The following is a 57,671-nucleotide window of genomic DNA, read 5'->3' on the forward strand; positions in this document are numbered from 1 at the left end:
CACCATTGATTTCTCAACGGAAACATTTGTTTATGAAGTGAGTGAGGCAAGAACCTTTGGTTTTATGAAAGACCTGGATTACTTGAAAGCCAACAACCTGGCACTTGGTGCTAGCCTGGAAAATGCCATTGGCGTTGATGATACAGGCGTGGTCAATGAAGAAGGACTGCGTTTTGCAGATGAGTTTGTAAGGCATAAAATTCTGGATGCGGTTGGTGATCTGTATCTGCTGGGACATCAGGTGATTGCCAAGTTTGATGGTTATAAATCGGGGCATGCGCTGAATAACCAGTTGTTGCGCAATGTTCAGAATGATCCAGACTGCTATGAAATTGTAACATTTAATAACGAGAATGACTGTCCGATTCCTTATGTGAGTGTGACGTAAGTCATTGTCTTTTCTTGGTAACATTATATTGTATCAATGTAAACTGAGATTTTTGTCACATAAGCAGATTTGTATTGCAATGCTTAAGATAAGCGATTTACTTTTTATTGCTTGCCAAACGTAGTAAAGCTTGGCTAAGCTTAGGGTCGCTCACATATTCAGCGGCGCTGCGTAACTGCTCTTGGGTTTCTGAAGAAAGTGTTTTAGATAGTCGAGGAGGTTCACGAAGAACATTCATTTTGTTTCTTAGGCGAACTTGAATTTTTCGTAATTCTCTGAGGCTTTCTAATTGAGCTAACTGTGCAACGTAGTTGCTTTGTAAATAACTGAGTTGACTAATCATTGCTTGATTTTCACCAGTTATGGTCAAGACACCATGTTGATAACAAACAACCTGCCATTGCTCGGGTTGGGGCAGCAAGGGTTGAATAATTTTGGTAAGTTGTTTCCATTGGGTAACTTGCGTCGTTAGAAACGTTAAGTTTCCAGTTTTTACGTGTTGTCCTTTTTGTTGAAAAACGTTGCTAGGTTCAGACATGTGAACTTCCTCGGAGGTTGTGTGTCCATCTTAAGCGTTTAGTTCGACTCTGATCAAGGAACAGATGATAAAGGGACTTTTTAAGGACGGTTTCAAGAGGTTTTTTATGCATCATACGCGTCGTATTTTACTGGCATTTTCATTGGCTGCTTCAGCTGCTTCAGTTGCTTTTGCAGACTACCAGAATATCACCCAGGCAACAGAGGGTGACCGTTTAGAACAGTTGTCGCAAACCTTGGCACAGGGTTCATATACTCATCCAGATGATCTGGATCTGCCAGCCATTTCGAACGTGTCTCTTAAACTACGTGAAAAAACCATTGAACTGAACAACGCAACCATAGAGAAGAAGTATGGTCGTTCAGCAATCTCCCCTCAGGACAATGCACCGACATTCTCTGCAAACACAGGTTATTCGTGGATGGTGAGCCATCCATTACAGGAAGGACGTGTGAGTTCCACTTGGGGAACCCGAACCTTATTGGGTTCAACCCGTCATCATTCAGGTGTTGATTTATCGGCACCATCAGGTACACCAATCTACTCTACAGGTGCAGGTGTGGTAACCAAATCGGGTTGGGGTACAGGTTATGGGCAATATGTTGAAATTGATCATGGCAATGGCTATATCACTCGCTATGCCCATGCATCACGCCTATTGGTGAATGCAGGCGACCGTATCAATGCAGGTGAGCATATTGCCAATGTCGGTTGTACAGGCCGTTGTACAGGACCACATTTACATTTTGAAGTGGTTAAGGATGGTCAACGTAAAAATCCATCAACCTATCTTGCAATGTTACCGTAATTTAATTTGTTAATAGTTTTATATAAATACTCTGAAAAATCGCCTTATTGGCGATTTTTTTTATTTTTGTTTGAATTAGGTCAATGACTATTTAGTAAGAAAATAATAAGGAGTTTTATATTCATCTGGGGCAATACCCTTATCAAAGTAAAACATGATAGAAATAGTACCGACAAAATGACTTAAGGGAAAAGGTGAATTGTATGGCGTTTTATGGCGACTCTGACGCGCAGGAAACCCAGGAATGGCAAGAAGCATTTGATTCAGTACTACAACATATGGGCACGGAACGCGCCGCTTTCTTACTAGAAAAACTATATCAACGGGCAATTGCAAAACATGTTCCAATCCAACGTCTCAATACACCTTACCTCAACACCATTTCAGTTGAAGAGCAACCTGCGATGCCAGGTGACCAGGACATGGAGCGCCGTATTCGCGCCCTGATTCGCTGGAATGCCCTGGCGATGGTGTTGCGTGCCAATAAAACCGGCGATGACCTCGGCGGACATCTTGCCAGCTTCGCATCCTCCGCCACCTTGTATGATGTGGGCTTTAACCATTTCTTCCGTGCCGCCTCGGATAATTTCGGCGGTGACATGATTTATTATCAGGGCCATTGTGCACCTGGTATCTACGCGCGTTCTTTTCTGGAAGGCCGTTTAACCGAAGAACAGCTCAATAATTTCCGCCGTGAGGTGGGGGGTAATGGTCTCCCAAGTTATCCGCATCCCTACCTGATGCCTGACTATTGGCAGTTCCCAACCGTGTCGATGGGGCTTGGCCCCATTATGTCGATCTATCAGGCACACATTCAAAAATACCTGATGAATCGTGGCCTGATCAAGGAAGAAGACCGCAAGGTTTGGGCTTATCTGGGTGATGGAGAAATGGATGAGCCTGAAAGCCTGGGTGCCATTTCACTGGCGGGTCGTGAGAAGCTGGATAATTTGGTTTGGGTGGTGAACTGCAACTTGCAGCGTCTGGATGGACCAGTGCGCGGCAATGGCAAGATTATTCAGGAACTGGAGTCGATTTTCCGTGGCGCTGGATGGCGTGTGATTAAGGTGGTCTGGGGTCGTCACTGGGACCCGTTACTTGCCCAGGACACTTCAGGGGCATTAAAGGCACGTATGGAAGAAGCAGTGGATGGCGATTACCAGCGCTATCAGGTGAAAGGTGGTGCCTATGCCCGTGAAAACTTCTTTGGCAAATATCCAGAAGCGGCTGAACTGATCAAGAATCTCAGTGATGAAGATATTGATGCACTCAACCGTGGTGGACATGATCCATACAAGGTCTATGCCGCCTATGCGGAGGCAACCAAGAGCAAGGGACAGCCAACCGTTATTTTAGCCAAGACAGTTAAAGGCTATGGTTTGTCCGATGAAGTCGAGGCGGTCAATAAAACCCACCAGATCAAGAAAATGCAGCTTGATTCATTGAAGTATGTACGTGACCGTTTTAATCTGCCGATCAATGATGAACAGCTTGAAGAGCTGCCATTCTATCGCCCAGCGGAAAACTCGCCTGAGCTGAAATATATGAAAGCACGCCGTGAGGCGTTGGGGGGTTACCTGCCTGCGCGCCGTAAGAACAGCACCTCTCTACCAATTCCAGAGCTTTCCATTTTTGATGCTGTATTGAAAGGCAGTGGTGAGAAGCAGCAGTCCACCACCATGCTGATGGTGCGCCTGATCTCGGCATTATTGAAGGAAAAGGCCATCAAGGACCATGTGGTGCCGATCGTACCCGATGAGGCACGTACCTTTGGTCTGGAGGGGATGTTCCGTCAACTGGGCATTTATGCGGCACACGGACAGAAATATACGCCCGAAGACAATGAGCAACTCATGAACTACCGTGAGGCCAAAGATGGCCACATGCTACAGGAAGGCATCAACGAGGCGGGTGCAATGAGCGCATGGGCGGCATTGGGCACCAGTTATTCAACCAATAACCTGCCGATGATTCCAATTTATATGTACTACTCCATGTTTGGTTTCCAGCGTATTGGTGACATTGCATGGGCAGCGGGTGATGCACAGGCGCAGGGCTTCCTGCTTGGCGCAACCGCTGGCCGTACCACACTGAACGGTGAGGGCCTGCAGCATCAGGATGGCCATTCTCATATTCTGGCGAGTACCATTCCAAACTGTGTTGCCTATGATCCCTGCTTTGGTTATGAGCTTGCGGTGATTGTGCATGATGGCCTGAAGCGCATGTATCAGGATCAGGAGCGGGTGTTCTATTATCTTACGGTGATGAATGAAAACTATGAGCATCCTGAAATGCCAGCGGGGGTTGAAGAGGGCATTAAACGCGGCATGTATTTATTAGAGAAAGATGAGCAGGCAACTGTTCAATTGCTCGGTTCAGGTGTGATTCTGCGTGAAGTGATTAAAGCCGCGAAAATTTTGCGTGATGAATATCAAATTCATTCCAATGTGTGGAGTGTCACCAGTTTTAATGAGCTGGCGCGTGATGGGATGGCATGTGATGAATATAACCGTCTACATCCACTGACAGAGACAGCACAAGAGTCATGGGTATCAAAACAGTTACGCCATACTGATGGTATTGTGGTTTCTGCGACAGACCATATGCGTGCCTACAGCGAGCAAATCCGTGGCTATCTACCAGACAACCGTCCATACGTGACTTTGGGTACCGATGGTTATGGCCGTTCGGATACCCGTGGCAACCTGCGTAGTTATTTCGGTGTAGATGCGGCCCATATCGTGGTAGCAACCCTGAAGAAACTGGCAGATGAAGGTGAGGTGGAAAACCGTCTGGTCAAGGATGCGATTTCATCATTTGAGCTGGATACAGATCGTCCAGTGGCATGGGCACCGCAAGAGCATCCTCAGGTGCAGGCGGTGGCTGAATATCATGAATATCAAGCAGGTGAGGGGAACTGATTATGCAAATCCAAACACCTGATATTGGCGTAGATAAGGCGCTGGTTGCGGAAATTCTGGTGAAAGTCGGTGATCATGTTGCGGTTGATGACAGCCTTTTGGTGCTGGAGTCCGACAAGGCAACGGTCGAAGTGCCAAGCACCAAGGCAGGCATCGTCAAAAATATTTTGGTTCAGCAAGGCGATCAAGTTACCGAGGGCGTAGCACTGATCGAGCTGGAAGATGAATCTCAAACTGCTGAATCACCTGCGCAGGATAAGCCAGAGTCCGATGCAGCAAAAGCAGAACAAAAGCCTGTGGTGGAAGCAGAACCAGAAGCTAAGCCAGCAGTTGAAACTACTCAGGCAGCAGCTTCCAGCCAAGTGCTTGATGTGAAAGTTCCAGATATTGGCGTGGAAAAGGCGCTGGTTGCGGAAGTGCTGGTGAAAGTCGGTGATCAGATTGAACCTGAACAGAGCATTGTGGTGGTTGAGTCGGACAAAGCTACAGTGGAAGTACCCAGTACAGTTGCTGGTATTGTTGAGTCGGTCCAGATCAAGGAGGGCGACAGCGTTAAGGAGGGTGTGGTATTGATTCAGGTCAAGACTACACACACCGATACGCCATCTGAACCAGAAACCAAACCAGATAAAACGCAGGACATTGACTCGTCCAGTACAGAAACAGGTAAACTGGAAATTACCGTGCCTGATCTGGGTGTGGAAAAGGCATTGGTTTCAGAAATTCTGGTGAATGTGGGTGACCATGTCGAAGCACAGCAAAGCCTGTGTGTGGTTGAGTCTGATAAGGCCTCGGTTGAGGTGCCAAGCCCATCTGCGGGTATTGTGAAAGCCATCCATGTGTCACCGAATCAGGAAGTCCGTCAGGGCATGGCGCTGGCAATCATTGAGGTGAGTGGCGAGGAGGTTGCCCCAGCAAAGCCCAAGGCAGCGGCTCCAGCAGAAAGTAAAGCCACAGCGAAGCCACAACCGACAGCATCGACACCAGCCACTCCTGTGCAGACAGAGAAACTGACCAAGGCACAGGAAGCAGATAATGCCAAAGTCTATGCAGGCCCCGCCGTGCGTAAACTGGCGCGTGAACTGGGAGTGGTGCTTGCTCAGGTAAAAGCTTCGGGTGAGCATGGCCGTGTGATGAAAGAAGATGTGTTTGCCTATGTGAAAACACGACTCACCGTGCCACAGGCTGCGTCCTCATCCCAAGCGGCAGCAGTCACTGCTGGTTTACCAGCATTACCAGATTTTAGTGCCTTTGGCGGTGGTGAAGTAAAGGCAATGACACGCTTGCAGCAGGTGTCTGTGCCGCAATTGTCATTAAATAACTTCATCCCTCAAGTGACACAGTTTGACTTGGCGGATATCACTGAACTGGAAGCATGGCGCGGCGAACTTAAAGACGGCTTTAAAAAGCAGGGCATTAGCTTGACCATCCTGGCCTTTATTGCCAAAGCGGTTGCCCATTTGCTGAAAGAGGAGCCTTATTTTGCTGGGCACTTGGCAGATGACCAGAAGTCGGTGCTGCTGCGTAACGAAATTCATATGGGCATTGCGGTGGCAACCCCTGATGGATTGACCGTTCCTGTATTGCGTAATCCTGACCAGAAATCCATTAAGCAAATCGCGATGGAATTGGCTGAGCTAAGTCAAAAAGCGCGTGATCGTAAGTTATCACCAAAAGACCTACAAGGGGCCAACTTTACCATTACCAGTCTGGGTAGTATTGGTGGAACAGCGTTTACGCCATTGGTGAACTGGCCTCAAGTGGCAATTCTGGGTATCTCACCTGCAACCATGCAGCCTGTGTGGAATGGCAAAGACTTTGATCCTCGTTTGATGTTACCTCTGTCACTGTCCTATGACCATCGGGTGATTAATGGTGCGGATGCGGCGCGTTTTACTAATAAATTGACCAAGCTATTAAAAGATATTCGAAGTTTGTTGCTCTAACGAATAATTGATTTAAGAATACCTCGCTCAGGCGGGTTTTTCTTTTTATGATGATCATTTATTTGGCAATTGCGATAAAATAAAAATTCATTATTCAAAACAATTTTTAGAATTGGTGCAAGGATGTTGGTGATTTAGCGGGTGATGCTGCCATTGCTACTCATTGTTTTTATCCTGATGGGATTGTGGGTCAGCTTCCTGCATTTTCCATGCAATTGGGTGATGTATGTGGTCATGGGGTTGGAAATGCTGGTGGCGACGGTGGTCATGGCAATGGAATATCAGGCACAGCATATGGGTGGCGCAAGTGGCTGGGGCAGCTTTGGTTTTCTTGGCCTGAGTGTCTATTTGGCTTTTTTACTGGGTTGTTTTCGTGTGTTGATCTGGGCTTACCAAAAATTTTGGGTTTGATGATTTAAAACGATTTAATTCTTTGGTAAAATAAAACCACTTCATTGGGGAGTAGCCGCTCTTTACGCAAAGTAGAGAGGTGATGATCAACATAATTGTTCAACAGAACATGGTCATCATAGCAAAGAACCAAAAACAGCTTTTCAGCTGTGCTTTTGTTGGCAAGACCTTTGATTTATCACTCTGCAATCAATCCATTTGATTTTGGCTAGCAGGAGGGATAGGTCATCGGTATATTTTGCTAGCCAGAGCATTCAACCATGTATGAATTTCTCATCTCCACCTCAGTTGTTGCCCTTGCTGAAATGGGTGACAAGACCCAACTGCTGGCATTGCTGCTTGCGGCGCGTTTTCGTAAACCGATTCCCATCTTAATTGCCATTTTACTGGCTACCACCATCAATCATGGTCTTTCGGCTGTGTTGGGACAATGGATCACTACAGTATTGAGTCCTGAAATTCTATTGTGGATTCTTGCCCTTGGTTTTATTGGCATGGCGATCTGGATGCTGATCCCAGATGAACTGAGTGATGAAACTGAAAGCATCAATAAATGGCAGAGATTTGGTGTGTTTGGTGCAACCTTTATCCTGTTTTTTCTGGCAGAAATTGGTGATAAAACCCAGATTGCCACGGTTGCCCTTGCGGCACGTTTTGACAGTGTGTTTTGGGTGATGTGTGGAACAACGGTAGGGATGATGATTGCCAATGCGCCAGCAGTATTTATTGGCGATAAACTGGCAGATAAGCTCCCCATCTCATTGATTCATAAAATTGGTGCCGTGATCTTCCTTGTTGTGGGTATTTCGGCATTGGTGCAGCATTATTATTTCTAGTACCCATTCCCAGGCATATAAACAGGACCCATACCTTGTTATGGGTTTTTTCTTATAAATTACGATAAAAGTCCAATATTAGATTGAAACATGGGCTAAACCCCATTATTTTGTTATGGAATTAAAATATTTCATATCTAAAGGTTTTTTCTGGGGTTGTTATGAGCTTTGAGCGGACTACATCGCAAATATTATTTGATAATGGCACACATAAATGCATTAGTTTTACCAGTTTGGTGAAAGGTGAGGGCATTCAGGCCAACCAGTTCCTGATTATTGACCATGATCGCGCCGCAGTGCTTGATCCAGGGGGAGACCTGACCTATGTGCCCTTAACCATGGAGTTAAATCGCTATACTAAACTGAAAAACCTGGACTATGTTATGGCATCGCATCAGGATCCTGACATCATTACCTCAATGCCGCGCTGGCTGGTCTACACTGATGCCAAGGTGGTGGCATCCAAGCTATGGGCACGCTTTTTACCGCACTTAAACTCTGCATTTATGAGCGACCGCATGAAAGGAGACTGGGAGGAACGACTGATTGAGCTACCTGATACAGGTCAGGTGATTGCATTGGGTGAGTCTGCGATTGTTGCCATTCCAGCCCATTTCCTGCATTCGGTGGGTAATTTCCAGTTTTATGATCCAGTCGCCAAAATTCTTTTTTCAGGGGATATGGGCGCCTCAATTGTTGATGATGCCAACCAGCCGATTACCGATTTTGAAGCTCATATCAAGAAGATGAAAGGCTTCCATCAGCGTTATATGTGTTCCAACAAGGTCATTCGTTTGTGGGTCAATATGGTTCGCCAAATGGACCTCGACATGATTGTGCCGCAGCATGGCACCGCATTTGTTGGAAAAGAGATGATCAACCAGTTTCTGGACTGGATTGAGGGCCTTGAATGTGGGGTGGACCTGATGAATGAATATGTGTTCAGTATTCCAGCCGAGATCAGTTAGAATTTTTTAAGGCAGGACAGGGATAGTCAGTGCCTATAAATTATTTTCATCATAGAAAATGAAAATCACGGCAAAATTTGTTTATAATAGCTCACGGAAATTACCAGTGAGATTGTTATGCTGACCATCGTTCAAGAAGCCTTGACCTTCGATGATGTCTTATTACTTCCTGCCTACTCAACTGTTCTCCCAAAAGATGTCTCCTTAAAGACACGTTTAACTCGCGGAATTCAACTTAATATCCCTCTCGTTTCTGCTGCAATGGATACGGTGACTGAGTCTCGTATGGCGATTGCAATGGCGCAAAATGGCGGTATTGGTATTTTGCATAAAAACATGGATATCGCTGCACAAGCTGCGGAAGTACGCCGTGTAAAAAAATTCGAAGCTGGAATGGTGAAAGACCCAATCACAGTAACGCCTGAAACGACAGTACGTGAACTTATTGCAATTACCCAAGCCAATAATATTAGCGGTGTACCTGTTGTAAAAGATGGCAAAGTTGTGGGGATTGTCACAGGTCGTGATACTCGTTTTGAAACCAATCTTGAACAACCCGTCAGCAACATCATGACGGGTCAAGACCGTTTAGTGACTGTTCGTGAAGGTGAGTCGAAAGAAAATATTCAAGCATTGCTACAAAAGCATCGTATTGAAAAAGTTCTAGTTGTTGGTGAACACAATGAACTCAAAGGTTTGATTACAGTTACTGACTTCCGTAAAGCGGAAAGCTATCCAAGCAGCTGTAAAGATGACCTTGGTCGTTTACGTGTTGGTGCCGCAGTTGGTACAGGCGTAGAAACACCAAGCCGTGTGGAAGCATTGGTCGATGCGGGTGTAGATGTGATTGTCGTGGATACTGCACACGGTCATTCAGCGGGTGTGATTGAACGTGTACGTTGGGTAAAGGCAAACTATCCTCAAGTTCAAGTGATTGGTGGAAACATTGCAACAGGTGATGCAGCTTTAGCATTGTTAGATGCAGGTGCAGATGCCGTTAAAGTGGGTATTGGCCCTGGTTCGATCTGTACCACTCGTATTGTGGCAGGTATCGGTATGCCGCAAATTTCGGCAATTGATAGCGTTGCCAATGCATTAAAAGATCAAATTCCATTGATCGCAGATGGCGGTATTCGTTTCTCTGGCGATATGGCGAAAGCGATTGGCGCAGGTGCGAGCACGATCATGGTCGGTTCACTCCTTGCTGGTACTGAAGAAGCGCCGGGTGAAGTGGAATTCTTCCAAGGTCGTTACTATAAAGCGTATCGTGGTATGGGTTCGTTAGGTGCAATGGCGGGAGCAACAGGTTCTGCTGACCGTTATTTCCAAGACTCTAAAGCAGGTGCTGAAAAGTTGGTACCAGAAGGCATCGAGGGTCGTGTTCCATACAAAGGTCCAATGGGGAATATCATCCATCAAATGATGGGTGGTTTGCGTTCTTCTATGGGCTATACAGGTTCATCTGTGATTGAAGATCTTCGTCAAAATGCAAAATTTGTGAAAATTACTTCGGCAGGCATGTCGGAATCACATGTTCATGATGTGACAATCACTAAAGAAGCACCAAACTATCGTGTAGGTTGATCTTTAGTTATTTTGGCAATAAAAAAACCGTCAGTCCACTGACGGTTTTTTTTGTTTTGGTGTAAAGTAAAACAGATGAAAAATAATATGACGATACGTCATATAAAGATAAGAAAGCGAGTAAAGAATGAGCTATTTTGGAACTGATGGAATTCGTGGCAAATTTGGACAAATGCCGATTACCCCTGAATTTGCATTAAAATTAGGATTTGCAGCAGGAAAAGTATTAAAAAGAAATAGTCCTAAAAACAAACCAATTGTGGTTATGGGTAAAGATACGCGTTTATCAGGCTATATTCTGGAAGCGGCTTTACAAGCAGGCCTAAATGCCGCAGGTGTCTATGTGCATTTACTTGGGCCATTACCAACACCTGCAATAGCGCATTTAACACGTGCTTTACATGCACATGCAGGTATTGTGATTTCAGCATCACATAACCCTTACTTTGATAATGGGATTAAATTTTTCTCAAGTGAAGGTAAAAAACTCCCAGATGCCTTACAAAATGAGATCAATCAAGAATTAGAAAAAGATTTAGTGATTGATGATACGGCTAACCTAGGTAAAAGTGTTCGTGTAAAAGATGCAAATGGTCGATACATCGAATTCTGTAAATCAACATTTCCATATCACTTCGATCTTAGTAATCTCAAAATTGTAGTGGATTGTGCTAACGGCGCAGCATATAGCGTTGGTCCTTCAGTTTTTAGAGAGCTAGGTGCAAAAGTAATCCCGCTTTTTAATGAACCAGATGGTTTAAATATCAATGAAAATTGTGGATCAACCCATCCTGAATTTTTACAAAAGGCCGTGGTTGATCACCAAGCCGATTTAGGTATTGCGTTTGATGGTGATGCAGACCGTGTGGTGATGGTGGATAAAAATGGTCAATTGGTTGATGGTGACCATATCCTGTATATCCTTGCTACTCAGGCTAAAAATAAACCAGCAGGTATTGTTGGAACAGTCATGAGTAATATGGCACTTGAGTTAGCATTACAAAAAGCGGATGTCGGTTTTGTGCGCGCAAAAGTCGGTGACCGCTATGTATTACAGGCATTAGAAGAAAATGGTTGGGTCACAGGTGGTGAGCCTTCAGGTCATATTCTAACATTGGATAAGAGCACCACAGGCGATGCGATTATTGCTGCCTTACAAGTGCTCACGGTGATGGTTGAGCAAGCCAAAGCATTACATGAATTAGTTGCAGACTTTGAATTATTTCCACAGGTGTTAATCAATGTTCGTTTGCAACAGATGATTGAGCCCTACTCAATCCCTGCGCTGGTTGAAGAGTTTGAGAAAGCTGAACAACAATTGAAAGGTCGTGGACGTATTTTGATTCGTAAATCAGGTACTGAACCTGTGATTCGGGTCATGGTTGAGGGAGATCAACAGCAGGAAGTGGATGCCATCGCAAATCATTTAGCCGATGCAGTCAGAGCTCATGCTCAAGCTGCTTAAAGGAGAGTAATAATGAATGATGTCATTAAAGACCTGAGTGAACTTCGTTTAAGTTATGAACAAGGTGAGTTACACGAATCCCAGATGAGTGTAAATCCCCATGAGCAATTCTTGAATTGGTTCAATCATGCACTCACTGCTCAATTACATGAACCGTATGCGATGTCTTTGGCGACAGCAAATGCTCAAGGTCGCCCACACGTGCGAACTGTTTTGTTACGTGGTGCGACAGAAGCTGGTTATGATTTTTACACCAATTATGATAGTCAGAAAGGATTAGACCTTGCGGAAAATCCTTATGCTGAAATTTTATTTTACTGGCCGAGTTTAGAGCGTCAGGTGCGTATCGGTGGTCAGGTTTCCAAGATTCCAGAACAGGAATCGACGGATTATTACCACAAGCGTCCACGTGATAGTCAAATTGCAGCACATATTAGTACGCCACAAAGTGGTGTCATTGAAAGCCGTGAGTTATTACAACAGCGTTTTCAAAACTTACAAAATCAAGTACATGAAGCTGAGTTGGATAAACCCGAATTTTGGGGTGGTTATCGCTTAGATGCTGATTATTATGAATTCTGGCAAGGGCGTCCGAATCGTTTACATGATCGTTTAAGTTATGAAAAACGTAACGGACTTTGGATTATTCAACGCTTGATGCCATAAATGACCATGATTCAAATTCAACAAAGACCATTTTTGACACGCCCTGAACAATTTCAGGGCGTGCCTACGTTTATTGCTGAGATATTGGCGAGACGTGGAGTGCAATCGGAACAAGAGCTTGAGCTAAAACTCAAGCATTTATTGCCACCTGATCTCAAAGGATTAGATCAAGCCGTTGAATTAATTGATCAAGTGATTGATCAAAAAAAACAGATCGTAATTATTGGTGATTATGATGCCGATGGCGCGACCAGTACTGCATTGATGATCTTAGTTCTTAAAGAAATGGGGGCGAACGTTGAATATTTAGTGCCTGATCGCTTTAAGTACGGTTATGGACTCACGCCTAAAATTGCTGAACTGGCACAGCAGACCTATCAGCCAGATTTACTGATTACCGTGGACAATGGTATATCGAGCCATGCAGGGGTGGAGACTGCCCAAGCTTTAGGGATGCAGGTCATCATTACCGATCATCATTTGACGACAAAACCTACGCCAAACGCTGAAGCAGTGGTCAATCCGAATCAACTGGGTTGCATTTTTCCAAGTAAAGCACTTGCAGGTGTTGGCGTTGCTTTTTATGTACTAGCAAAATTAGCCAGTTACCGTTCTCAGCAGGGAAAAAGTACTAGTAAAGTCACTCAGTATTTAGATTTGGTTGCATTGGGGACTTATGCTGATGTTGCATCGCTTGATTATAATAACCGTATTTTAGTGGATGCTGGCTTAAAACGAATTCAGCAATATCAATGTCGTGCAGGAATTTTAGCATTATTGGATATTGCTAAAAGAGATGCGGCAACCTTAAAAGCACAGGATCTGGGTTTTGTGCTTGGACCACGTATCAATGCGGCGGGTCGCATGGAAAGCATGCGAATCGGGATCGAGTGCCTGCTTGCGCCTGATATGGCAACTGCCTATCCAATTGCCCAGCAATTAAACCAGTTAAATATCGAGCGCCGTCAGGTTGAGGGCGCGATGAAGCAGCAGGCGCTCAGTGCTTTACAACATATTCAACTGGAAACGGAACATTTACCCGCGGCTTTGGTGATGTTTGATGAACAGTGGCATCAAGGGGTAATAGGGATTGTCGCTGGGCGTCTAAAAGAACAGTTCCATCGTCCCAGTCTGGTGTTTGCCCCTGATGAGGATGGCATTCATATCAAGGGTTCGGCGCGTTCCATTGAGGGTATTCATATTCGCGACACCATTGAACAGGTGGCGGAGCAGTATCCCCATTTGGTCAGCCATTTTGGTGGACATGCCGCTGCCGCTGGCCTTACCCTGAATAAAGCCCATTTTGAGGAATTTAGGCAGATCTTCACCCAATATATTGCTGAAATGGATCAGGAGTTGTTTCAGGCAACCTTGTGGACGGATGGGATATTACCTGATATGGCGGTAAGCCTTAGCACACTGGACCAGATCGAACAACTTGGTCCGTGGGGACAGAAGTTTCCGTTGCCACAGTTTGAGGGAAGCTTTAAGGTCATCGACTATCGCTGGTTGAAAGACCAGCATTTAAAGCTAAAACTGGCGCTCGGACAGCAGGTTGTGGATGCCATTGCTTTCAATGCGGCAGACCGTTTTGAGTTCAATCCGATGCTGAGCTATGTCGACCTGGTGTATACGCTGGAACGCAATGTTTTTAATGGTATCACCAGCCTGCAACTTCAGGTTGTATATTTAAGCCAATAAAAAATCCACCCATAAAGGGTGGATTCCTTAGCGTCTGTTTAAAGATCAACAGACCCTATATTCTCTCTGGAGAGAATTAGAAGCGGTACGCACCACGTACACCGAAAGAATTTGCATCATCAACAAAATTGATATTGCCTTCTACACTGATTTGTTGAGTGAAGAATTTCTTCGCACGGATAGAGAATACGCCGTCAGCACCATCAACACCGCTATCTGCATAACCAGCACCTACGCTGAAAGTTTTGTCTAGGTAAACATCACCGCCTAGGTTGAATGCAGTGTCGTCACCAAATACTAAACCACCTTCAAGATTTACATCAAAACCACTAAGGTTAGTGACATATTTAGCACGTAAAGTTGGGTCAGAATCGTTATCACCGCCATCAACATCTGCACCAGCAATACCAACTGCTACAAGGAAGTTAGACGCAGGTAAATAACCAACTTCGGCAGCGTATGTAGTTGTATCTGCACCATCAGTACCCAAGTCAGCACTTAGATAAAAATCAGTGTTTGGTACATAATATTCTACACCAGCAGAAACCGCAGTATCTTCAGACAAGTCATCATAGCTAAGTTCACCATGAATATTGCTTGCACGATTTAAAAATGCAGCTTCATTTAATGGACCATTTTTAGTTTGTACTGGTGCGAAGTAGTAAGTACCATCAACACCAACAACAGTTACGCCGTCAGCTGCGTCGATATATCCTAAAGAACCACCAACTTCTGCTTGATAAGCATTTGCCCCCATAGCGAATACTGAAGCTAGAACAGCAGTAGCAAGACTTAATTTTTTCATGGCAAAAACTCCGTAAAGGTTTTCAAATATTTTGTTACATAATTTCAGTGTAATAAAAAATAAAACAATGTCAATCGCTGGAAAGTAATTTAACATTAAAAATGTAAGTGAATTGTAAAATTTACATTTTATCTATTTGATTATTACTCATAATTTTTAAATGTTTTGATTTATTAAAACTTAGGGGATATTGTGTACATTGGTGTTTGTCGTGTAATTTTTACTCATTTCTATGAAAAAAACAGATAAGTATAAATATTAATCCATTAGAAAAACTATTCTGAAAAAATTCTTCTTATCAATAAAACTTGTCAAAATCAGGTGGCTGTGTCGTATAGGGCAGTTATGTTAAAATAGTGAATTGTGTGAAAAATATTGAGAGAAAAGACGCGTGGAAATTAATCCGTATTTAAACCAATTGAAAGATTTATCTGATCGTAGCCAAACACTACGGAGGTATCTTTGACTACGATCTAAAGGCTGAGCGTTTAGAAGAAGTTTTAAGAGAACTAGAAGACCCAACGATTTGGAATGATCAGAGTCGTGCGCAAGCGATTGCGAAAGAAAAGGGCAGTTTAGAAAATACTTTAGGTGTATTTGATCGTCTTGCAGAGCAGCTAGATGATGCCAAAGCCATGCTTGATTTGGCTGTAGAAGCCGATGATGAAACTTTACTGGAAGATGTTCAGGCTGAATTAGACAGTGCGGAAACAGCATTAGCCAATCTCGAATTCCGCCGCATGTTTAGTAATCCAATGGATCCAAATCCATGTTTCCTTGAAATCCAATCAGGTTCAGGCGGGACAGAGGCACAGGACTGGGCATCCATGTTATTGCGGATGTATCTGCGTTGGATCGAACGTCATGGCTTTAAAGCTGAATTGATGGAAGTGTCTGATGGTGACGTAGCAGGCATTAAATCTGCAACCATCCGTGTTGATGGCGAGTTTGCTTATGGCTGGTTACGTACCGAAAGTGGCGTACACCGTTTAGTGCGTAAATCACCATTTGACAGTAACAACAACCGTCATACCTCATTCTCGGCTGTATTCGTATCGCCAGAGATTGATGACAATATCGAAATTGATATTAATCCGTCGGATGTCCGTACAGATACTTATCGTGCGTCGGGTGCGGGTGGTCAGCACATTAACAAAACCGATTCGGCAGTTCGTCTCACTCATGCACCAACAGGCATTGTGGTAGCGTGTCAGAACCAGCGTTCACAACACGCCAACCGTGACCATGCATGGAAACAGTTACGTGCCAAGCTCTACGAACTGGAAATGAGCAAACGTAATGAAGCAGCTCAAGCATTGGAAGACTCGAAGTCAGATATTGGTTGGGGCAGTCAGATTCGTTCTTATGTCCTAGATGATTCACGTATTAAAGATTTGCGTACTGGTATTGAGAATTCAAATACGAAAGCAGTCTTAGATGGTGATTTAGATCGGTTTATTGAAGCAAGTTTGAAACAAGGTCTATAACTTTAAAACGGCATTTTTGTTCAGCAAATTTTAGTTAATCGGAAAAATATGATATTAATATCGGAAAAAATAGATATTAATATTTATTAAATTCGATATACTGATTTTAGGTGCTGAACGAAGTTTTGCCTGTTGAAAATGTGATGAGTCTATGGATATTGATATCATTAGCAAAGCCTTAGCCAATCCATTACGTCGAGAAATTTTGCAATGGTTAAAACAACCAGAGCAGTTTTTACCGGTACAGGAATGTGGTGGCAGTTTTGAACGAGGCGTATGTGCAGGTCACATTGAACGCTTAGGAAAAGTTGCACAGTCGACTATGTCAAATCACTTGTCTGTCTTACAGCAAGCGGGTTTGATTAAGGTTGAAAAGTATGGGCAATGGTCATATTTCACCCGTAACGAAGCTTTGATTCAGCAATACATCGAACATTTAAAACAAACACTTTAACTGAATAAGTGTAAATTGAGGCGATCATGGCTGAACTAAATTCTGCGTTACAAGTGGGTGATTTTACGATTAAAAACCGTTTGGTTTTATCACCTTTGACCAGAGCTCGTAGTGGTGTTGAGCGTATTCCAAACGATTTAATGCTGGAATACTATCAACAACGTGCCAATGCGGGCTTAATTATTACTGAAGCGACAGTGATTAGTCCGAAAGCTGTTGGCTACGCCAATACGCCAGGCTTATGGTCACAAGAACAAGCTCAAGCTTGGAACAAAATTGTTGAAGCAGTGCATGCGCAAGGTTCAAAGATTGTGGTTCAGCTATGGCATGTCGGTCGTATTTCGCACCCTGATTTATTGGACGGTGACACGCCTGTAGCACCTAGTGCCATTCGACCCGCAGGTGAGGTCAGCTTACTGCGTCCGAAACGTGCTTATGTGACCCCTCGTGCTTTATCGCATGAAGAAATCCAAGAAATCGTCGCACAATATAAACATGCGGCTGAGTTAGCGAAAGCAGCAGGTTTTGATGGTGTTGAGTTGCATGCAGCCAATGGTTACCTGATCGATCAGTTCCTGCAAAGTAGCACCAATATTCGTGATGATGAGTATGGTGGTTCAATTGAAAACCGCGCGCGCTTGTTGTTGCAAATTGTGGATGCCTTTATTGAGGTATGGGGTGCAGGTCGGGTGGGTGTGCATCTGGCACCGCGTGGTGATTCACATGACATGGGTGATGATAATCCACTCGCGACTTTTGGTTATGTGGTTGAACAACTGGATCAGCGCAATGTGGCCTTTATCTTTACCCGCGAGTATGAAGCTGAGGATAGTTTACAACCAAAGTTGCGTCCTAAATTCAAAGGTGCCTGGATTGCCAACGAAAAATTAACGCCAGATTCAGCCAAGCGTATTTTAGCAACTGAACAAGCGGATGCAGTTGCATTTGGTTTAGCATATATCGCAAATCCTGATTTATTCAAGCGTTTGGAAAATGATCTACCGCTTAATCAGGTTCAATTCGACACCTTGTATGGTCCGAGTGCCGAAGGTTATACCGATTATCCTGTTTTTGAACAACTCGAAGCTTAAGTTGTTTTTAGAATTACTCATGTCATTTACCAAAATGGCATGAGTGTTATAGGTTTGCTAGAAGAATGTAAATCGTTAGATTATAGTATTTTATGATTAGGTCTGTTTATAATCAATTTATCTGCTGAGGCATCTATTTTTACTGACATTTACATAGAAAATTTTTTTTAATAGAGCATGTTATGAATATTAGTAAATAGTAATATCCATTATAAAAAGATCGGTTTTACCTGACGCAAGCGATCCGTATTAGATAATAGTTTTTTTCAGTTTTTATTGTTGGTGGGTTTAATTCATGTTTTCATTTTTTAAGAAGAAACCAAAAGAAGATGGTATACAGCCTCTTTATTTTAAAAGTAATGAGGCTGCATTTGAATTTGCAAAATCAACTTTTGGTTTAACTCCTGATGATTCCTTAGTTGCTGAACAATTTTATTTCGGTCGTTTACTTGAAGACTATAATGGGGTGAATCACGAAAGAGATCCAATTTATATTGAATTACCATCGGATGCTAACTCACTTTGTTTTGCACTGTTTCCAAAAAACCATCCAAAAGTTTACCCAAAGAATACTTTGATTTTTTTTAAACCTATACAGCGTGAAACCGTCGATTCAATAGAATCATGGCTAGGTTTGGTTTATGGCGTTATTGAACCAACTTTCCATCCGAAGAAAGGTTGGAAGTTTATCGAACGTTTTTTGGATGAATAAATAGCAGTATGCGTTGTCTTGTTGTAACCGGAAAATATATAGATATTGGTTGTCTCCTTGTTGTAAGGAGGAGTTACAAAATTTGCTAGAGTTTAACGTGTCTAATTAAAAAGAATAATTTAGACGAAGAACAGTATGAATGCCTATGCATTTGTAACACATCAAAAAAAGTACAACTGTTAAAAAATCATAAATTTCCGCATAATGTGCTGAAATCAAATCGAAATATATGGTCTAGGATGGCGCAGGAAATCGCAGCACAACAAACACCATTTTGGTATAACTTTTTACTGGTATGTCTCAAACCGCTCTATCGCTGGAAAATAAGACAACGGGCTGAAAGTGATGCGCTATTTCAGCAAGAATGCCTAGAGCGTTTTGGACCGTTTCAACCCCCTAAAAATTTAAATACGATTTGGTTTCATGTAGTATCAGTTGGAGAGACGAATGCTGCTCAACCTTTGATTGAGCACTATCTAAAACTTGGACATTCGGTTTTAGTAACCAACACCACAAAAACAGGGCAAGCCAGAGCCAAGAGTTTATTTTCCGAAAAATATTCGACACTTTTTCAGGCAGTCTATTTGCCTGTTGACCAGAAGCCGTTACTGAAACAATTTTTTGAGCTGTATCAACCGAAACTTCTTGCTTTAGTTGAAACTGAGATTTGGCCAAATTTGATCGCACAAGCCAAACAGAAGCAAATTCCATGTATCTTATTGAATGCTCGTCTTTCAGAAAAATCAGCGAAAGGTTATGGCAAAGTTCGTCGTTTAACACAGCCGATGTTGCAGCAACTCACATGGTTATTGGCTCAAGATATCGCGACACAACAGCGTTATGTGGATTTGGGGTTAGATCAAAGCAAAAGTCAGGTTGTTGGAAATATTAAATTTGATATTAGTGCTCCGACCTCCTTTATTGAGCAAGCTGAACAGTTAAAACAGGAATGGCAGTTAGAGAAACGCCAAATAATTACTTTAGCCAGCACACATGCACCTGAAGAAGAACAGTTACTTAAGCAATTACAGCCACATTTAAATTCCAACCCTGATTTGTTATGTATCGTTGTACCACGTCATCCAGAGCGCTTTGATGAGGTGTATAAAATTTGCCAGAGTTTAAATTTAAATACGCAACGTCGTAGTCTTAAACAGCCAATTCAAATCGATACACAGGTTTTTCTTGCCGACAGTATGGGTGAAATGTGGTTATGGTATGCCTTGAGTCAGGCCTGTTTTGTCGGTGGTTCATTGAATGAACCTGGGGGAGGACACAATATTCTGGAACCGATGGTGCTGAATATCCCGACAGTCATTGGTCCTCGCTATTTTAATTTTCAAAGTATTGTCGATGAATTTGTGGCAGCGCAGGGAATTTTAATTGGAGAAAATGCAGCACAAGTGGCACAGCAACTTTTAAGCTGTTTGGATGATCCAGTGCAAACCCAACAACAGGTTGCGCACGCTCAACAGGTATTGCAGCGCAATAAGGGTTCTCTACAAAAACATATCCAGTTGCTTGACCATTATTTACAGCAAACCGCATCATCATGAATATTGTTTTACTTGAAGCTGAACAAACCCAATCCGAGTTCTGGAAAATTGACAATCCAAGGCAAATACAACATTTAAGCCAGCATGTGCAGTTAAATGCTGGAGATACCTTAAAGGTCGGTATTCGCAATGGTGAACGCTATCTTACGGAAGTAATATCTGTTTCTGAACAACAGATTCGCATAAGACCGATTCAACTGGAAGCAATTCCAGCAAAGTTACCTGTGCATTTAATTCTTGCTTTACCACGTCCTAAAGTATTACGTCGTATCATTATGGATGCTGTGACTTTGGGCGTGGAACGGATCAGTTTGATTCATAGTTATCGCGTGGATAAAAGCTATTGGCAAAGCCCATTCTTACAGCAGCTCGATGATTATGTGACTTTAGGTTTAGAGCAGGCAGGTGACACGATTTCACCTGAAATTCAAATGTATAAACGCTTTAAACCTTTTGTTGAAGATGTTTTGCCTACATTTATTTCGGATCAAAAACCTGCTTATGTCGCACATCCTTATGCAGAGCAGCAGATGCCACATGCGATTCAGCATTCATGTTGCCTGATCGTTGGGCCAGAAGGCGGATTTATTCCTTTTGAGGTTGATCTGTTCAAAAAAAATGGCTGCCAAGCAAGGCGCTTAGGCAACCGAATTTTACGAACTGAAACGGCGGTATCGCATATTTTAGGGCGATTATTTATCTAGGTAGTTGGTTCGTTGATTGGTTCTGATTGATCACCACGATACACTTTAACTTCCTGTACAGGGTAGGGAATTGAGATACCCTGTTCATCAAAGGCTGCCACCACCAGTTCCTGAATCTCACTAATAGATGCAGATGTGGTGGTTTCTGTAGTATTCACCCACCAGCGTACCGTCAGGTTAATCGAGAAGTCGGCCAGTGCGGTAACATTTACTGAAAAGGCAGGCTGACTCAGCACGTTACGGTTATGGTCCAGAATCTTCAGGATAATGTCCTTGGCCTGCTGGATATTGTCTTCATAGCCAATACCCACCATAAACTCACAACGGCGGCGCTGGTAGGCATTGTTTACCGTCACGGCACTGGTATAGACCGTCGCATTGGGAATGACGATACGGCGGCCATCTGGAGAACGCAGGAATGTGGCACGAATCTGGATATCCTCAACATTGCCCTCCATGCCATTCACCACAATGTCATCACCAATGCGGAAAGGTTCACTCAGTAGAATCAGCACGCCTGAAAGTAAATTCTGGAAGATGTCCTTAAATGCAAAACCAATGGCGACCGAACCAATCCCCAGTGCCCCAATCAGTTGGCTCGGGGTAAAGCCTGGAATGGCAATCACCAGCGCAATCAGGAAACCAAAAAACAGGATAAAAGTGCTGCCGACCCGATTCAGTACCAATACCAGGTTCTGGCGGGTGTAGCTGCGATTTTCCAGCGTTTTGCGAATAAAGAACTTAAACAGCTTGGTCAACAGCCAAAAAATGATAAACACCGCAATCGCGATGCAGATATAGGGAACCCGCTGCCAAAAACTGTCGATGATCTTGTCAATCGTGGTATAGGCATCATGGTATTTTTCAGTATGGGCCAATACAGTCTGCGTGGTTTTGGCACCTGCTTTCTGGATCAGTTCACCTGTGTCCTTGGCGACATTGGTCAGTGTTGTTTGTTCATTTGCCACAGAAAAATCTCTATTTCGCAAAGTGGGAATGGAGTGGGAAGCAATCATAATGAATTTATCGCAAATATGCATGTAAAGTTCAGTTGTTGTTTCACCCTACTTATGCTCTGGAAACCTAGAAGTATCCAGTGGTGTTCTGGATCATCTGTGTTGGCCCCTCCCATAAGTCTGGGCTGGCAAAATAATAGAAAAACATGAAGATAAACAGTAGCATCAAGATACTCAGGATGATCACGATCCATGCCAGCAGCTTTTCCCATGTGGTGGATGGGCGGATATCGCCATAATCATTGCGATAGGGCGTACCTGGGGCAAGTAACACATAGAATGTAAACAGCAACTGGATAAGGGGGACGAGCAGCAGCAGGCTCAGCCAACCTGTTTTATTCAGATCGTGTAAACGTCGGATCAAAAAAACGATCTGAAAATAAAAGCCAGCAAACCAGAGTGCAATCAGCGCAAATCCTCCGATTCCTGAAAATGCAGATAAGATCGGTTCATGAATCTGTACATTATTTACACTTAGACTCGCCGAAATTGTGATAATAAGAATGAAAAGAACCGTCCAACTGATACTCAGGAAACCATACCAACCTAGATAGCTGAGTCGGTTAAACCGCCCCTTGGCGGATAAGGGATGGTCATTGATAGGCTGTGTCTGGGAGGAGAGGGGAGGATTCAACATCATATTTTCCTATTTTTTGTTTATTAAATCTTTTAAGGTATGGCCAATGATCAAAATAATCACTTATTTTAAAAACAAAAAACATAGACAAGCAGTTCAAATTTAAATTATTTTGAGTAAATTTTTGAAAATAAACTGAGCGTAACATTCCTACGACCAAAGGCGCATTGTTTAGTCTTGTAAATGTTGTCCATACTGCAAGAGAGAACAAAACATACCAGAAGAATAGATGTGATCATCTAGGGTATGAAATAAAAAACCAAGGAAGTAAGCTATGAAAGACATCTACCCAGTGCCTGATAAATTCAAAGAAACGGCAAGAATCTCGGAAGCAGACTATTTCAAACGTTACCAGCATTCCATTGAGCAGCCTGAAGCATTTTGGGCGGAAGAAGCGCAAAAGATTGACTGGATTAAGCCCTTTACCCAGGTCAAGAATACCAGTTTTAGTCAGGATGACTTCAGGATTGAATGGTTCGCCGATGGTGAGCTGAATGTCTCCGCAAATTGTCTGGACCGTCATCTCAAGGATAATCCATTAAAACCTGCCATTATCTGGGAAGGTGACCATCCATCACGCCATAAAATCATCTCCTTTGCCGAATTGCATGATGAGGTGTGCCGTTTTGCCAATGTGTTGAAGAAACAAGGAATTCGAAAAGGCGACAGAGTGGTGCTGTACATGCCAATGGTGCCTGAAGCTGCGATTGCCATGCTGGCATGTGCCCGCATTGGTGCGGTGCACTGCGTGGTGTTCGGTGGTTTCTCACCCGATTCACTGGCAAGCCGTATTGAGGACAGTCAGGCCAAACTGGTGATTACCGCCGATGCGGGAATGCGTGGTGGCAAGCTGATCCCATTGAAAGAAAATGTTGATGCCGCCCTGGATATTCAGGGAACAGACAGTGTAGAGAACGTAATTGTGGTGCACCGTACAGGCAACCCGATTCAGTTTAATGAGGCGCGTGACATCTGGTATCACCTTGCCATTATGGAAGTGGATGAGCACTGTCCGCCTGAGCCGATGAAAGCGGAAGACCCACTTTTCATCCTTTACACCTCTGGTTCAACAGGCAAGCCAAAAGGGGTGCTGCATACCACGGGTGGCTATCTGGTTTACGTCAACACCACCTTTAGGGAAGTGTTTGACCTTAAAGAGGATGACGTGTACTGGTGTACCGCAGATGTGGGCTGGATTACAGGGCATAGCTACCTGTTGTATGGTCCACTCAGCAATGCCACCACAACGGTGATGTTTGAGGGGATTCCACAGTATCCAACATGGGCGCGTATCGGCCATGTGATTGACAAGCACAATGTCACCATCCTCTATACCGCACCAACTGCCATTCGCGCCATGATGCGCGAGGGTGATGCCTATGTGCGTGAAAGTGACCGCAGTAGCCTGCGCCTGTTAGGTTCAGTGGGTGAGCCAATCAACCCAGAAGCGTGGAACTGGTACTATGAAGTCGTTGGTGAAAGCCGTTGCCCGATTGTGGACACATGGTGGCAGACTGAAACAGGTGGAATCCTGATCTCACCACTGCCAGGTGCAACCGCATTGAAACCAGGTTCTGCGACCCGTCCATTCTTTGGGGTGCAGCCTGCCCTTGTTGACGGTGAGGGCAATGAGCTGGAAGGAGCGAATGAGGGCAATCTGGTGATTAAAGACTCATGGCCAGGTCAGATGCGGACTATCTGGGGCGATCCAGAGCGCTTTATTGAAGCCTATTTCTCCACCTTTAAAAACTGCTATTTCACTGGCGATGGTGCGCGCCGTGATGAGGATGGCTACTACTGGATTACGGGCCGTGTGGATGATGTCCTCAACGTTTCAGGTCACCGTTTAGGTACAGCAGAAATTGAAAGTGCCCTGGTTGCACATGAGGCGGTTGCCGAAGCTGCGGTAGTCGGAATGCCGCATGACATCAAGGGACAGGGAATCTGTACTTTTGTCACCTTACAGGCTGATGTCGCTGAATCAGAGGAATTGCGTAAGGAGCTGGTCAACTGGGTGCGTAAGGTACTTGGACCAGTGGCAACGCCTGATGCCTTGCACTGGGCACCTGCCTTGCCAAAAACCCGTTCAGGCAAGATTATGCGCCGTATCCTGAGAAAGATCGCCGCCAATGAGCTGGATACACTGGGTGATACCTCAACCCTGGCTGAACCAGCGGTGGTGGATGCCCTCATTGCAACGGTTTATCCAGACAGATAAGCCTTATCCAAATAATAAAAGACAAGAGCGTTCAAGTGAACGCTCTTTTTTATGAGCAGCATTTAATGGTCAGCCAGGAAAATTGAAACCTGCCGAAAATAAAAAGCCCCAAGCCGAGTCATGGGGCAATAATACTTGCCATTACTTTATTTTTCTTCTTATCAAGTCTAAAAACGAATTATTTCTTTATGCAACGTGGTTTAGATTTTTTTGTGGTTTTGGATGGAGGCGTGATTCTGCCGCATCCAGATCAGGTACTGCCGCTGAGGGGAGTACATCCGCCTGTTCAATCTGTTTGTTAATGCCGAGATTCTGGTTGGCCTGTTCGGTTTTTGCCCTAGTTGCCGCCGCACGCTGACCCTTGGCAGGCGCCCACTCCAGAATTGGTAAGGCACGCGCTACAGCCAGGGTCACACGGTCTGACAGTTGCTCACTTTTTACCGTGTATTCAGGTGTAAAGTCCCGATCGGTGGCATATACGCCTATCGGTAGGGTCTGTGCCTGAAAAAAGCTAAATAGCGGACGTAGCTGATGCTCCAGCACCAGTGCGTGCCGATCACTACCACCTGAAGCCGCCAGCAATACAGGAACATCGACTAAAGCAGTCTGTTCAACAAAGTCGAAGAAGTGTTTAAATAAACCAGTGAATGATGCACGGTAAACGGGTGTGCCCACAATCAGGGCATCTGCCGCCTCAACTGCGGCAAGGTCATCCTGTACACGCTGTGGCAGTTGGTTACGGTAAATGGCGCCACCCAATAAAGGACCAATTTCACTGAGTTTAATGAAATGCACCTTAATGCTGATTGCTTCTGAAAGTTCATCAAGGATGGCCTGAATTAAACTTTCAGTTTTAGAGGGGCTATTTAGGCCCCCTGAAACGGCAACAATGTTGAGGGGAGTGGCGATTGTCTGGTGATTTGGCATGGTTGGGCCTGGACAGTTTTCCTGAATTGCCCCTATTTATCTACCTGAATATGCTGACTGTAAAATAAGGAAATGCTGCAAGCTTATCTTTTTTATCGATATATCTAAAAATAATGATAGGCTTGAATTTAGTTGTTTTTAATTGCATGTTTCTATTCAATATTTCTTTAAGGGCTTTATTCTTGAATAAATAGGATATGGATTATATAAATATTCGATTTATTTTGCTGGAAAAGGAAATAAATCAGGTCTTGTGCTTGACCTGCGGTTTATTTAAAAATAGGCTAGGATAGATTGAATTTGAATAAACACAGTACATTGACGTACTTACAGATTGCGTAAAGCACTTATGAATATTTTAATTGTAGATGATCATCCCTTATTTAGACATGCGTTGATTCAAGCGGTTCGTTATAGCCTGCCACAGGCACAGATTCAGGAAACTGCTGATGTTGACGAATTCTATGCGCGTCTGGAGCATGGGGCGGAACCCGATCTGGTATTGCTGGACCTGAATCTACCAGGTGCCTCTGGATTTTCTGCACTGGTGTATGTACGAGCACAGTATCCAGCGATTCCGATCATTATTGTTTCTGCCCATGAGGAAGTGTCGATTATCCAGCGGGCAATTGCACACGGGGCAATGGGATATATTCCAAAATCCTCACACCCCAGCCATATTGGCGAGGCCATTAAGCAGGTGCTGGAGGGTGAGATCTGGCTGCCACCGAATTTACCGACTCATGCGGGATTTGACCCAAGGGCTGCGGACGAAACCGCACTGGCAGAGCGTTTACAGTCACTGACCCCGCAGCAGTTCCGCGTGTTGATGATGGTGGCTGAGGGGTTGCTAAATAAACAGATTGCCTATGACCTGGAAGTTTCCGAGGCAACCATCAAGGCGCATGTAACCGCCATTTTCCGTAAACTTGGCGTACAAAACCGTACTCAGGCGGTTTTGGCGATTAGTGCCTTAAATATTGAAGACAAGAAGATGTAGTCTTGTAGCTGGGAACTGAAAGACTTTTCCGATTCTTCTAAAATAAAAAACCAGTTCAAAATGAACTGGTTTTTTTATGATCAATCTGGGTTCTGGATAGAACCGCAATTCAATCTTAGAAACGTAACTTCGCGTTTACGCCAACAGTTTGCATATCTGCGTCAGAACCTACAGCATTCGCATTTACATAGCTTGCACCAACCGCAATCGCTGGAGTGATGAAGTAGTTTACATTCACACCCCAAGCTGAGTCTGGTGAACCAGCAAAGCTAGATTCAGCATAAGAAACACCAGCATTAAATTGTGAGTTTAGGTACAAATCAGTTTTTAACTCGTACGCAGTGTCCTGACCGTAAACGATACCTGTTTCGAAACCAATTGACATTGGCGTACCTGTGATCGCGCCAACGTATTTAGTACGTGCAGTGATTGCATCCTGATCTTCAGCAATGGTTGCTGTTTCACCAGCCGCTTTGGCAAAACCACTGTTTAGGATTGTGAATGTATCTAAAGATGTTTGTTCAACAACGTTGGTATAACCTACAGCCACAAGGAAATTTGGTGCGATAACAGAACCATACTCAACTGCCCAGCGTTGACCACGGTCATCAGAAAGACCATATTTACCGTCATTGTCAGTTGCGCTGTAGCTTAAGCTTGCATATGCAGGCATATATGATGTTGGCAGGTAAGCTTCAGCCTTAATACCCACGTTTTGAGATTTAACGTCGTCAAGGTTTGCAAAGTTATATCCAACAGCAACATTTGAAGCCTGGTTAAGGAAAGCAGCTTCTGCCAAAGGACCTTTAGATGCATCTACATTATTGAAATAGTAGGTTGCCTGTCCACCCACAGTAAAGTTGTTATAATCTCTGTTTTCATCATTTGAATCTAGGGCTTCAGACTGACCTTGAATTTCGAATTGGTAAGCGTGAGCACCGGTCATGGCTAATACTAAAGCAGTGGCTAAACCGAGTTTTTTCATACGAATTTCCAGCATTAATAAAAAAAGATATACATTTAAAAACAGGATTCATTGTATTGTAACAAAATATGAAGTCAATGTAATAAATGGGTTACTCCGATAAACGAACAATCAAGGGCTAAGGGATGCTTAAAAAATAGACAAATATATTTTATTTTGGCAACCTGACACGAAATATATAACTAACAATGAGATAGATGGATTTTTCATCTTTGAAATCGCTGTAATATGATGGTCATAATCGTTTATTTTTATGGGTTTATTCGATGGTGTTAATCGTTTTTTGCATTTAATCTAGGCAGAAAAATTACATAATTAAGCTTAAAAAGTGTGAATAGAATCTACTTTTCCTGTGTTTATGTGGTTTGTTTTTATAATTTAAGCGGACTATCTGGATAAGATAGATAAAACCAGGTTAACAAAAGGCTGGATTTTTTAAAAAGGATTAACAAAAACGATGAAAAATTTAAATCTGATCTGTTTAATCGACTTTACTTTTTGAGATGTGTTTCACATAATAGTGAGGAAGAGGTGTGGTATTTGCATTGTACCTCATAACATTTTCTCGAGTATTCGATGTGTCATGCATCCTTTTTTACTAGCTCGGCTTTCCCCAAGGCTGAGCTTTTTTTTGCCTGTATGGTCGTGATTATCCTGTCGATCCTCTATATTTCCATTCCACTTATTATCCAGAGTCATCAGGAATATATTAAAACCCAACAGGTGCTGACTGAGATTACCAGTTTGCGTGCCCCCAGCAACAAGCTGATGTCGAGCCATCCAAAGGAACTGGATAAAAATAAAAAAGAATTGCAGACATTTAGGCAGGTGGTGGATGCTCAAATTGATGAAACCATCCTCACACTACAAAACAACGGCTTTGATGTAATCGCGCTGCAATTGGGGACAGATTTAAAGCCCAAACTGGCAAAAGCATCAGCTCAACATTGAGGGAGTTGGCGTAAATTTAAGCTGGTGAGACAAAATCAACCGAAATTTACGCCAGTGTTTGAGAACCTGTTAAATTTATTTCAACATCGGCTTTAAGAAACGCCCCGTATGTGAAATCTCAACCTCAGCGACTTGCTCAGGTGTACCCTCTGCAATGATCTGACCACCACCAGAACCACCTTCAGGCCCTAAATCAATCACCCAGTCAGCCGTCTTGATCACATCCAGATTATGTTCAATCACCACAATGGTATTTCCCTTGTTGCGAAGCTCATGCAGGATATCCAGCAACTTGGCAATATCATGGAAATGCAGGCCAGTGGTCGGTTCATCCAGAATATACAGGGTTTTACCTGTATCACGTTTTGCCAGTTCACGCGCCAGTTTTACCCTTTGCGCTTCACCACCTGAAAGAGTGGTTGCTGCCTGACCTAGACGGATATAGCCTAAGCCCACCTGCATCAATGTTTGCAGACGACGGTGAATCATGGGAATCGCGCTAAAGAACTCAGCAGCATCTTCCACGGTCATTTCCAGCACATCGGAAATGTTTTTGCCTTTATAACCCACTTCCAGTGTTTCGCGATTATAACGCTTGCCATGACAGGCATCACAAGGCACATACATATCAGGCAGGAAGTGCATCGCCACCTTGATCATGCCATCGCCTTCACAGGCTTCACAACGTCCGCCTTTCACGTTAAATGAGAAACGGCCTGCGCTATAGCCCCGTGCCTTGGCTTCAGGGGTTTGCGCAAACAATTCACGAATCGGGGTAAATAAACCTGTATAGGTCGCAGGATTGGAACGTGGGGTACGTCCAATCGGACTCTGGTCAATATCCACCACTTTATCCAGATGCTGCAAGCCATCAATCGAATCAAATTTTTCCGCAGTGAGTGTGGTTGCGCCATTCAGTTGCGTGGCAGCCAAAGGCAATAAGGTACGGTTAATCAGCGTTGATTTACCAGAACCTGAAACACCTGTTACACAGGTCATAATACCTAATGGAATGGTCAGATCGACATTTTGCAGGTTATGTCCACTAGCGCCAGACAGCTTGATCACCTCATTTGGGCGGGGCGATGGGGTACGTTGTTTTGGCACTTCAATTTTTAATTTGCCTGATAAATACTGACCTGTGAGGGAGTCGGCATGGTTGGCCAGTTCCTCATAGGTTCCTTCGGCAATAATCGCGCCACCGTGAATCCCCGCACCTGGGCCAATATCAATGATATGGTCAGCGGCACGGATCGCATCTTCATCATGCTCGACCACCAATACGGTATTGCCCAGATCACGTAAGCGAATCAGGGTTTGTAACAGGCGATCATTATCACGTTGATGCAAACCAATGGACGGTTCATCAAGCACATACATCACGCCCATCAAGCCTGCACCAATCTGTGAGGCGAGACGAATACGCTGCGCCTCACCACCTGACAGGGTTTCGGCGGAACGCGCCAAACTCAAATAATTCAGGCCAACACTAACCAGAAAGTGTAAACGCTCACGAATCTCCTTAAAGATTTTATCGGCGATTTCACCTTTGGCACCCTCAAGATTCAGGTCCTGATAGTAGTTTTCTGCATCGCCAATTGACATCTTGGTGATTTGTGCAATGGTTTTATCCTTGACCCGAACATGACGTGAGATTTCATTCAGACGTGAACCACCACAGGCATCACAGGCGGCATTGGAAAGATATTGCGCCAGATCATCACGAACGTAGTTTGACTCGGTTTCACGGTAACGACGTTCCAGATGTGGCAGGATTCCTTCAAACGGTTGCACACGGTTGTGCTTACGACCACGTTCATCAATATAACTCAGGTCGATTTTCTCTTTGCCTGTGCCTTGCAGGAATTTTTTCTGGGTGTCCTTATCCAGCTTATTCCACTGCTCATCCAGACTAATGCCAAAGTGATCAGAGACTTTTTGCAGCATGGTGTAGTAATAAGGACGTTGTCTGTCCCAACCACGAATTGCACCCTGACTGATGGAAAGCTCAGTGTTTGGAATCAGCTTTTCTGCACTAAAATGGCTACGTGTGCCTAGACCATCACAAACAGGGCAGGCACCAAATGGATTGTTAAATGAGAACAAACGGGGTTCAAGTTCAGCCACCGCACGGTCACATTCAGGACAGGAGTGCTTTGCAGAGAAAACCCGTTCAGGATGTTCGCCATTCATCCACGATAAAACCGCAATATCACCACCTAAACGTAGAGCAGTTTCAAAGGATTCTGCAATACGATTGCCAAGGTCATCCCGTACCTTAAAGCGGTCCACCACCACTTCAATGCTATGTTTTTTCTTTTTGTCCAGTTCAGGCGGGCTATCAATATCAATGATTTCACCATCAACACGGGCACGAACAAAGCCTTGTCCCTGTAACTGTTCAAATAGCTGGCTATATTCACCCTTACGCTCACGCACCACAGGCGCAAGCAGCATCAGTGCCGTGCTTTCGGGCAGTGCCTTGACTGCATCAACCATTTCTGAAATGGTCTGGGCCACCATTGGCAGGTCATGTTCAGGACAGTATGGCGTACCGACACGTGCATACAGCAAACGTAGGTAGTCATAAATTTCGGTAATGGTTCCCACGGTTGAACGTGGATTATGGCTGGTCGACTTTTGCTCAATGGCAATCGCAGGAGACAAGCCCTCAATTGAATCGACCTCAGGTTTTTCCATTTGTGACAGGAACTGGCGTGCGTAGGCTGAAAGTGACTCAACATAGCGGCGCTGACCTTCGGCATACAGGGTATCGAACGCCAGTGATGATTTACCTGAGCCAGAAAGTCCCGTAATCACCACAAATTTGTCACGTGGTATATCGAGTGACACATTCTTTAAGTTATGGGTACGTGCGCCTCGAATACGGATATGACTTTGACTCATAAATACATCTCGAAATTGTGCGAATAAAACGTGTATATAATAGCGATTTAAAATTGTTCAAGCTGTAACAAAACGATTTTAAACGTCAGATTGTGTCGGATTAATGATTTCAAATATATTTTTAACATGAAATTCTTATCTGACCCAAAGGTTTATCGCTGAGATTTACAGACCATTTATTCAAAAATAAATTCCAAAAATTGAGGGCATCATGTCAAAAAAACTGCAAGTTTCTATTATTGCGATTGTTCTACTGATTTTCGCTTTTGTATATACATCTCCCTATCTGGCAATTTACCAAATCCGTCAGGCATTGAAGAATGAAGACAGTGCAGCACTGGCAGCCTATGTTGATTTTCCCAGTGTTCGACAGGGAATCAAGGATCAGTTGAATACCGAACTCGTAAAGAAATTTCCAGAACATGCACAGGCATCGGAGGGTGGCTTTGCCGCTTTCGGTGCCTTACTGGCGTCTTCGATGGTGGATAAAATGGTGGATGTGATGGTCAGTCCGCAAGGAGTTGCCATGCTTTTACAGGGAAAAAAGCTAAAAGAAAGTTTGCCATTTCAAACCCAGCCTGAACAATCCGAACAACAGCAAACACAGGCAGGAGCGCAAGCAAAGGAAAAGCTGTCTTATCGAGGTAAATATCAGGCATTTAATCGTTTTGTGGTCCAGATTCAATATCCGTATCCAAAACCTCCTGTTACAGTCACAATGCAGCGACAAGGCTTAAGCTGGAAAGTCACACAAATCGTATTGCCGATTGAGCAATTGAAATAGATCAGTGCTACATTTAAATCCATTGTATAAGCGGTAGAACAAGGAAAAAATAAAATGTTGGGAACAATTTTAATTGCGTTGATTGCTATATTGCATGTTTATATTTTAGTGCTGGAAATGTTTTTATGGGATAAACCCTACGGTTTAAAGGCTTTCGGCAATACATTAGAGAAAGCTCAACTGACCAAGGTTCTGGCACAAAATCAGGGCCTGTATAATGGCTTTCTGGCAGCAGGTTTGTTCTGGTCATTACTGGCACCCACAGCTTGTGCAGTTGCAATCGCCAACTTCTTTTTAGGCTGTGTGCTGGTTGCAGGCATTTATGGCGGGCTGACCGCCAGTAAAAAGATTATTTATATTCAGGCTGTACCTGCATTGATCACCTTAATTGTTGTCAATCTTTTTTGATAAGGCTCAACAATAAAAGTATTTATTCAACTTTATTTATGCTTTAATGCATTCAGTTTGAGATGAGCCTCATACAGTATATCGGACAATACGATATACGACTAAGCCCCGAATAGGGGCTTTTTTACGTCTATATCAATTGTTTTAGGCGTGATCCAACCCAAACCACTCTCTTTGCTGATAGGCACTGTCCCAGAAGAGCCATTCCAGTTTTGCACCCATGCTATAGGCTGCATGCATTTTTGCCAAAGTATCCGCATCACAGCGTGCGGCCACTTTATCAACGGTTGCAATCACGTTGCGTACGGCTGTATGAAACTCTTCACCTGAATAGGTATCCACCCATGCCTGATAGGGATTATTTTCCACAGACTGGCTGACAATATCGTTGCCAACCTCTGCATAAATCCAGAAACAAGGTAACAGGGCGGCTAAAACCACAGGGTAGCTTTCCGACCAGGCCGTTGCAGTTAGGAACGATGTGTAATGATGACAGGCAAGGGTTAAAGGCGTGCTTTCAAACTCAGTTTTAGTGATGCCAAATGCCTGCATGAAATCCTTATGTAGGCTGCGCTCCACAATAATCGCAATTTTGGCGGCCTCGGAAAACTGGATCACGTCATCTGCGTCAAAGGCCTTTGCTGCGGCAACAGCCAGTGCGCGGCCATAAGCCAGTAAGTAATGTGCATCCTGAATGACATAATGGCAAAACGCCTTACTGTCTAGTGTGCCAGCGGCAAGCTCCTGATTAAAAGGTAGTGCCAATATTTTTTGATATAAATCGAGATTACGTTGCCAAACCTCTTGGGAAAACGTCATGAACTGAGCCTATGCGAGTGTTATTCCATCAATGATTTTCAAACTATAGCAGAATCTTGACGGGCATTTGTTTTGAATCCATTGGGAGATTTAAGCCTATTTTCAGTTGAACCAGATAAATTCAAAAACGCTGTGGAATTTTCTACTCGATTTTTCATCATCTCCTTACAACCTTTGTAGGCGAATGACTTATAATTCGCTGAGTCAGTTACAGTGTCTTATCAACAATGAATGCTTTAGAACGCCGTTCAACCTTTGCCCTAAGTAGCATTTTTGCCTTACGCATGTTGGGCCTGTTCATGATTATTCCTGTGTTTTCAGTGGCAGGACAATCCTATCAATATGCAACGCCAGCCCTGATTGGCTTGGCTGTCGGGGTGTATGGCCTAACCCAGGCAATCCTGCAGATTCCATTCAGCCTGTTGGCCGACCGCTTTAGCCGAAAACCCCTGGTTGTTTTGGGCCTGTTGCTGTTTGCATTGGGCGGGGCCATTGCTGGCTTCTCTGACACCATTTATGGGGTGATTATTGGGCGTGCCATCGCAGGCGCGGGTGCGGTGTCAGCGGTGGTGATGGCATTGTTGGCGGATGTCACCCGTGAGGAGCAGCGAACCAAAGCAATGGCTGCGATGGGCATGAGCATTGGATTGTCCTTTGTAGTGGCATTCAGTCTGGGACCGTGGTTGACCAGCATTGTGGGAATTTCAGGATTATTTTTTGTCACCACACTGATGGGACTGGCGGCAATCCTGATGTTGTTATTGGTTCCGAAAGTGACCCGACATCATCGAAACTTTCAGCAGGGCTATCTGAATCAACTGAGGCAGGTGATGCAGATGGGAGACCTGAACCGTTTGCATGTATCGGTTTTTGCCCTGCACCTGTTGTTAACAGCCATGTTTATCTATGTGCCATCACAGTTGATTGAATATGCGCAAATTCCACTTGCCAAACATGGTCTGGTCTATTTGCCACTATTGGTGATTAGCCTGTTTTTTGCCTTTCCAAGCATCATAATTGCGGAAAAATACCGCAAGATGCGAGGCATTTTCCTGTCTGCAATTGCGGGGATTATTGGTGGTTTGCTGATCCTGATCTTCGGTTATGAATCCAAATATGTACTGCTGGCTGGGCTGGGCATTTTCTTTATTGCGTTCAACGTGATGGAAGCCTTGCTGCCATCCTGGTTGTCCAAGGCCGCACCCCTCCAGTCCAAGGCCACCGCAATGGGAGTAAACGCCAGCAGCCAGTTTTTGGGTGCATTCTTTGGCGGTACGCTGGGTGGACAGCTTTTGATGTTACAGAATACTGCGCTCGGGTGGAGTGTGCTGGCGGGGATTGCTATACTATGGCTGCTGATTAGTTTTGGGCTGGCGCAGCCAAGATATTTATCCTCGATTGTATTGCCTCTGCCTCAGGGGGTACAAACAGATGAATGGACTTCAAAACTATTGGCAATTCGTGGTATTGAAGAAGTGGTGGTGATGCCCGAGCAGCAGGTTGCCTATATTAAGGTCGATAAACAGTGTATTGATGATGCTGGGCGACAAGATTTAACGCACTTGTTGGGCAAAGAGGTAGCCATTTAAGCATAACTCTTATAAAGTAAAACACAGAAATACATAGGATGAATACAGCTAATGCGTGGTGTAAATAAAGTTATTTTAGTCGGTACTTTAGGTAAAGATCCAGAAACTAAAACCTTTCCAAATGGTGGATCATTAACCCAGTTTTCGATTGCAACAAGTGAGTCGTGGGTAGATAAGAATACAGGTGAGCGTAAGGAACAAACGGAATGGCACCGCATTGTGCTGCACAACCGTTTGGGTGAGATTGCACAACAATACCTGCGTAAAGGCTCAAAAGTCTATATTGAAGGTTCATTACGCACACGCCAGTGGACGGACCAGAATGGTCAGGAGCGCTACAGCACCGAAATCCGTGGTGACCAAATGCAGATGCTAGATTCACGTCAGCAAGGTGAACAGGGGGTTGCGGGTGGCAATGACTTCAACCAGCCAAGATTTAACAACAATAACAATCAGGGTGGCGTTTACCAGGATACGGGCTTTAACAATAACCAGAATGGTTATGGTCAAGGCGGTGGCTTTGCTGGTGGAAACCAGGGCAACTATGCAGGTAGCCCACAGGCGGGCAATGGCTTTAATACACCAAAAGCAGCACCACAACCTGCGGCGGCTGCCCCTGCGGATTTAGATGATGATTTACCATTTTAGATCATCGTAGAACCCTCAAGAAAAGGCATAAAATTAAATTTTATGCCTTTTTTATTTTCATTAGCTTCTTCTTTTCCAGGAGATTGTCTCATTCATATTTGACTTCGGTTCTCACAAACATACCTCGTTCTGTACATAGGACCATGTGTTGTATTTCCATAGCTATAAGCCTGAACTTGCAAGGCGTAAAATCAAACCCAAAACCAGAACTTCTAAATGAATAGGAGTACAGAGATGAAAAAGATTATTGGTATCTATGAAAATAAGTACATGCATTGGGTGGGTGATGGCTTCCCAGTCTACAACCTGTTTTCCTATGATCGCCTAGGGCAAAGCATCAGTCCTTTCCTGTTGCTGGATTATGCGGCGCCTTACCGTTTTGCCCCAACAACTGAGCATCATGGAGAGTTATTAACTAGGATAAATCAGCTATTTATATAAGAAAGCCCATCACTCTGTTTGACTGATGGGCTCTCGCTATAAGGTTCTCTATTGATTTTTTTAATATTTGGTCACTTATTCTTGTACAGTTTATTATGTCACTCTGTTCTCATTATTGTTTAATCAGAATAGCGCTAAAATTATACTTTGCAAAGGCCCCTATAGTGCAAAAAATGGATATATAAAGTACGATCTGTATGTTTTTGTGGGTTTTGATCTAATAAAGTTTTATTTTTCATCTATTTAGCGTGTAAAATCAATTTTTGTCAAAATGTAAATATAACCGACAAATAATTGGTCGACAAAATTCTGGCCTAAATGCTGAATCTGGTATTTTTTAATACGGCGTTTGAGCCGATGATCAGTCATAATCAAGAAAAATCATCAACTGATGGGACATAATTTTGGATATTGCAATTATTGGCAGTGGAATGGCAGGGCTTGCTGCCGCCAGAATCCTACAGGATGCTGGACATCAGGTGACTATCTTTGAGGCCCTATCTGGTCGAGGCATGGATAGTCACAGTATTGATTTTGAAGGAGGCCTGATTGACGCGCCATTACGGGTGATGAATCCGAAGCTTTGGAAAAACACGCTCAGTCTGGCAACCTATTTAGGCATAGAAACCTTTCCAGTACGAACCTTTATGGCCTGTAGCTGGCTGTTTGAAGATAAAACCGATACATGGTTGACCACCTCGCGTAGCCGTATTGGCAATTTTCCGATTATCAACAACCGCAAGGGCATACAGCAGTATGGCTGGCGTTTGGTCAAGGGCATGCTGCAACTCAAGACCGCCATCACCCAGTTCTTTAAGTCGGACAATCAGGACATCACCCTAGCTGAGTTCATGAATCAGTACCATATTGAGGAAGTGTTCTGGCACGGCACGGTAATGCCGGTGCTTTATACAATTTGCACCTGTCATCCAAAAACGATTGGTGAATGGCCTGCCAAACCTTTACTGGAATTTATTCGCCAGCTCACTGAGGGTGAGGCACTGTTGCGTATGAAAGGGGGCACACCTGCATTGGTGGATCGCCTAATCGCGGGAATCAGCATTTATAGTGGTTCAGCGGTTCAGAAAGTTGAAGAGCAGGGAGACAAGGTAAGGGTTGAAAATACGCTGGACGAAAGCCAGTCATTTGACCGTGTGGTGATTGCCACCCCAACGCCTGCCATTGAGGGTTTCCTCAAGCAGCCACAATTTGCTGAAGATATTGCCCTGTTAAAACAGTTTAGGTTTGAACAGGGGGATTTGGTGATTCACACTGACCCGATTGTCATGCCTCAGCGCCGTAAGGATTGGGCAGTACTTAGTTATATGATGGACCGAAAGTTTACACGCCAGCAATTTACGGTATGGATTAATTCTATTGAACCCAGTCTGGTTGGTAAAAATGCGGTTTTCCAGACTTGGTGTCCTGTGATTGAGATTGATCCCAAAAAAATTATTTCCAAAGTTAAACTGACCCGCGCGGTAGTGGATTCTGAAACTGTGGCATTGAACAAAAAAATTCAGCAACAACACCTACAGTTGAACCGTAAGGTGTTTTACTGTGGCTCATGGTCATGTGATGGCCTGCCAATTTTAGAGTCCGCCGTGACCTCTGCCATGCATATTGCCCAAATCCTGGGTGCGCCATTGCCTTTTGTTGGGCTTAAACCCAAAGTCAAGGTGGCAGCTGAACTCGGGTACTAAACATGGCGACTTTTAGACAGGCATTCATCGAAAAAGTCATTGGGCATAAATATGCAATTGATGCCAAACGGCTGGGTGATGATACATTGCTTGCCTGGAGCAATCTGGGGTATTGGCAAGGTCAACAGCATAACTATCCACTGGCATGTCAAAACCTAGCTGATCAGATCGCGGCATCTGTTCAGCTCAAGTCGACAGATCGTGTTTTAGACCTTGGTTGTGGGCAAGGTGCTAGTTTATTGCACTGGCTTAATCATTATCATATTGAACAATTGAGTGCAGTTGAATTACAGAAAGATTACATTCAGCGAATTCAAAAGGAATTGCCACAGGTGCAAAGCATCTGTGGTTCTTTTTTGAATTTAAGGCCGCTGCACTTTTTAAATTTATTTGATGTGGCCGTATGTGTTGATGCTGCGTATCACAGTGAATTGAATTTATTTCTGGATTCAGTTTCTTTTGTTTTGAATGCAAAAGGGCGAATTGCCTTTCATTATTTGATGTGGTCGGATGATTGGCAACATTGTTCCTATCTACACAAACAGCAATATCGCTATCTGTTAAAAGGTGCTGATGTGAGATGGCAGCATTTGATGGACGAGCAGCAGCTTTCTCAAATACTGGTAAAGCGTGGTTTTAAGGACATTATCATTCAGGATTTTTCAGAGCCAGTTTTGAAAGGTTTTGCCCAATATATTGATACACGGTCACCAAGACCAAGGAACAAGGCTTTTGATTTTGCCCAACTCAAAATAGCAATGACGGCCAAGTTGTGCCAAAAACTCTATCAAGATGGTCTGGTGCGTTATGTTCAGGTGAGTGCAGTTAAAAACGAGGTAATAAAAAAGGCTTAAACCTTAAAAGTTTAAGCCTTTCTTGAATTTAATGGTGCCGACACACGGATTCGAACTGTGGACCTACTGATTACAAGTCAGTTGCTCTACCAACTGAGCTATGCCGGCAACGTGGCGTGAATTTTACAGATTCTGTTGAAAAAAACAAGTGAAAAAATAAACAAATGAATTTGATAGTTTAATGGCTTTTAATTGATCAAAATCTATGGGATGAATAAAGGAATCGAACGTTTTGCCATTTCCAATGCACCACGTGCTTCAATTTTTTTTGCACAAATAAGCACATCTTTACCCTTAATTTGATCAATAGGCATATCACCTAATGCAGGGAAAAGGTCTTTTTCAAAGACTGATAGATCACGTAGATAAGTCGTTTCTTTAATGACTGCTTTACGATCTGCCATCCACTCCATCGCAAGGGATTTAAATAGGATGCTTTCATCCGTTTGTTGTAATCGTTGCATTTTCAAAGCATTGGGGTCGATATTCTTATAAAGCTGAACACGTGCTTCATCACGTGTACGACGAGCTTGAGCAAGTGATGTCTCAGGATAGCTCCCAATGGTTAATGTGCTTTCACGGCCATTGAACCGATATTTCAATCTCCAAAACCGTCCACCAGAAGGTGTCACTTCGAGATAAAGCCCTTTTTCATCTGAATAACGTTTTTTCTTTTCAAGTGGTTTGATTCTTCTAACTTGAGCATCTGTCAGCATTTTTCGTCAAATCTTTAAAATTTGGGGGACGAAAAATAGTATAACCAAATTATCCCCCATTTGTCCCCCTGCATCTTCTAAAAGAATCAGAATGGATTGGAACAGATGATAACAATAAAAAAGGCCTAAACCCTTATGGTTTAAGCCTTTCGATATGAATAATAATTTTTTGAAACAGAATCTTGGCGGTGAGAGAGGGATTCGAACCCTCGATACGCGCAAACGTATACACACTTTCCAGGCGTGCTCCTTCAGCCACTCGGACACCTCACCAAGGTGTGCGATAGTAACCAAAAAAAAGCGAGCTGCCAAGTTATTACAGCATAGATTTGCAGAAAAACTTTTTGGCTAGTGATAATATTGCGCTATAACGCTCTATATTGAAGACAATATATGCAAAGTACCGCAAAAAAAGCCGCATTGCCTGCGATGACGCTGGCAGCCTTAGGGGTCGTATTTGGAGACATTGGAACTAGTCCTTTGTACGCTTTGAAAGAATCCTTCCATGCTGCACATGGGCTAGGAATTCAACCTGAAAATGTATTAGGAATCTTGTCGATTATTTTTTGGTGTTTAATGCTGATTATTAGTATTAAATACATCGCGATTGTTATGCGTGCGGATAACAATGGTGAAGGTGGAATCATGGCTCTACTTGCTTTGAATCTACGCAAAGCAAAAATATCCGACAGTAAAAAGATTTATTTAATTGCGATTGGTTTTGTTGGGGCATCGCTATTTTTTGGTGACGGTATTATTACGCCTGCAATCTCAGTACTTTCCGCTGTTGAAGGTCTATCAATTGCAACCAATGTACTTGATCCTTTTATTGTGCCAATTGCAATCGTGATTGTAACGACATTATTTTTAATGCAAAAACACGGAACCGCGTTTGTTGGTAAATTTTTTGGGCCAATTACGTTACTTTGGTTTTTGTCATTAGGGATCTTGGGCGTCATTAGCGTTGTACAAACACCAATCGTACTCGGTATGGTTAGTCCTCATTGGGCAATTCAGTTTATTTTCACTCATCCTGTACAAGCATTTTTTATTATGGGTGCTGTTGTTTTAACGGTCACAGGTGGTGAAGCCTTATATGCAGATATGGGGCATTTTGGACCACGTCCAATTCGTTTCGGTTGGTTTAGTGTCGTTTTGCCTTGCCTTGTATTAAATTATGCTGGACAAGGTGCGCTGTTACTTCGCAATCCTGCGGCGATTGAAAATCCATTCTATTTACTAGTCCCAAGTTGGGCTTTGTACCCAATGATTATCTTGGCAACGATGGCAGCTGTGATTGCATCGCAGGCCGTTATTTCTGGGGTTTTCTCATTAGCACGTCAAGCAATCCAATTGGGTTATTTACCACGTTTAGGCATTAAACATACTTCTGATTCTGAAGAAGGACAAATTTATGTGCCATTTCTGAATTGGTTATTGCTGATTGCGATCGTCATCTTAATTCTAATTTTTAAAACTAGCTCAAACCTCGCAAGTGCTTATGGTTTGGCTGTGACCTTAACCATGTTATGCGACACGATTTTGGTTGCTGTATTCATATACTATGCATGGAAATGGAGCTTACCAAAGGTGATGCTGTTGATTATTCCATTCTTTATTTTGGAATCCGTACTGGTCGCAGCAGCATCATTAAAAATGTTCTCAGGTGGTTGGGTACCGTTATTGATCGGTGCAGTCGCCGTTACGATCTTGATGACGTGGAAACGTGGGCGTGAGCTTACTTTTGCTAAACTTGAACATGACACTCTATCACTCGATTTATTTGTGAAAAGTATTGGGAACAATGTTCATCGGGTACCTGGCGATGCAGTCTTTTTAACAGGAACGCCTAATGTTGTTCCACATGCGATGCTACATAATATTAAGCACAATAAAGTACTACATGAGCGTAATATTTTAGTCACTGTTGTGATTGAAGATGTTCCATTTGTCCCTCAAGAAGAGCGAATTAGTGTTGAAACGTTGAATGAACATTTCTATCGCATCAAAATTTTCTATGGTTTTAAAGATGAACCTAATGTGCCAAAAGCCTTGATTCAAGCTTACGAAGAATTAGGCTTTGAATACGATTTGATGCAAATTAGCTTCTTTATTTCACGTGATCGTATTGTTCATAGTGTGGGAGATGGTATGTCTCCGTGGCGCGAACGCTTATTTATCTCAATGCAACGTAATACTAGCCCTGTGAGTGACTTCTACCAGATTCCGACCAACCGTGTGGTAGAACTGGGTAGCCAGATCGAGATCTAGTGAAAATACAAATAAAAATGGCACTTTCGAGTGCCTTTTTTATTGCCTGCTGATCAAGTGAACAGTTTTGCGACATAAAGTGTCGTTCTAGGCGGTAGCGCAATATACAGCATGCTCCTGAATTGTTAAGCTTCGCGTTCATGTTGATCTTGATGTGGTTATGGCAAAGAAACCAAGCAAAAAGGCTAAAACTCAAGCTAATTTTTTAAGCCAGAATATTGGAAAAATTGTTCTTGCTTTGATCGCAACAGGCAGTTTCGCAATCGCATTTGGTAATGAAAAAATTTCTAAATTAATTCCTTTGCCATCGAGTCATGGGGCTTGTTTAGAACAATTTTATCGAGATGTTCCTCCTTTACTTACAAAAGAAAGTCTAAAAAAAGATAGTTATGCGCTGTGCTTTAACGACTTTAACGTGATGTATTCGGGGGTCTCTAAAACCCCGTTGTGGTCAGCGGAATATCTGACACCTGAACGTTTAAGCATCAAAATTAAACGTGAAGATAGTTTCCATGAGGAAACACGGGTACAGCTTGCGCATCGTGCTTTGTTATCGGACTATCGTGGTTCTGGTTATGATCGTGGGCATATGGCACCCAACGGAGATATGAACAATACCGCAGCGCAGCAGGATAGCTTTTCTTTAGCTAATATGGTGCCACAGGCCCCTAAAAATAATCAGGAAGTCTGGCGTAAGCTGGAGGAGGCCGTGCGCGCGATTGTGACCAAACAGCATAGGGATGCCTATATTGTCACAGGTCCCGTGTTTGAGGGAAAGCGGCTCAAAACCATTGGGAATGGCGTGATTGTGCCAACGGCCGTGTATAAGGCGGTGTATCTGCCCAAACAGGGCATTATTGGTGCGTATTACGCGCCGAATAATGATTCGCTACAGGTTAAAGTCGTAAGTGTGTGCTATCTAGAAGAGAAACTAGGAATTAATTTATTCCCGCAGCTTACAGAACAACAAAAGCGTAATATTTATCAATTACCGACATCAGCACAACAGGTTAAAGCCAATAAAGACATTAGCTATGTCAAATGGGATGGGCAAAGTCAGTGTGCAGAAGAGGCAACAACAGAAAGTATTCAAGCGCAACAACAGCAATTTGCTTCAGGGCAATCACAGTCCACTGAAAGTAAGTTACCGCAAGTAGATGAAGAAACCAAACAGGCTTTAATCAAGCAATTGATTGAAGCATTGGTTCAGTTTTTTTTACAATTATTGCGATAATATCGCAGCTATCCTAAAGTGATTATGCTTAACTCAAATAGGCTAAAACAGAAAAGAACAACGAGAGGAAAAGATGTTTAAACCTTTTGAACAGGGCGATCAGTCTTCGGCAATTTACGATCTGACTTTGGAAAATCAAGTGGACTGTGTCAGTTTATATGGCAACTTACAAATTACCAAAGATCAAGCAGGTTTGAAAACAGCCAAAGCATTACAAAATTTTATCAATGATGTGGTGGCAGCATTAGAAAAACAAAACCTACCTGAACAGATTGAACGAAAGATTGAGCGAGAAATTGAAAACCCATTTTTGTAAATGAAAACAGCCTTTTGAAAAGGCTGTTTTTTTTATGGGAATGTGAGCTTAGCTTTTCTCGTTGCCGACCACTTTATAAATAAGTGCTCCAATGATTGCCCCAATAATAGGTGCAACCCAGAATAACCATAATTGGCTTAGTGCCGCAGTTTCAGCAAAAAGTGCTACCGCTGTACTACGTGCAGGGTTTACTGATGTATTGGTTACAGGGATACTAATTAAGTGAATCAATGTTAATGCTAAACCGATCGCAATCGGTGCGAAACCAGCAGGCGCACGACGATCAGTTGATCCTAAAATCACAATCAGGAAAAATGCAGTCAGTACCACTTCAATTAAAAAAGCGGAGATTAAAGAAAAATGGTTAGGTGATAAATCCCCATAGCCATTACTTGCAAAGCCGCCAGTACCAGCAAAGCCTACTTGACCCTGCACAATAACGTAAAGTACCAAGGCTGCGATTGTTCCACCAATCACTTGAGAAATAATATAAGGTGCTAATTCTTTGGCTTCAAAGCGTCCACCAACCCATAAGCCTACACTGACAGCAGGGTTAAAGTGCCCCCCTGAAATATGACCAAATGCATAAGCACCCGTTAAAACAGTTAGACCAAAAGCAAGTGCCACACCTAAGAAGCCGATCCCAAGCTCTGGAAATGCGGCGGCAAGCACAGCGCTACCACAACCACCAAAAACTAGCCAAAAGGTCCCCAGAAATTCTGCTAAATATTTGTTCATTGTTATCACCCGATTCGTTATAAAAATAAAAAAGTATGCATCCAAGAATCGCAGATTCAAATCCCAAGTGCAACACATTTGTAGTTAGTTGAAAAAGTTAGGTGTATTCATAGAATCATTAGACTTTTTCAACTCGCAATTGGAAAGCACACAATGAAGAAATACACCCAACTTTCTCAAGATGAAAGATACGAAATTTATGCTACTTTGAAAAGTAAAAGTTCAATCGCTACCCTTGCTCGGGAGTTAGGACGTTCACGATCAACCATCTACCGTGAATTAAAAAGAAATACTGGGCAACGTGGATATAGAGCTCAACAGGCAGCTAAATTTGCAAGTCAAAGACGGTACCGTCCTTCATCATCAATGACAGCATTTGCCTTCGCTTATATTGATTATTTGATTGGTTTGGACTGGTCACCCGAACAAATTTCAGGTGCTTTAACACAACGCGGTTGGCTGGATGTACCTTCACATGAGTGGATTTACCAGTACATTTATCAAGATAAATCAAAAGGTGGTAAACTTCATCTACACTTAAGGCATCAGAAGAAATATCGAAAACGCGGTTACAAAAACACGGATCGTAGGGGTCAAATCATTGATAAAACAAGTATTCACTGCCGAGACCAGGTCATTGATCAACGACAACGTTTAGGAGATTTCGAAGGTGACACGGTGATTGGTAAACATCATAAAGGTGCTTTATTGACTCTCGTTGATCGAAAGAGCCTGTATGTACATATTGTTCATTTAGGGCCAACGAGAGCATCCTCTCAAACGATTACTTGTGCACTAGATCGTTTACAAATGAGCCATGCTTATAGTGTGACATTTGATAATGGCAAAGAATTTTCCGAACACAAAAGAATTACTGATGCTGGCATAGAGACGTATTTTGCTGATCCTTACAAGTCTATTCAGCGAGCTAGAAATGAAAATACGAATGGTTTAATCCGTCAATATCTGCCAAAATCATCATCGTTTGATGACGTGTCAAAGGAACAAATAGAGCAGATAGAATTTGCACTCAACCATCGTCCTAGAAAAACCCTAGGTTGGTATACACCGAGTGAAGTTATGGCTGGTTTTTATACTGTTGCACTTGCCGCTTGAATCCGCCAATTTATTATGGATATATTTAAGCTCTATGAATAAATGTGAATTAATTCACAAAACTGCATACGCTCTTGTATAAATGCTGTAAAAAAAATGATCTGTTGTGAAAGCGTTAGTTTGTCTCTAGTTTTATTAAGAATTGTAAGTTGTGTTGTTGTTTCGCCACTGCTGCGGGGTTTGATTGGTCCAAATTTTAAATGCACGTTGAAAAGCACTTTGTTCAGAATAGCAAAGTAGCAATGCGATTTCTTGTAGGCTCAGATGCGGATCTTTTAAGTATTCGGTTGCCAACATAAAGCGAATCTGTTGTACCCGTTCCTGAAAGGTGGTGTTTTGCTGTTGTAAGTGACGTTGTAATTGTCTTACCGATAACCCTAATTTTTCGGCAATAAAATCGATTTGATATTGGTTTTTCTGTAATCCTGTCAAAATGGCATGTTGCAGACGTTGATCAAGTTGGGTGGAATTTGGCAGCTTGTCCAATAATGCTTGGGCTTGTTGTAATAACAGTTGTTGTAAGGTGTGATCACCTGTTTTTAATGGTTTAAAAGCCTCAGTAACGGGTAGGAGTAGTTGAGTTTTTGGCTGATCAAATCGGACTTTACAGCGAAAATATTGCTCATAAACGCTGATATTCTTCGGCGCAACATTCACAAAATGGACTTCATGCAGATTGATGTTTTCACCTGACATAAATAACTTGAGGAATTGCACCATTAAGGCAATTGCAATTTCATCCGTTAACTGGGTTGGGTGGGGTTCGGGAGCTTCCCATCGGATTGAAGCATAAGGATGGTTAAATTCGACCAGTAGCGGGCTGCCATCATAAATAAGACGGTGAAAGTCCTGGTAGCGTGCCATGGCCTCACCCAGATTTTCACAGGACAGGGCTAGGTAGGCGATAATTCCCAAATGCTTGGGTTGGACATATGCGGCAATTTCCAGTCCCAAACCTGTCCGTGGATGGAGACGGTTTAAGTCTTCAAGCAGGTCGCGCCAGATCACGTAATCAAAGCGCTCTAGGTTCTGAACCTGTTGTAATTGTCCAGGTATTTCTATACCTTTCGCCTCACAGTAGGCTTTTAGCAGGTGTCCTAAACCACCATAAACCGAGCCTGTATAATTCTTGAGTTGAGACATCCTGTCTGTTCCCCAGTTTGTCGTGTTTTGTCAATACAAATATAGCGCATCGTCAATACTTCGCCTACAAAAATTTATATCTTTAATAAAAATAAGGAAACATTGGGAGACTACTGCATGTTAAAGGGTTTTGTTGCAGGTTTGGTGATTGCAAACGGTTTTGAATGGTTTGCCCATAAATATCTACTGCATGGGGTTCACCGTAAAGGCAAGCCACGTTTCAGCCCAACGCCAAAACAGATGGAATCACACTGGGCACACCACCGTGAAGTGCGCAAGCAGGGGTTTTCTGACGACTGTTACGTCGAGGGTCTGGACAACTGGCGTACCCGTAACGAACTGATTGCATTGGCTGCGGTTGCAACCGTGTCCAGTGCGGCAGCCTATCCATTTTCAAAAGGGATGGCGTTGTCATTTTGGTATTGTGCAGGCAATTATTATTATGTGCATCGCCGCTCGCATTTAGAGCCAGAATGGGCAAGAAAACGTATTCCCTGGCATTATGATCATCACATGAACTCAAATCAGGATGCCAACTGGGGGGTTACTCGTCCGTGGTTTGACTACATCATGGGAACGCGTGTGGTGTCATCGGCGGACTTAAAGGAGGCCAATCCACTTGGTCTGCCATTGCCACAGTCTGTTTCCAGAACTTTGGGTAACGCAATCGAATCGGTTTTTCCTGCAAAGTGGGTGGAGCATAAGCCAAAACTGGTGCAGCCTGTTGTAGTTGAGGAAGAACAAACAGAATCGGTGGCTTAACAGCAGATCGGCAAGTGCGAAAGAGACGTTGCCATTTTGACATTTATAACTACAGGACAGGAGGGCTTGTCGTGAATTGTCAAAAAAATCTGGTTTTAATGTCAATATTTTTGTGCATTATCCCGCTATCTTAGCTCAAGCATTGAAGATGCTCAGAATTTACTCAAAATGGCTATATTTTCTTTTACCCTCTAGCGTTGAATAAACGCATTTTTCCATACCTTGCTTAGGCAAGGTATTTTTTTGCCTACTCGTTTTGCAGGCTTAAACCTGTGAGCAGGTGACGTTCATCACTATCTTTAGATTTTAGTGAATATTGAAAACAGAAAAAACATGCAACTTGCAAAAGTCAAAATAACAGTCCAGAGTAAAGTATCATACATATTTTTATTCTTTTAAAAATTAAGGCGTAACCCAAAACCCAGCTACGCCTATGATAGGGCTTACAAACGCATTTCAATGCCTTGTTCAGCCAGATATTGTTTGGCTTCTGGAATGGTGTGCTGGCCAAAGTGGAAAATAGATGCTGCTAATACGGCATCCGCACCGCCTTTTAATATCCCATCCGCTAAATGCTGTAGGCTTCCAACACCACCTGAAGCAATGGTTGGAATGCTGACACGATCATTGATTTGACGCATTAAGGCGATGTCATAACCTGCTTTGGTGCCATCGGCATCCATACTGGTTACCAGCAGTTCGCCCGCACCGAAGTCCGCCATTTTGACAGCCCATTCAATCGCATCAATCCCAGTCGGTTTACGACCGCCGTGGGTAAAGATTTCCCACTTATTTTCGCCAGTTTTTTTCGCATCAATGGCAACCACGATACATTGTGCGCCAAAACGCTGTGAGGCTTCCTGCACAAACTCAGGGGTAAACACCGCAGCCGAGTTGATGCTAACCTTGTCGGCACCTGCGTTCAGTAGTAAACGGATGTCCTCAACCTTACGCACGCCACCACCCACAGTTAAAGGCACGAACACGCTTTCCGCCATCCGCTCCACCGTACGGTAGGTGGTGTCCCGTCCATGATGGGTGGCGGTAATATCTAAAAAGGTAATTTCATCGGCGCCTTGTTCGTTGTAGCGACGCGCAACCTCAACAGGGTCACCTGCGTCACGAATATCAAGGAATTGAACGCCTTTAACAACTCGGCCATTATCAACATCCAAGCAAGGGATAATACGTTTTGCGAGCATAAAATTTTCCAAAAAATCGCCAAGAGAGAAAGGAGACCGACTCTGGTGCTACACCTTCATGGAGGGAACGGGTATTCTATCAAAATCAGAGTGATATTTTGCAGGTTTTCCATGTCGGTTTATACCCCGTTGAGTTTAGAAGAAGTGCAGGCATTTGCCGAGCCTTATGGTTTGGCGGTGATTGACCTGATTCCAATCCAGGGCGGTATTCAAAACACCAACTTTTTTTTGGTGGATCATACACAGAAACAGTATGTTTTAACGGTTTTTGAGGAACTGGATGCCGAGGGGGCGGGGGAACTGGTGCCTGTGCTGGACTGTTTGGGGCAGGCAGGCGTACCTGTCGCGGTGCCGTTGAAACATCACGGTCAGGCCATCCATAGTATTGCAGGCAAACCTGCCCAGATCGCGCCACGTTTAATGGGTGAGCATCCTGAGCAGGCCAGCATTGAGCAGGTGCAGGCGATTGCGCAGGCGCAGGCCAAACTGCATCTGGCCTTGCAGGATTTTCCATTACAACGTGATTTTAACCGCAATCATGCCTATTGGTCAGAGGTTGCCAGCCAACTACGCCCCAAGATGCCCCTAGCAGACCAACAACTTTTAGATCAGGTATTTCAGCTATTTGAGGTGATTAGTCAGGAATATCCAGATCGGCCAACAGGCTTTATTCACTCAGATTTATTTCGGGATAACACCCTGTTTGAGGGCAGTCAACTCAACGGTATCCTCGATTTTTATGAGCTTAATCAGGATGAATGGTTGTTTGATATTGCCATTAGCATCAATGATTTCTGTACCAGTTATCCGCAGGCACATTTGGATATGGAAAAAGCAGAGACATTCCTCACCGCCTATCAACAAGTGCGCCCACTGACACAAGATGAGTTAGCTTGTTTAGATATTTTCTTAGCAATGGCGGCCTGCCGTTTTTGGTGTATGCGTTTGCAGGTAGCCCAGAAGAATGCCGAGCAGGGGCGCACAGGGGAGGATATTTTGCAAAAAGACCCGATAGAAATGCGTATGATGCTACAAGACCGTTTACAACAAGTGTTAGGTTTAGGATAGGAATATGCGAGATCAGGGACGTTTGGTGGAATGGTTTGATGACAAGGGCTATGGCTTTATTCAACCTCATGATACACATAAAGATCGTGTTTTTATCCATATCAAAGACTTTGCTCGTACAGGGCCACGCCCGATAGTGGGCTGTGCGCTGGAATATACCGTGATTCTGGATGAGCGGGGTCGTTATCGCGCTCAGCAAGCAACTTATTTAAAAGCATCACAAGTAATTGAACACCGCAGCAAACCTGCTCAGCCGACATCTGCCAAGCGTTGGTCGGCGATGCAGGTGGGTATTGTGATTTATATCGTTTTTATGCTGGTTGCAGGTTTTAGCAAGTTGCTACCACCTTATACGCTACTGTTTGTCAGCCTGATGAATGTCCTGAGCTATTGGCTGTATGCACAGGATAAAGAAGCGGCACAATTGGGGAATCGACGTATTCCAGAGCAGACTTTGCATATCGTGGATTCTTTAGGTGGTTGGTGTGGAGGGTGGCTTGCACAACAAAAATTGCGACATAAAACACAAAAACAACCATTTCGTAAGATTTATTTCTGTAGCATAATCTTTCATATATTGTTGATATGCTGGTTAATTTCGCCGCTCAATGTCTTTTATTGAGGGCGTGTCTGGAGATAAATAAAAATGAATTATTCCGTTGATCAAGACCCGAACCGTACTTTAACGCTGGTTCTTTACGTGCTTTATATTGTTGCGATTTTTTCTGGCGGTTTACTGGCCGTCATAGCCCTCATCATTAACTATGTCAAACGTGGTGATGTGCAGGGCTCAATCTTTGAAAGCCACTTTACCTGGCAGATCCGTACATTCTGGTGGTATCTGGCCTGGAACATCATCGCCTTTATTCCATTCTTCTTGCTATTCTTTACAGGGGACAATGCCAATGCATTTGCTGGCGTGGCGCTCTCTGGTACGGTATTTTGTGTACTGGTGATTTTTGCCGCGTGGGTCTGGATTGTTTATCGGGCAATTCGTGGTTTAATCGCATTGAATGATAATAAACCCATGTACCAATAAAATAGGATAAAGCATGATTATTGAGCATGTGCATTCGTGTATGTTAATCAAAAAGAAAGAGTCATCAGCAGCATAGAGCGCTTTTTAGCGCTCTTTTTATTTGGGCTTGTTCCATTTTAACTCACTGACCAACACCCCCAGAACCACCATTAAACCTCCCATCAAGGCCAGTAAAGGTAGTCGCTCACCCGCAATCCGCCCAAATAAACCTGCCCAGACAGGTTCACCTGCATAGATGATTGCGGCACGGGTTGGATCAACCATACGCTGTGCCCAGTTCATCACGAACTGAATCAGGGCACTGGCTAAACCTAGAGCCACAGCAATCATCAGTAGCGCCCATGAAAATTCAGGAATCTTGTGTTCACCCACCATCGGCATACTGGCAAAGGAGAGGAGTGAGGCAACGGCAAGCTGAACCACCGTAACCCGTCTGAGATTGACCTTTCCAGCAAAATAACCAATCAAGATAATTTCCAGGGCAATCACAAAGGCACAGATCAGGGTCAGCACCTGCCCGTAATTGAGGTGAATACCTGAGAAACCATTTCCTGTTAAAAGTACCAGACCTGTAAATGCCAGTGCTGTGCCCACCCAAGTCATTAAACTGGGGCGTTTCTGGAAAATAACCCACATCAGGATGGGTACCAGTGGAACGTACAGGGCAGTAAGAAAGGCCGATTCACTGCTGAGAATGGTCTGTAGGGCAATGGTTTGTGTGCCATAACCAATTGCGATGACCACACCAATTGCGCTGCCTGCCAGTGTTTCCTTTAGGGTTAACCCGCGAATGGAATTGATCGAGATCAGTAGGATGGCCAAGGCCGCGACAGCAAAACGACAGCCGACAAAAAACATCGGGCTACTAAAATTCAGGGCGTATTGCACTGCCAGAAATGTGCTGCCCCAGATCATGGTAATAAAAATAAGCGCAAACTGGGCAGCTCTGGGAGAGGAGGCGAGATGGGTTGGCATGGTGTAAAAACAGTAAAAATCAACTTTATATTGTGTATAAACTGATAGCGTCTATGCAAGAGAAATCATCTGTTCCAGTATGGATCAGGCAATTTATTCAACTCACAAATAAAAAAAGAGCCTGACCGCTCTTCTTTTAGTGCTTTGTTTAGAGGCGATCTTCATCCAGTAATAACTGAGCCTCACGCAGATTCAAGGTACCCTCATAAATTGCACGGCCTGTAATTGCGCCTAAAATACCTTTCTGGCCTTTCAGGTTGCGGACATCATCAAGGTTGGTCACGCCGCCTGAAGCAATCACAGGTAGGCCTGAGTATTCCGCTAAACTCACGGTTTGCTCAACGTTGACACCTTGCATCATGCCATCACGTGCAATGTCGGTATACACGATGCTGGAAACCCCTGCATCTGCGAAACGCTTGGCCAGATCAGTTGCCTTGACATCGGTCACATTGGCCCAGCCATCGGTTGCGACCATACCGTTGATGGCATCAATACCAACAATGATATGACCTGCAAAGCGTTTGCATGCCTCTTCCACAAACTCAGGCTCTTTCACCGCTTTGGTGCCAATAATCACAAATGACACGCCAGCTTCTAAATAATGCTCGATGGTTTCCAGGGAACGGATACCGCCACCGATCTGGATTGGAAGCTCAGGCTGGGCGCGGGCAATCGCCTCAACCACAGGTTTATGAATGGGCGTGCCTGCAAAAGCACCATTCAAATCCACTAAATGTAAACGACGTGCGCCTTCATCAACCCAGTGTTGTGCAGTTGCGACAGGATCATCAGAGAAAACGGTATCGTCTTCCATACGTCCTTGTTTTAAACGAACACATTTACCATCTTTCAGGTCAATTGCAGGGATGATTAGCATGCTTTCGCTCCTAGCGTCATCATAAAGTTTAAATTGGCTACATATTAGCAAAGTATTGGGCGATCTCTAAGTCTTGGATACTGAATCATCCAGTATTCTATTAATTTGTTGCTGGAGTTGTGGGCTGAGTAACTGCTGTGTATAAAGATGGCCAAAGATCAGCAGGGCTGCATAGGCATCTGCCGCCGCAAAGGCGATTTGTTTGTTGCTGCATTTCCATTTTCATTGAAACTTGATTGATGGGTGAAGCTTAAACACTTTTGCACACATGAAAAAGCCAAGTGAAAAAACTTGGCTTTTTCATGATGGAAAATCGTTATTCAGCGTATTGCTGCTGTTCCATTGATATTTGATTTAACTTAAATTTTCCATTCCACAAAGTTTTTTAACAACTGTAAACCAGCGGTATGACTTTTCTCTGGATGGAACTGGGTTGCGAACAGGTTGTCCTTATGAATCGCAGTACAGAAGTTCACGCCATAATCACAGGTTGCCGCCGTTATCGCTGAATCTTTTGGCTCAACATAATAACTATGCACAAAATAGAAACGTGCGTCCTGCTCAATGTTGTTCCACATCGGATGATCTGGATCAAGCTGGTGAACCTGATTCCAGCCCATGTGTGGTACTTTTAAATGTGGAATTTCAGGGAAGTGTTTCACTACACCATCAAAAATACCGAGTGCATCCACGCCACCATTTTCTTCCGAACTTTGCAGTAGGGCTTGCATGCCAACACAAATCGCAAGAACAGGTTTATTGAAAGCTGCCTGACGCACCACCTCATCAATGCCTGCCTCATGCATACCCTGCATACAGTCACGCATTGCACCAACACCTGGAAAAACAATCTTATCCGCTTTGGCAATCAGCTTTGGATCATTGGTGACATCAACCGTTGCACCCACATGCTCCAGCGCTTTTGCCGCAGAGTGCAGGTTGCCCATACCATAGTCAAGTAATGCAATGCGAGTCATTACAGACTCCCCTTGGTAGATGCAATGGTATTTTCGGCACGTGGATCGATTTCACAGGCCATACGCAATGCGCGAGCCAATGCCTTAAACACACTTTCGATCTGGTGATGGCTATTCTTACCCTTTAGATTGTCGATATGCAGGGTCATTAACGCATGGTTGACAAAACCTTGGAAAAACTCAGAGAACAAATCGACATCAAACGTGCCGATACGAGCGCGAGTGAATGGAATATCCATAAATAAACCTGGACGACCAGATAGGTCAACAACAACACGAGACAGTGCCTCATCGAGTGGCGCATAAAAATGCCCATAACGACGCAAGCCCTTTTTATCACCTAAAGCTTGCGCAAAGGCTTGTCCCAGCGTGATTCCACAGTCTTCTACGGTGTGGTGATCATCAATTTCAAGGTCACCATCGCAATGAATGTCGATATCAAATAGACCATGGCGCTTGATTTGATCAATCATATGGTCTAAAAATGGAACTCCAGTGTTGAGGGTGCCTTGACCAGTACCATCGAGATTGAGACGAACTCGAATTTTGGTTTCGTTGGTATTTCTTACCACTTCACTGATACGTTGCGTCATGGACACGTTCCTCAAAAAACGTCAAAAATGATTGAATTAAAAACCGATAGTTTCGCTGTGACGAAAAAGTGACAGCATCATAGTTTGCTCAGGAGGGTTAATCAATGCCTATTACCGTACATGCTTATCGTTCTCTAGATAATCTAGGGATTCGTACCCAGCTAGAGCGACTTTATGACACCAGCCCAGAGTTTGGTGATGGGCAAGATGCAATGCAGCAACTTGAACAAGATCTGCAACAATATACCACAGTTTACACCGCTGAATTTAACACCAAAATTATAGGTGCAATTTGGTCAACAGGACAAGGTGAAAGCCGTGTGCTGGAATATATTGTGGTTCACCCTGCCAATCGTGGACGCGGCGTGGCGGAGCGTCTGGTTGAGGAGGTTTGCCGCATTGAAGAGGAGCAGGGCGTGAAGCAGTTTGAGCCAGGCTGTGGCGCGATTCACCGTTGCCTGTCGCATCTGGGCAAGATCTAGCTGAAAATAGATTCCTGTTCAGTATTGTAGCAAAATTAAACAGTTAATAGAAAAATCCACAAATTGACTTGACGGATTTTGACAAACATTGTTTAATATGCCCACTTTGGCGCGATAGCTCAGTCGGTAGAGCAACGGATTGAAAATCCGTGTGTCCCCAGTTCGATCCTGGGTCCCGCCACCATATTCAAAAAGCCCCAAACAAAAGTTTGGGGCTTTTTTTATAATCTAAGAGTGACAATAAAAAGCCAGCTTTCAAGCTGGCAATTATTCTATTGACTTAATGATAAATTAAGCTGATTTAGCAACCTCAATATTACTAACCAGCATATGGCCTGTTTCTTCAAAGTTTGCATGCCAAGACAGCGCTTCACGAAGCAGGTGAGGTGTATGTCCACCACGTTCACAGGCACGCTCAAAATAGTCCTGAAGTGCGTTACGGTAAAGCGGATGTACACAATTCTCAATGATCACTTTGGCACGTTCACGAGGTGCCAGACCACGTAAATCTGCTAGTCCAATTTCAGTCACCAAAATATCCACATCATGCTCGTTGTGGTCAACATGGCTGACCATTGGCACGATAGAGGAAATATCACCACCCTTGGCAATCGACTTGGTTACGAAGATGGCCAAATGTGCATTACGGGCAAAGTCACCTGAACCGCCGATCCCATTCATCATTTTAGTGCCGCAAACGTGTGTTGAGTTCACATTGCCGTAGATATCAAACTCAAGTGCGGTATTGATACCAATGATGCCTAAACGGCGAACCAGTTCAGGGTGGTTGGACATTTCCTGTGTACGCAACACCAGCTTGTCACGATATGCTTCAATATTGCCAAACACCTTTTCGCCATATTTCTGTGACAGGGTGATGGAGCAGCCTGACGCAAATTTCATTTTTCCAGCATCAATCAATTCAAAAGTACAGTCCTGCAAGACTTCTGAATACATCACCAGATCTTCAAAAGGAGAATCTTTTAAGCCCGTCAGTACCGCATTGGCAATCGAACCAATACCTGCCTGTAAAGGTCCTAGGTTTTTCGGTAAACGGCCCTCAGCCACTTCTTTTTCAAAAAAGGCGATCAGGTGATTGGCAATTCCTTGAGTCTCGTCATCTGGCGGGGTGACGGTTGATGGCGAATCCAGCAGGGTGTCATTGAATACAATACCGACAATTTTGGCAGGGTCGATATTGATGGCTGTACTTCCCATACGCTCATCCACCTTGGTCAATGGAATTGGCTGGCGTGTTGGGCGATAGGTCGGAATGTAGATGTCATGCAGGCCTTCAAAGGCGGTGCTGGTGTTGGTATTGATTTCAACAATAACTTTTTCAGCAAAAATCGCAAAGCTGGCCGAGTTGCCCACCGATGTGGTTGGAATGATGCCACCGTCTTCAGTAATCGCCACTGCCTCAATCACCGCAATATCTGGCTTTTTCAATTGCAGGTTACGCATGTGCTCTACAGTTTCGGACAGATGCTGGTCAACAAACATCACTTCGCCGTTGTTGATGGCACGGCGTAGGGTATTGTCCACCTGAAATGGCATGCGGCGTGCTAACACACCTGCTTCAGTGAGCTGTTTATCGAGGTCATTGCCCAGGCTTGCCCCTGTAATTAACGTGATTTTTAACGGATTTTTCTTGGCACGTTCAGCAAGTGCCTGAGGAACGGCTTTCGCTTCGCCTGCGCGGGTAAAACCACTCATACCCACGGTCATGTCATTTTCAATAAAGCTGGCAGCCTGCTCGGCACTCATCACTTTGTCATGCAGTGAGGCAAGGCGAATACGATCTAGAGACATCATCCATTCTCAATTTTGATTTTCATTGGATATGGATTTTAGCGCTAAAACTGGAAAAGTGAATTGAACTACGGCTAAGGTCTAATAGGTGAAATGGAGGATAATTTTATCAACAAGAGGAAAGGTCAGCTGGCGGTCATGCCAATGTCTAGAAATGACCGCTTAGGGTTTGCTTGATCTTGTCGATGGTATTGCTATGTGATTCATCTTCGGGTGTGGGAATAGGTAGGGAAATCACCACTTCCAGACCGCCTTGTTCTCGGTTACGAATGTTGATCTGTCCATGATGGATATCCACAATACGTTTCACAATGGCAAGGCCCAGACCACTTCCCTGAATGGTACGTGCGGAATTGCCACGTACAAAAGGTTGCATCAGTTCCTCCACCTGATCGGGCGGGATGCCCTCACCATGATCTGCAACAGTAATTAAAATATACTGGTCGACATGACTGGCAGACAGTTCGATGGGTTCGGCACCATAACGCTTGGCATTATTGATCAGGTTGGCAATCAGGCGCTTGAGTGACAGGCTGCGTGCAGGAATCACGGGAAGTTCCTGTGCCTCAAAACGGATGTCCAGCGGCTTGAACTGCACCACCAGTTCTTGCAGCAAGCTGTTGATATTGGTATCCGTCAGCTCCTCATCCGAACCATCTCGCATATAGGAAATAAACTGATTCAGGATGGCATCCATATCATCCACATCATAAATCAGCCCCTCACGGAAAAACTCATCAGGCAGCATTTCCGCGGTCAGGCGAATACGGGTTAATGGAGTGCGCAAATCGTGGGAGATGCCCGCCAGCATGATCTGTCGATCACGCTCGGTTTGCTCCAGTGTATATACCATGTGGTTAAAGGCCTGATTGACCTGACGGATTTCCAGTGGTCCGTGGTTGGTATCCAGATAGGGTGCCTTGCCTGTTTTACTGTAGTTGTTGGCTGCATTCTGTAGACGGCGCAAGGGGCGGTTCATCTGCCGCACCAAGGTCAGGATAATAGCGGAGGACAGGAGCGGCACACCAAACAGCCATGATGCAATCAGTTCAACACTGTAGTTGGTGTAAGTCTTGAGGGGTTCCCTGACCCAGTTGCCATTCATTTCAGGTGTCTGAATCCAGATACGTGGAATCGGCTTGAATTTAAAATAAACGGTAACTTTCTCGATGCCCAGCTCTTTGGCAAGCTTTTTCTCAATTTGATTGGTGAAAAATTCAGCCAGAAATTTATTTTCTAATTTTGGAAATTCTGCTGGATCGGTGACATATTCAATTCCAATACGGTTTTTTAGCCATGTGTCGATATCGACTTCATTATCACGGTGTAGGATGCGAATGTCAGGATTGTTGACCAGTTCCAGCTCAATGGCCAGATAGCGTGCATGCTGTTGCAGTTCAGGAAGATAGAGGGTTCGCC

Annotated in this window: 51 protein-coding genes, 3 tRNA genes, 4 pseudogenes and 1 riboswitch (2 of these 59 running past the window's edge); of the genes and pseudogenes, 37 read left to right on the forward strand and 21 right to left on the reverse strand. The window is 43.8% G+C overall.

The window, feature by feature from the left end; translation table 11 throughout:
* On the forward strand, positions 1-388 hold the end of the coding sequence (lpxC, locus tag F973_RS05005) for a UDP-3-O-acyl-N-acetylglucosamine deacetylase (RefSeq protein ID WP_004760429.1). Its footprint begins 515 nt before the window's first position; only the last 388 of its 903 coding nucleotides appear in the window; the start codon falls outside the window, past its left edge; its stop codon occupies positions 386-388.
* 97 nt (positions 389-485) lie between these two features.
* Here the strand turns inward: lpxC and F973_RS05010 are convergent, their stop codons facing one another.
* Positions 486-926: a hypothetical protein gene (locus tag F973_RS05010; protein ID WP_004760430.1), complete on the reverse strand. Its 441-nt coding sequence runs from the start codon at positions 924-926 to the stop codon at positions 486-488.
* Between the two features lie 106 nt (positions 927-1,032).
* On the opposite strand from F973_RS05010, the gene F973_RS05015 reads away from it, so the two are divergent.
* The 10 genes from F973_RS05015 (at position 1,033) to recJ (ending at position 14,232) form a co-directional block, all read left to right on the forward strand.
* A complete protein-coding gene (locus tag F973_RS05015; RefSeq protein WP_004760432.1) occupies positions 1,033-1,734 on the forward strand; it encodes a M23 family metallopeptidase in 702 nt (233 codons plus the stop codon).
* A gap of 203 nt (positions 1,735-1,937) precedes the next feature.
* Positions 1,938-4,655: a pyruvate dehydrogenase (acetyl-transferring), homodimeric type gene (gene aceE / locus F973_RS05020; RefSeq protein ID WP_004760433.1), complete on the forward strand. Its 2,718-nt coding sequence runs from the start codon at positions 1,938-1,940 to the stop codon at positions 4,653-4,655.
* Positions 4,656-4,657: 2 nt separating this feature from the next.
* Positions 4,658-6,601 (forward strand): 2-oxo acid dehydrogenase subunit E2, encoded by a 1,944-nt coding sequence (locus F973_RS05025; RefSeq protein WP_004760435.1) that lies wholly within the window; start codon positions 4,658-4,660, stop codon positions 6,599-6,601.
* A 144-nt stretch (positions 6,602-6,745) separates the two neighbouring features.
* Positions 6,746-7,012, forward strand: coding sequence for a hypothetical protein (locus tag F973_RS05030; RefSeq protein WP_004760437.1), 267 nt, complete (start codon positions 6,746-6,748; stop codon positions 7,010-7,012).
* Positions 7,013-7,046: 34 nt separating this feature from the next.
* A riboswitch (yybP-ykoY riboswitch) is annotated at positions 7,047-7,187 on the forward strand.
* 85 nt (positions 7,188-7,272) lie between these two features.
* Positions 7,273-7,848, forward strand: coding sequence for a TMEM165/GDT1 family protein (locus tag F973_RS05035; RefSeq protein WP_004760439.1), 576 nt, complete (start codon positions 7,273-7,275; stop codon positions 7,846-7,848).
* A 161-nt stretch (positions 7,849-8,009) separates the two neighbouring features.
* Positions 8,010-8,816 carry an oxygen-binding di-iron domain-containing protein gene (locus F973_RS05040; RefSeq protein WP_004760441.1) on the forward strand — a complete coding sequence of 269 codons (807 nt, stop codon included), beginning with the start codon at positions 8,010-8,012 and terminating at the stop codon, positions 8,814-8,816.
* A 117-nt stretch (positions 8,817-8,933) separates the two neighbouring features.
* Positions 8,934-10,400, forward strand: a complete 1,467-nt coding sequence (guaB, locus tag F973_RS05045) for an IMP dehydrogenase (protein WP_004756912.1) — start codon at positions 8,934-8,936, stop codon at positions 10,398-10,400.
* A 127-nt stretch (positions 10,401-10,527) separates the two neighbouring features.
* Positions 10,528-11,865, forward strand: coding sequence for a phosphoglucosamine mutase (gene glmM / locus F973_RS05050; RefSeq protein ID WP_004760443.1), 1,338 nt, complete (start codon positions 10,528-10,530; stop codon positions 11,863-11,865).
* A gap of 12 nt (positions 11,866-11,877) precedes the next feature.
* Positions 11,878-12,531: a pyridoxamine 5'-phosphate oxidase gene (gene pdxH / locus F973_RS05055; protein ID WP_004760445.1), complete on the forward strand. Its 654-nt coding sequence runs from the start codon at positions 11,878-11,880 to the stop codon at positions 12,529-12,531.
* Complete coding sequence (gene recJ / locus F973_RS05060; protein WP_004760446.1) at positions 12,532-14,232, forward strand: single-stranded-DNA-specific exonuclease RecJ; 1,701 nt, start codon at positions 12,532-12,534, stop codon at positions 14,230-14,232.
* A 76-nt stretch (positions 14,233-14,308) separates the two neighbouring features.
* Here recJ and F973_RS05065 read toward each other — a convergent pair whose 3' ends face one another.
* Complete coding sequence (locus F973_RS05065) at positions 14,309-15,037, reverse strand: putative porin (RefSeq protein ID WP_004760447.1); 729 nt, start codon at positions 15,035-15,037, stop codon at positions 14,309-14,311.
* Between the two features lie 391 nt (positions 15,038-15,428).
* On the opposite strand from F973_RS05065, the gene prfB reads away from it, so the two are divergent.
* The 6 genes from prfB to F973_RS05095 all read left to right on the forward strand — a co-directional run bounded on the left by prfB (position 15,429) and on the right by F973_RS05095 (position 21,041).
* Positions 15,429-16,524 (forward strand): peptide chain release factor 2 gene (prfB, locus tag F973_RS05070; protein WP_155756459.1). Its coding sequence is split into 2 segments (ribosomal slippage): positions 15,429-15,500 and positions 15,502-16,524, totalling 1,095 coding nucleotides; the frame shifts between segments, so codons are not numbered across the junction.
* Positions 16,525-16,675: 151 nt separating this feature from the next.
* Positions 16,676-16,978: an ArsR/SmtB family transcription factor gene (locus F973_RS05075; RefSeq protein WP_004760451.1), complete on the forward strand. Its 303-nt coding sequence runs from the start codon at positions 16,676-16,678 to the stop codon at positions 16,976-16,978.
* 26 nt (positions 16,979-17,004) lie between these two features.
* The gene (locus F973_RS05080; RefSeq protein WP_004760453.1) at positions 17,005-18,069 is read left to right on the forward strand and encodes an alkene reductase; all 1,065 of its coding nucleotides are present in this window, start codon (positions 17,005-17,007) and stop codon (positions 18,067-18,069) included.
* Positions 18,070-18,364: 295 nt separating this feature from the next.
* Positions 18,365-18,781 (forward strand): hypothetical protein, encoded by a 417-nt coding sequence (locus F973_RS05085; RefSeq protein WP_004760454.1) that lies wholly within the window; start codon positions 18,365-18,367, stop codon positions 18,779-18,781.
* 239 nt (positions 18,782-19,020) lie between these two features.
* The gene (locus tag F973_RS05090; RefSeq protein ID WP_004760455.1) at positions 19,021-20,337 is read left to right on the forward strand and encodes a 3-deoxy-D-manno-octulosonic acid transferase; all 1,317 of its coding nucleotides are present in this window, start codon (positions 19,021-19,023) and stop codon (positions 20,335-20,337) included.
* Complete coding sequence (locus F973_RS05095; RefSeq protein WP_004760457.1) at positions 20,334-21,041, forward strand: 16S rRNA (uracil(1498)-N(3))-methyltransferase; 708 nt, start codon at positions 20,334-20,336, stop codon at positions 21,039-21,041. Before F973_RS05090 ends, F973_RS05095 begins: the two co-directional genes overlap by 4 nt.
* On the opposite strand, the gene F973_RS05100 is transcribed toward F973_RS05095, so the two are convergent.
* A complete protein-coding gene (locus tag F973_RS05100; protein WP_034432339.1) occupies positions 21,038-22,009 on the reverse strand; it encodes a mechanosensitive ion channel family protein in 972 nt (323 codons plus the stop codon). The genes F973_RS05095 and F973_RS05100 overlap by 4 nt on opposite strands.
* Positions 22,010-22,124: 115 nt before the next feature.
* Positions 22,125-22,694, reverse strand: a complete 570-nt coding sequence (locus F973_RS05105; RefSeq protein ID WP_004683518.1) for a DUF805 domain-containing protein — start codon at positions 22,692-22,694, stop codon at positions 22,125-22,127.
* 274 nt (positions 22,695-22,968) lie between these two features.
* Between F973_RS05105 and acs the strand changes: the two genes are divergently transcribed.
* A complete protein-coding gene (acs, locus tag F973_RS05110; RefSeq protein WP_004760460.1) occupies positions 22,969-24,912 on the forward strand; it encodes an acetate--CoA ligase in 1,944 nt (647 codons plus the stop codon).
* A 186-nt stretch (positions 24,913-25,098) separates the two neighbouring features.
* On the opposite strand, the gene msuE is transcribed toward acs, so the two are convergent.
* The gene (gene msuE, locus F973_RS05115; protein WP_004683512.1) at positions 25,099-25,839 is read right to left on the reverse strand and encodes an FMN reductase; all 741 of its coding nucleotides are present in this window, start codon (positions 25,837-25,839) and stop codon (positions 25,099-25,101) included.
* Between the two features lie 349 nt (positions 25,840-26,188).
* Here msuE and F973_RS05120 point away from each other — a divergent pair, with 349 nt between their 5' ends.
* Positions 26,189-26,839 (forward strand): response regulator, encoded by a 651-nt coding sequence (locus tag F973_RS05120; protein WP_004678977.1) that lies wholly within the window; start codon positions 26,189-26,191, stop codon positions 26,837-26,839.
* Between the two features lie 115 nt (positions 26,840-26,954).
* Here the strand turns inward: F973_RS05120 and omp33-36 are convergent, their stop codons facing one another.
* Entirely contained in the window at positions 26,955-27,824 is an 870-nt protein-coding gene (gene omp33-36 / locus F973_RS05125; RefSeq protein ID WP_004760462.1) for a porin Omp33-36, read from the reverse strand.
* A 576-nt stretch (positions 27,825-28,400) separates the two neighbouring features.
* Here omp33-36 and F973_RS05130 point away from each other — a divergent pair.
* Positions 28,401-28,760, forward strand: a pseudogene (locus F973_RS05130) (GGDEF domain-containing protein); the annotation flags it as partial.
* 90 nt (positions 28,761-28,850) lie between these two features.
* On the opposite strand, the gene uvrA reads toward F973_RS05130, so the two are convergent.
* Positions 28,851-31,682, reverse strand: a complete 2,832-nt coding sequence (gene uvrA, locus F973_RS05135; RefSeq protein WP_004760463.1) for an excinuclease ABC subunit UvrA — start codon at positions 31,680-31,682, stop codon at positions 28,851-28,853.
* A gap of 211 nt (positions 31,683-31,893) precedes the next feature.
* Here uvrA and F973_RS05140 point away from each other — a divergent pair, with 211 nt between their 5' ends.
* Entirely contained in the window at positions 31,894-32,466 is a 573-nt protein-coding gene (locus tag F973_RS05140) for a DUF2939 domain-containing protein (protein ID WP_004683497.1), read from the forward strand.
* A gap of 54 nt (positions 32,467-32,520) precedes the next feature.
* A complete protein-coding gene (locus tag F973_RS05145; RefSeq protein ID WP_004678971.1) occupies positions 32,521-32,874 on the forward strand; it encodes a DUF1304 domain-containing protein in 354 nt (117 codons plus the stop codon).
* Positions 32,875-33,018: 144 nt separating this feature from the next.
* On the opposite strand, the gene tenA is transcribed toward F973_RS05145, so the two are convergent.
* Positions 33,019-33,693 carry a thiaminase II gene (gene tenA / locus F973_RS05150; protein ID WP_004760465.1) on the reverse strand — a complete coding sequence of 225 codons (675 nt, stop codon included), beginning with the start codon at positions 33,691-33,693 and terminating at the stop codon, positions 33,019-33,021.
* Between the two features lie 227 nt (positions 33,694-33,920).
* On the opposite strand from tenA, the gene F973_RS05155 reads away from it, so the two are divergent.
* The 5 genes and pseudogenes from F973_RS05155 (at position 33,921) to F973_RS05175 (ending at position 38,928) form a co-directional block, all read left to right on the forward strand.
* Positions 33,921-35,282: an MFS transporter gene (locus tag F973_RS05155; protein WP_004760466.1), complete on the forward strand. Its 1,362-nt coding sequence runs from the start codon at positions 33,921-33,923 to the stop codon at positions 35,280-35,282.
* Positions 35,283-35,333: 51 nt separating this feature from the next.
* Entirely contained in the window at positions 35,334-35,930 is a 597-nt protein-coding gene (gene ssb, locus F973_RS05160; RefSeq protein WP_004678963.1) for a single-stranded DNA-binding protein, read from the forward strand.
* A 234-nt stretch (positions 35,931-36,164) separates the two neighbouring features.
* A pseudogene (locus tag F973_RS05165) lies at positions 36,165-36,335 on the forward strand (hypothetical protein); the annotation flags it as partial.
* A 440-nt stretch (positions 36,336-36,775) separates the two neighbouring features.
* Positions 36,776-38,074: an FAD-dependent oxidoreductase gene (locus F973_RS05170; RefSeq protein ID WP_004760470.1), complete on the forward strand. Its 1,299-nt coding sequence runs from the start codon at positions 36,776-36,778 to the stop codon at positions 38,072-38,074.
* Between the two features lie 2 nt (positions 38,075-38,076).
* Entirely contained in the window at positions 38,077-38,928 is an 852-nt protein-coding gene (locus F973_RS05175; RefSeq protein WP_004760472.1) for an SAM-dependent methyltransferase, read from the forward strand.
* A gap of 32 nt (positions 38,929-38,960) precedes the next feature.
* Here the strand turns inward: F973_RS05175 and F973_RS05180 are convergent.
* The 3 genes and pseudogenes from F973_RS05180 to F973_RS05190 form a co-directional block, all read right to left on the reverse strand.
* Positions 38,961-39,036 (reverse strand) — tRNA-Thr (locus F973_RS05180).
* A 107-nt stretch (positions 39,037-39,143) separates the two neighbouring features.
* Positions 39,144-39,644: pseudogene (locus F973_RS05185) on the reverse strand (tyrosine-type recombinase/integrase); the annotation flags it as partial.
* A gap of 183 nt (positions 39,645-39,827) precedes the next feature.
* A tRNA-Ser gene (locus tag F973_RS05190) sits at positions 39,828-39,917 on the reverse strand.
* A 120-nt stretch (positions 39,918-40,037) separates the two neighbouring features.
* Here F973_RS05190 and F973_RS05195 point away from each other — a divergent pair.
* From F973_RS05195 to F973_RS05205, 3 genes are all read left to right on the forward strand, one after another.
* Entirely contained in the window at positions 40,038-41,915 is a 1,878-nt protein-coding gene (locus tag F973_RS05195) for a potassium transporter Kup (protein WP_004760474.1), read from the forward strand.
* 160 nt (positions 41,916-42,075) lie between these two features.
* Positions 42,076-43,149, forward strand: a complete 1,074-nt coding sequence (locus F973_RS05200; protein WP_004760476.1) for a DNA/RNA non-specific endonuclease — start codon at positions 42,076-42,078, stop codon at positions 43,147-43,149.
* Between the two features lie 73 nt (positions 43,150-43,222).
* Complete coding sequence (locus tag F973_RS05205) at positions 43,223-43,465, forward strand: hypothetical protein (RefSeq protein ID WP_004760478.1); 243 nt, start codon at positions 43,223-43,225, stop codon at positions 43,463-43,465.
* Between the two features lie 48 nt (positions 43,466-43,513).
* On the opposite strand, the gene aqpZ is transcribed toward F973_RS05205, so the two are convergent.
* The gene (gene aqpZ / locus F973_RS05210; protein WP_004760479.1) at positions 43,514-44,203 is read right to left on the reverse strand and encodes an aquaporin Z; all 690 of its coding nucleotides are present in this window, start codon (positions 44,201-44,203) and stop codon (positions 43,514-43,516) included.
* Between the two features lie 153 nt (positions 44,204-44,356).
* Between aqpZ and F973_RS05215 the strand changes: the two genes are divergently transcribed.
* The gene (locus F973_RS05215; protein ID WP_004682288.1) at positions 44,357-45,319 is read left to right on the forward strand and encodes an IS30 family transposase; all 963 of its coding nucleotides are present in this window, start codon (positions 44,357-44,359) and stop codon (positions 45,317-45,319) included.
* A 135-nt stretch (positions 45,320-45,454) separates the two neighbouring features.
* Here F973_RS05215 and F973_RS05220 read toward each other — a convergent pair whose 3' ends face one another.
* Positions 45,455-46,462, reverse strand: coding sequence for an AraC family transcriptional regulator (locus tag F973_RS05220; protein ID WP_004760481.1), 1,008 nt, complete (start codon positions 46,460-46,462; stop codon positions 45,455-45,457).
* Positions 46,463-46,579: 117 nt separating this feature from the next.
* On the opposite strand from F973_RS05220, the gene F973_RS05225 reads away from it, so the two are divergent.
* Positions 46,580-47,224: a sterol desaturase family protein gene (locus F973_RS05225; RefSeq protein ID WP_004760482.1), complete on the forward strand. Its 645-nt coding sequence runs from the start codon at positions 46,580-46,582 to the stop codon at positions 47,222-47,224.
* A 443-nt stretch (positions 47,225-47,667) separates the two neighbouring features.
* On the opposite strand, the gene hisF is transcribed toward F973_RS05225, so the two are convergent.
* Positions 47,668-48,426: an imidazole glycerol phosphate synthase subunit HisF gene (gene hisF, locus F973_RS05230; RefSeq protein ID WP_004678871.1), complete on the reverse strand. Its 759-nt coding sequence runs from the start codon at positions 48,424-48,426 to the stop codon at positions 47,668-47,670.
* A 111-nt stretch (positions 48,427-48,537) separates the two neighbouring features.
* Between hisF and F973_RS05235 the strand changes: the two genes are divergently transcribed.
* The 3 genes from F973_RS05235 to F973_RS05245 are packed head-to-tail and all read left to right on the forward strand — an operon-like array spanning position 48,538 to position 50,533.
* The gene (locus F973_RS05235) at positions 48,538-49,494 is read left to right on the forward strand and encodes a homoserine kinase (RefSeq protein ID WP_004760484.1); all 957 of its coding nucleotides are present in this window, start codon (positions 48,538-48,540) and stop codon (positions 49,492-49,494) included.
* Between the two features lie 4 nt (positions 49,495-49,498).
* Complete coding sequence (locus tag F973_RS05240) at positions 49,499-50,116, forward strand: DUF1294 domain-containing protein (RefSeq protein ID WP_004760485.1); 618 nt, start codon at positions 49,499-49,501, stop codon at positions 50,114-50,116.
* A gap of 24 nt (positions 50,117-50,140) precedes the next feature.
* Positions 50,141-50,533 carry a DUF4870 family protein gene (locus F973_RS05245; RefSeq protein WP_004760487.1) on the forward strand — a complete coding sequence of 131 codons (393 nt, stop codon included), beginning with the start codon at positions 50,141-50,143 and terminating at the stop codon, positions 50,531-50,533.
* Between the two features lie 96 nt (positions 50,534-50,629).
* Here F973_RS05245 and F973_RS05250 read toward each other — a convergent pair whose 3' ends face one another.
* The 5 genes and pseudogenes from F973_RS05250 to hisB all read right to left on the reverse strand — a co-directional run bounded on the left by F973_RS05250 (position 50,630) and on the right by hisB (position 53,958).
* Complete coding sequence (locus F973_RS05250) at positions 50,630-51,508, reverse strand: DMT family transporter (protein ID WP_004760488.1); 879 nt, start codon at positions 51,506-51,508, stop codon at positions 50,630-50,632.
* 148 nt (positions 51,509-51,656) lie between these two features.
* Complete coding sequence (gene hisA / locus F973_RS05255) at positions 51,657-52,388, reverse strand: 1-(5-phosphoribosyl)-5-[(5-phosphoribosylamino)methylideneamino]imidazole-4-carboxamide isomerase (protein ID WP_004760490.1); 732 nt, start codon at positions 52,386-52,388, stop codon at positions 51,657-51,659.
* 66 nt (positions 52,389-52,454) lie between these two features.
* Positions 52,455-52,598: pseudogene (locus F973_RS15660) on the reverse strand (3'-5' exonuclease domain-containing protein 2); the annotation flags it as partial.
* Between the two features lie 149 nt (positions 52,599-52,747).
* Positions 52,748-53,365, reverse strand: a complete 618-nt coding sequence (gene hisH / locus F973_RS05260; protein WP_004760491.1) for an imidazole glycerol phosphate synthase subunit HisH — start codon at positions 53,363-53,365, stop codon at positions 52,748-52,750.
* Entirely contained in the window at positions 53,365-53,958 is a 594-nt protein-coding gene (gene hisB / locus F973_RS05265) for an imidazoleglycerol-phosphate dehydratase HisB (RefSeq protein ID WP_000194096.1), read from the reverse strand. The genes hisH and hisB overlap by 1 nt, the downstream gene beginning before the upstream one ends.
* A 104-nt stretch (positions 53,959-54,062) precedes the next feature.
* On the opposite strand from hisB, the gene F973_RS05270 reads away from it, so the two are divergent.
* Together F973_RS05270 and F973_RS05275 are read left to right on the forward strand one after the other, a co-directional pair.
* Positions 54,063-54,440: a GNAT family N-acetyltransferase gene (locus F973_RS05270; protein WP_004760493.1), complete on the forward strand. Its 378-nt coding sequence runs from the start codon at positions 54,063-54,065 to the stop codon at positions 54,438-54,440.
* A gap of 108 nt (positions 54,441-54,548) precedes the next feature.
* A tRNA-Phe gene (locus F973_RS05275) sits at positions 54,549-54,624 on the forward strand.
* A 107-nt stretch (positions 54,625-54,731) separates the two neighbouring features.
* Here F973_RS05275 and F973_RS05280 read toward each other — a convergent pair.
* A complete protein-coding gene (locus F973_RS05280) occupies positions 54,732-56,252 on the reverse strand; it encodes an acetyl-CoA hydrolase/transferase family protein (RefSeq protein WP_004760495.1) in 1,521 nt (506 codons plus the stop codon).
* A gap of 148 nt (positions 56,253-56,400) precedes the next feature.
* Positions 56,401-57,671, reverse strand: partial view of an ATP-binding protein gene (locus tag F973_RS05285; RefSeq protein ID WP_004760497.1) — the 3' portion only. The gene runs 181 nt beyond the window's last position; the window shows 1,271 of its 1,452 coding nt (coding positions 182-1,452); its start codon lies beyond the right edge, outside the window — the gene reads right to left on this strand; its stop codon occupies positions 56,401-56,403.

The sequence above is a fragment of the Acinetobacter sp. CIP 102129 genome (assembly GCF_000368305.1).
Taxonomy (GTDB): domain Bacteria; phylum Pseudomonadota; class Gammaproteobacteria; order Pseudomonadales; family Moraxellaceae; genus Acinetobacter; species Acinetobacter parvus.

Coding starts and splice junctions, on each gene's coding strand:
- F973_RS05090 (WP_004760455.1), top strand. CDS start 19,021: ATGGCGCAGGAAATCGCAGCACAACAAACACCATTTTGGTATAACTTT.
- F973_RS05035 (WP_004760439.1), top strand. CDS start 7,273: ATGTATGAATTTCTCATCTCCACCTCAGTTGTTGCCCTTGCTGAAATG.
- hisB (WP_000194096.1), bottom strand. CDS start 53,958: ATGACGCAACGTATCAGTGAAGTGGTAAGAAATACCAACGAAACCAAA.
- F973_RS05225 (WP_004760482.1), top strand. CDS start 46,580: ATGTTAAAGGGTTTTGTTGCAGGTTTGGTGATTGCAAACGGTTTTGAA.
- F973_RS05120 (WP_004678977.1), top strand. CDS start 26,189: ATGAATATTTTAATTGTAGATGATCATCCCTTATTTAGACATGCGTTG.
- F973_RS05200 (WP_004760476.1), top strand. CDS start 42,076: ATGGCAAAGAAACCAAGCAAAAAGGCTAAAACTCAAGCTAATTTTTTA.
- hisF (WP_004678871.1), bottom strand. CDS start 48,426: ATGCTCGCAAAACGTATTATCCCTTGCTTGGATGTTGATAATGGCCGA.
- F973_RS05250 (WP_004760488.1), bottom strand. CDS start 51,508: ATGCCAACCCATCTCGCCTCCTCTCCCAGAGCTGCCCAGTTTGCGCTT.
- F973_RS05245 (WP_004760487.1), top strand. CDS start 50,141: ATGAATTATTCCGTTGATCAAGACCCGAACCGTACTTTAACGCTGGTT.
- F973_RS05140 (WP_004683497.1), top strand. CDS start 31,894: ATGTCAAAAAAACTGCAAGTTTCTATTATTGCGATTGTTCTACTGATT.
- F973_RS05175 (WP_004760472.1), top strand. CDS start 38,077: ATGGCGACTTTTAGACAGGCATTCATCGAAAAAGTCATTGGGCATAAA.
- F973_RS05155 (WP_004760466.1), top strand. CDS start 33,921: ATGAATGCTTTAGAACGCCGTTCAACCTTTGCCCTAAGTAGCATTTTT.
- F973_RS05030 (WP_004760437.1), top strand. CDS start 6,746: ATGCTGCCATTGCTACTCATTGTTTTTATCCTGATGGGATTGTGGGTC.
- F973_RS05065 (WP_004760447.1), bottom strand. CDS start 15,037: ATGAAAAAATTAAGTCTTGCTACTGCTGTTCTAGCTTCAGTATTCGCT.
- acs (WP_004760460.1), top strand. CDS start 22,969: ATGAAAGACATCTACCCAGTGCCTGATAAATTCAAAGAAACGGCAAGA.
- ssb (WP_004678963.1), top strand. CDS start 35,334: ATGCGTGGTGTAAATAAAGTTATTTTAGTCGGTACTTTAGGTAAAGAT.
- recJ (WP_004760446.1), top strand. CDS start 12,532: ATGACCATGATTCAAATTCAACAAAGACCATTTTTGACACGCCCTGAA.
- F973_RS05215 (WP_004682288.1), top strand. CDS start 44,357: ATGAAGAAATACACCCAACTTTCTCAAGATGAAAGATACGAAATTTAT.
- omp33-36 (WP_004760462.1), bottom strand. CDS start 27,824: ATGAAAAAACTCGGTTTAGCCACTGCTTTAGTATTAGCCATGACCGGT.
- tenA (WP_004760465.1), bottom strand. CDS start 33,693: ATGACGTTTTCCCAAGAGGTTTGGCAACGTAATCTCGATTTATATCAA.
- aceE (WP_004760433.1), top strand. CDS start 1,938: ATGGCGTTTTATGGCGACTCTGACGCGCAGGAAACCCAGGAATGGCAA.
- guaB (WP_004756912.1), top strand. CDS start 8,934: ATGCTGACCATCGTTCAAGAAGCCTTGACCTTCGATGATGTCTTATTA.
- aqpZ (WP_004760479.1), bottom strand. CDS start 44,203: ATGAACAAATATTTAGCAGAATTTCTGGGGACCTTTTGGCTAGTTTTT.
- F973_RS05145 (WP_004678971.1), top strand. CDS start 32,521: ATGTTGGGAACAATTTTAATTGCGTTGATTGCTATATTGCATGTTTAT.
- hisA (WP_004760490.1), bottom strand. CDS start 52,388: ATGCTAATCATCCCTGCAATTGACCTGAAAGATGGTAAATGTGTTCGT.
- F973_RS05075 (WP_004760451.1), top strand. CDS start 16,676: ATGGATATTGATATCATTAGCAAAGCCTTAGCCAATCCATTACGTCGA.
- F973_RS05195 (WP_004760474.1), top strand. CDS start 40,038: ATGCAAAGTACCGCAAAAAAAGCCGCATTGCCTGCGATGACGCTGGCA.
- F973_RS05025 (WP_004760435.1), top strand. CDS start 4,658: ATGCAAATCCAAACACCTGATATTGGCGTAGATAAGGCGCTGGTTGCG.
- hisH (WP_004760491.1), bottom strand. CDS start 53,365: ATGACTCGCATTGCATTACTTGACTATGGTATGGGCAACCTGCACTCT.
- F973_RS05085 (WP_004760454.1), top strand. CDS start 18,365: ATGTTTTCATTTTTTAAGAAGAAACCAAAAGAAGATGGTATACAGCCT.
- F973_RS05205 (WP_004760478.1), top strand. CDS start 43,223: ATGTTTAAACCTTTTGAACAGGGCGATCAGTCTTCGGCAATTTACGAT.
- F973_RS05080 (WP_004760453.1), top strand. CDS start 17,005: ATGGCTGAACTAAATTCTGCGTTACAAGTGGGTGATTTTACGATTAAA.
- F973_RS05235 (WP_004760484.1), top strand. CDS start 48,538: ATGTCGGTTTATACCCCGTTGAGTTTAGAAGAAGTGCAGGCATTTGCC.
- msuE (WP_004683512.1), bottom strand. CDS start 25,839: ATGCCAAATCACCAGACAATCGCCACTCCCCTCAACATTGTTGCCGTT.
- F973_RS05220 (WP_004760481.1), bottom strand. CDS start 46,462: ATGTCTCAACTCAAGAATTATACAGGCTCGGTTTATGGTGGTTTAGGA.
- F973_RS05010 (WP_004760430.1), bottom strand. CDS start 926: ATGTCTGAACCTAGCAACGTTTTTCAACAAAAAGGACAACACGTAAAA.
- glmM (WP_004760443.1), top strand. CDS start 10,528: ATGAGCTATTTTGGAACTGATGGAATTCGTGGCAAATTTGGACAAATG.
- F973_RS05105 (WP_004683518.1), bottom strand. CDS start 22,694: ATGTTGAATCCTCCCCTCTCCTCCCAGACACAGCCTATCAATGACCAT.
- F973_RS05040 (WP_004760441.1), top strand. CDS start 8,010: ATGAGCTTTGAGCGGACTACATCGCAAATATTATTTGATAATGGCACA.
- uvrA (WP_004760463.1), bottom strand. CDS start 31,682: ATGAGTCAAAGTCATATCCGTATTCGAGGCGCACGTACCCATAACTTA.
- F973_RS05015 (WP_004760432.1), top strand. CDS start 1,033: ATGCATCATACGCGTCGTATTTTACTGGCATTTTCATTGGCTGCTTCA.
- F973_RS05280 (WP_004760495.1), bottom strand. CDS start 56,252: ATGTCTCTAGATCGTATTCGCCTTGCCTCACTGCATGACAAAGTGATG.
- pdxH (WP_004760445.1), top strand. CDS start 11,878: ATGAATGATGTCATTAAAGACCTGAGTGAACTTCGTTTAAGTTATGAA.
- F973_RS05240 (WP_004760485.1), top strand. CDS start 49,499: ATGCGAGATCAGGGACGTTTGGTGGAATGGTTTGATGACAAGGGCTAT.
- F973_RS05270 (WP_004760493.1), top strand. CDS start 54,063: ATGCCTATTACCGTACATGCTTATCGTTCTCTAGATAATCTAGGGATT.
- F973_RS05095 (WP_004760457.1), top strand. CDS start 20,334: ATGAATATTGTTTTACTTGAAGCTGAACAAACCCAATCCGAGTTCTGG.